This window comes from Mesorhizobium sp. Arg314, from assembly GCF_053714275.1.
The window spans coordinates 1-57,671 of record NZ_JBSKBP010000028.1 but is presented as its reverse complement, the minus strand read 5'-3'; the positions used below and the strand labels follow the sequence as shown (position 1 = coordinate 57,671).

Annotated in this window: 44 protein-coding genes and 2 pseudogenes; 6 read left to right on the top strand and 40 right to left on the bottom strand. The window is 59.0% G+C overall.

The window, feature by feature from the left end; translation table 11 throughout:
* Positions 1–174 precede the first annotated feature (174 nt).
* Together ACWGS9_RS24705 and ACWGS9_RS24700 are read right to left on the bottom strand one after the other, a co-directional pair.
* Positions 175–669 (bottom strand): response regulator, encoded by a 495-nt coding sequence (locus tag ACWGS9_RS24705; protein ID WP_454507710.1) that lies wholly within the window; start codon positions 667–669, stop codon positions 175–177.
* A gap of 41 nt (positions 670–710) precedes the next feature.
* Entirely contained in the window at positions 711–1,961 is a 1,251-nt protein-coding gene (locus tag ACWGS9_RS24700; protein WP_454507709.1) for a M24 family metallopeptidase, read from the bottom strand.
* Positions 1,962–2,299: 338 nt separating this feature from the next.
* Here ACWGS9_RS24700 and ACWGS9_RS24695 point away from each other — a divergent pair, with 338 nt between their 5' ends.
* The 3 genes from ACWGS9_RS24695 to ACWGS9_RS24685 all read left to right on the top strand — a co-directional run bounded on the left by ACWGS9_RS24695 (position 2,300) and on the right by ACWGS9_RS24685 (position 6,107).
* Positions 2,300–3,127 carry an SDR family NAD(P)-dependent oxidoreductase gene (locus ACWGS9_RS24695; protein WP_454507708.1) on the top strand — a complete coding sequence of 276 codons (828 nt, stop codon included), beginning with the start codon at positions 2,300–2,302 and terminating at the stop codon, positions 3,125–3,127.
* Between the two features lie 11 nt (positions 3,128–3,138).
* Positions 3,139–3,948 (top strand): SDR family NAD(P)-dependent oxidoreductase, encoded by an 810-nt coding sequence (locus ACWGS9_RS24690; protein WP_454507707.1) that lies wholly within the window; start codon positions 3,139–3,141, stop codon positions 3,946–3,948.
* Between the two features lie 116 nt (positions 3,949–4,064).
* Positions 4,065–6,107 carry a hydantoinase/oxoprolinase N-terminal domain-containing protein gene (locus ACWGS9_RS24685; RefSeq protein WP_454507706.1) on the top strand — a complete coding sequence of 681 codons (2,043 nt, stop codon included), beginning with the start codon at positions 4,065–4,067 and terminating at the stop codon, positions 6,105–6,107.
* Positions 6,108–6,120: 13 nt separating this feature from the next.
* Here ACWGS9_RS24685 and ACWGS9_RS24680 read toward each other — a convergent pair whose 3' ends face one another.
* The 6 genes from ACWGS9_RS24680 to ACWGS9_RS24655 all read right to left on the bottom strand — a co-directional run bounded on the left by ACWGS9_RS24680 (position 6,121) and on the right by ACWGS9_RS24655 (position 13,520).
* On the bottom strand, positions 6,121–7,101 hold the full coding sequence (locus tag ACWGS9_RS24680) for a GlxA family transcriptional regulator (protein WP_454507705.1): 981 nt from the start codon (positions 7,099–7,101) through the stop codon (positions 6,121–6,123).
* Positions 7,102–7,354: 253 nt separating this feature from the next.
* Positions 7,355–8,875, bottom strand: coding sequence for a trimethylamine methyltransferase family protein (locus ACWGS9_RS24675; RefSeq protein ID WP_454507704.1), 1,521 nt, complete (start codon positions 8,873–8,875; stop codon positions 7,355–7,357).
* Positions 8,876–9,130: 255 nt separating this feature from the next.
* Positions 9,131–9,904, bottom strand: coding sequence for an SDR family NAD(P)-dependent oxidoreductase (locus ACWGS9_RS24670; RefSeq protein WP_454507703.1), 774 nt, complete (start codon positions 9,902–9,904; stop codon positions 9,131–9,133).
* A gap of 45 nt (positions 9,905–9,949) precedes the next feature.
* Complete coding sequence (locus tag ACWGS9_RS24665) at positions 9,950–11,002, bottom strand: quaternary amine ABC transporter ATP-binding protein (protein WP_454507702.1); 1,053 nt, start codon at positions 11,000–11,002, stop codon at positions 9,950–9,952.
* 201 nt (positions 11,003–11,203) lie between these two features.
* The gene (locus tag ACWGS9_RS24660) at positions 11,204–12,214 is read right to left on the bottom strand and encodes an ABC transporter permease (protein ID WP_454507701.1); all 1,011 of its coding nucleotides are present in this window, start codon (positions 12,212–12,214) and stop codon (positions 11,204–11,206) included.
* Between the two features lie 283 nt (positions 12,215–12,497).
* Positions 12,498–13,520 (bottom strand): LysR substrate-binding domain-containing protein, encoded by a 1,023-nt coding sequence (locus ACWGS9_RS24655; RefSeq protein WP_454507700.1) that lies wholly within the window; start codon positions 13,518–13,520, stop codon positions 12,498–12,500.
* 396 nt (positions 13,521–13,916) lie between these two features.
* Between ACWGS9_RS24655 and ACWGS9_RS24650 the strand changes: the two genes are divergently transcribed.
* Together ACWGS9_RS24650 and ACWGS9_RS24645 are read left to right on the top strand one after the other, a co-directional pair.
* Entirely contained in the window at positions 13,917–14,609 is a 693-nt protein-coding gene (locus ACWGS9_RS24650; protein WP_454507699.1) for a corrinoid protein, read from the top strand.
* A gap of 71 nt (positions 14,610–14,680) precedes the next feature.
* Complete coding sequence (locus tag ACWGS9_RS24645; protein WP_454507698.1) at positions 14,681–15,715, top strand: GlxA family transcriptional regulator; 1,035 nt, start codon at positions 14,681–14,683, stop codon at positions 15,713–15,715.
* A gap of 281 nt (positions 15,716–15,996) precedes the next feature.
* On the opposite strand, the gene ACWGS9_RS24640 is transcribed toward ACWGS9_RS24645, so the two are convergent.
* From ACWGS9_RS24640 to ACWGS9_RS24505, 28 genes and pseudogenes are all read right to left on the bottom strand, one after another.
* On the bottom strand, positions 15,997–16,704 hold the full coding sequence (locus tag ACWGS9_RS24640) for a class I SAM-dependent DNA methyltransferase (protein WP_454507697.1): 708 nt from the start codon (positions 16,702–16,704) through the stop codon (positions 15,997–15,999).
* A 561-nt stretch (positions 16,705–17,265) separates the two neighbouring features.
* Positions 17,266–17,379 (bottom strand): annotated as a pseudogene (locus tag ACWGS9_RS24635) (IS630 family transposase); the annotation flags it as partial.
* Positions 17,380–17,757: 378 nt separating this feature from the next.
* Positions 17,758–18,528 (bottom strand): SDR family NAD(P)-dependent oxidoreductase, encoded by a 771-nt coding sequence (locus ACWGS9_RS24630; RefSeq protein WP_454507696.1) that lies wholly within the window; start codon positions 18,526–18,528, stop codon positions 17,758–17,760.
* A gap of 104 nt (positions 18,529–18,632) precedes the next feature.
* Positions 18,633–19,634 (bottom strand): alpha-ketoacid dehydrogenase subunit beta, encoded by a 1,002-nt coding sequence (locus ACWGS9_RS24625; RefSeq protein WP_454507695.1) that lies wholly within the window; start codon positions 19,632–19,634, stop codon positions 18,633–18,635.
* A 5-nt stretch (positions 19,635–19,639) separates the two neighbouring features.
* The gene (locus ACWGS9_RS24620) at positions 19,640–20,611 is read right to left on the bottom strand and encodes a thiamine pyrophosphate-dependent dehydrogenase E1 component subunit alpha (protein ID WP_454507732.1); all 972 of its coding nucleotides are present in this window, start codon (positions 20,609–20,611) and stop codon (positions 19,640–19,642) included.
* A gap of 915 nt (positions 20,612–21,526) precedes the next feature.
* On the bottom strand, positions 21,527–22,198 hold the full coding sequence (locus ACWGS9_RS24615) for a recombinase (protein WP_454507731.1): 672 nt from the start codon (positions 22,196–22,198) through the stop codon (positions 21,527–21,529).
* Positions 22,199–22,338: 140 nt separating this feature from the next.
* Positions 22,339–22,899 carry a recombinase zinc beta ribbon domain-containing protein gene (locus ACWGS9_RS24610; protein WP_454507694.1) on the bottom strand — a complete coding sequence of 187 codons (561 nt, stop codon included), beginning with the start codon at positions 22,897–22,899 and terminating at the stop codon, positions 22,339–22,341.
* Positions 22,896–23,618: a recombinase family protein gene (locus ACWGS9_RS24605; RefSeq protein ID WP_454507693.1), complete on the bottom strand. Its 723-nt coding sequence runs from the start codon at positions 23,616–23,618 to the stop codon at positions 22,896–22,898. Before ACWGS9_RS24605 ends, ACWGS9_RS24610 begins: the two co-directional genes overlap by 4 nt.
* Positions 23,608–23,808 (bottom strand): hypothetical protein, encoded by a 201-nt coding sequence (locus ACWGS9_RS24600; RefSeq protein ID WP_354418197.1) that lies wholly within the window; start codon positions 23,806–23,808, stop codon positions 23,608–23,610. Before ACWGS9_RS24600 ends, ACWGS9_RS24605 begins: the two co-directional genes overlap by 11 nt.
* Positions 23,809–24,574: 766 nt before the next feature.
* Positions 24,575–25,375 carry an NAD(P)H-binding protein gene (locus ACWGS9_RS24595; protein WP_454507692.1) on the bottom strand — a complete coding sequence of 267 codons (801 nt, stop codon included), beginning with the start codon at positions 25,373–25,375 and terminating at the stop codon, positions 24,575–24,577.
* Positions 25,376–25,506: 131 nt separating this feature from the next.
* Positions 25,507–26,319, bottom strand: coding sequence for an SDR family NAD(P)-dependent oxidoreductase (locus ACWGS9_RS24590; protein WP_454507691.1), 813 nt, complete (start codon positions 26,317–26,319; stop codon positions 25,507–25,509).
* A 95-nt stretch (positions 26,320–26,414) separates the two neighbouring features.
* Positions 26,415–26,744, bottom strand: a pseudogene (locus ACWGS9_RS24585) (transposase); the annotation flags it as partial.
* 270 nt (positions 26,745–27,014) lie between these two features.
* On the bottom strand, positions 27,015–29,162 hold the full coding sequence (locus ACWGS9_RS24580; RefSeq protein ID WP_454507690.1) for an HAD-IA family hydrolase: 2,148 nt from the start codon (positions 29,160–29,162) through the stop codon (positions 27,015–27,017).
* A 39-nt stretch (positions 29,163–29,201) separates the two neighbouring features.
* Positions 29,202–30,224, bottom strand: a complete 1,023-nt coding sequence (locus ACWGS9_RS24575) for a beta/alpha barrel domain-containing protein (RefSeq protein ID WP_454507689.1) — start codon at positions 30,222–30,224, stop codon at positions 29,202–29,204.
* Positions 30,225–30,271: 47 nt separating this feature from the next.
* Positions 30,272–31,072 (bottom strand): SDR family NAD(P)-dependent oxidoreductase, encoded by an 801-nt coding sequence (locus tag ACWGS9_RS24570; protein ID WP_454507688.1) that lies wholly within the window; start codon positions 31,070–31,072, stop codon positions 30,272–30,274.
* A gap of 51 nt (positions 31,073–31,123) precedes the next feature.
* Positions 31,124–31,495 carry a hypothetical protein gene (locus tag ACWGS9_RS24565; protein ID WP_454507687.1) on the bottom strand — a complete coding sequence of 124 codons (372 nt, stop codon included), beginning with the start codon at positions 31,493–31,495 and terminating at the stop codon, positions 31,124–31,126.
* A gap of 23 nt (positions 31,496–31,518) precedes the next feature.
* On the bottom strand, positions 31,519–32,283 hold the full coding sequence (locus tag ACWGS9_RS24560) for an SDR family oxidoreductase (protein ID WP_454507686.1): 765 nt from the start codon (positions 32,281–32,283) through the stop codon (positions 31,519–31,521).
* Between the two features lie 602 nt (positions 32,284–32,885).
* Positions 32,886–34,061 carry a M24 family metallopeptidase gene (locus ACWGS9_RS24555; protein ID WP_454507685.1) on the bottom strand — a complete coding sequence of 392 codons (1,176 nt, stop codon included), beginning with the start codon at positions 34,059–34,061 and terminating at the stop codon, positions 32,886–32,888.
* A 210-nt stretch (positions 34,062–34,271) separates the two neighbouring features.
* Positions 34,272–35,510: an ATP-grasp domain-containing protein gene (locus ACWGS9_RS24550; RefSeq protein ID WP_454507684.1), complete on the bottom strand. Its 1,239-nt coding sequence runs from the start codon at positions 35,508–35,510 to the stop codon at positions 34,272–34,274.
* A gap of 970 nt (positions 35,511–36,480) precedes the next feature.
* Complete coding sequence (locus ACWGS9_RS24545; protein ID WP_454507683.1) at positions 36,481–38,892, bottom strand: FAD-dependent oxidoreductase; 2,412 nt, start codon at positions 38,890–38,892, stop codon at positions 36,481–36,483.
* 41 nt (positions 38,893–38,933) lie between these two features.
* The gene (locus tag ACWGS9_RS24540) at positions 38,934–40,454 is read right to left on the bottom strand and encodes a trimethylamine methyltransferase family protein (RefSeq protein ID WP_454507682.1); all 1,521 of its coding nucleotides are present in this window, start codon (positions 40,452–40,454) and stop codon (positions 38,934–38,936) included.
* Between the two features lie 479 nt (positions 40,455–40,933).
* Positions 40,934–42,139, bottom strand: a complete 1,206-nt coding sequence (pcaF, locus tag ACWGS9_RS24535) for a 3-oxoadipyl-CoA thiolase (RefSeq protein ID WP_454507681.1) — start codon at positions 42,137–42,139, stop codon at positions 40,934–40,936.
* A gap of 1 nt (position 42,140) precedes the next feature.
* Positions 42,141–44,222 carry a 3-hydroxyacyl-CoA dehydrogenase NAD-binding domain-containing protein gene (locus tag ACWGS9_RS24530; RefSeq protein WP_454507680.1) on the bottom strand — a complete coding sequence of 694 codons (2,082 nt, stop codon included), beginning with the start codon at positions 44,220–44,222 and terminating at the stop codon, positions 42,141–42,143.
* 72 nt (positions 44,223–44,294) lie between these two features.
* A complete protein-coding gene (locus ACWGS9_RS24525; protein WP_454507679.1) occupies positions 44,295–45,302 on the bottom strand; it encodes an NAD(P)H-dependent flavin oxidoreductase in 1,008 nt (335 codons plus the stop codon).
* Positions 45,303–45,366: 64 nt separating this feature from the next.
* Positions 45,367–46,548, bottom strand: coding sequence for an acyl-CoA dehydrogenase family protein (locus tag ACWGS9_RS24520; RefSeq protein WP_454507678.1), 1,182 nt, complete (start codon positions 46,546–46,548; stop codon positions 45,367–45,369).
* A complete protein-coding gene (locus ACWGS9_RS24515; RefSeq protein ID WP_454507677.1) occupies positions 46,487–47,734 on the bottom strand; it encodes a CaiB/BaiF CoA transferase family protein in 1,248 nt (415 codons plus the stop codon). The genes ACWGS9_RS24520 and ACWGS9_RS24515 overlap by 62 nt, the downstream gene beginning before the upstream one ends.
* Positions 47,731–48,909, bottom strand: a complete 1,179-nt coding sequence (locus ACWGS9_RS24510) for an acyl-CoA dehydrogenase family protein (protein ID WP_454507676.1) — start codon at positions 48,907–48,909, stop codon at positions 47,731–47,733. Before ACWGS9_RS24510 ends, ACWGS9_RS24515 begins: the two co-directional genes overlap by 4 nt.
* 396 nt (positions 48,910–49,305) lie before the next feature.
* Positions 49,306–50,763, bottom strand: coding sequence for an NAD-dependent succinate-semialdehyde dehydrogenase (locus ACWGS9_RS24505; RefSeq protein ID WP_454507675.1), 1,458 nt, complete (start codon positions 50,761–50,763; stop codon positions 49,306–49,308).
* 332 nt (positions 50,764–51,095) lie between these two features.
* Here ACWGS9_RS24505 and ACWGS9_RS24500 point away from each other — a divergent pair, with 332 nt between their 5' ends.
* Positions 51,096–52,016, top strand: a complete 921-nt coding sequence (locus ACWGS9_RS24500) for a LysR substrate-binding domain-containing protein (RefSeq protein WP_454507674.1) — start codon at positions 51,096–51,098, stop codon at positions 52,014–52,016.
* 118 nt (positions 52,017–52,134) lie between these two features.
* On the opposite strand, the gene ACWGS9_RS24495 is transcribed toward ACWGS9_RS24500, so the two are convergent.
* From ACWGS9_RS24495 to ACWGS9_RS24480, 4 genes are all read right to left on the bottom strand, one after another.
* Positions 52,135–53,814 (bottom strand): ABC transporter ATP-binding protein, encoded by a 1,680-nt coding sequence (locus tag ACWGS9_RS24495; protein ID WP_454507730.1) that lies wholly within the window; start codon positions 53,812–53,814, stop codon positions 52,135–52,137.
* A 202-nt stretch (positions 53,815–54,016) separates the two neighbouring features.
* Positions 54,017–54,781: an ABC transporter permease gene (locus ACWGS9_RS24490; protein ID WP_454507673.1), complete on the bottom strand. Its 765-nt coding sequence runs from the start codon at positions 54,779–54,781 to the stop codon at positions 54,017–54,019.
* A 121-nt stretch (positions 54,782–54,902) separates the two neighbouring features.
* Positions 54,903–55,859 (bottom strand): ABC transporter permease, encoded by a 957-nt coding sequence (locus ACWGS9_RS24485; RefSeq protein ID WP_454507672.1) that lies wholly within the window; start codon positions 55,857–55,859, stop codon positions 54,903–54,905.
* A gap of 12 nt (positions 55,860–55,871) precedes the next feature.
* The gene (locus ACWGS9_RS24480; RefSeq protein ID WP_454507671.1) at positions 55,872–57,455 is read right to left on the bottom strand and encodes an ABC transporter substrate-binding protein; all 1,584 of its coding nucleotides are present in this window, start codon (positions 57,453–57,455) and stop codon (positions 55,872–55,874) included.
* Positions 57,456–57,671: the final 216 nt, after the last annotated feature.

Sequence of the window (57,671 nt, the reverse complement as noted above, 5' to 3'; positions counted from 1 at the left end):
TGTCCAGCCCGTTCACGCGGTCCAAGAGAACGTCCCGTCACCACCTCGCCGCAACCGGTTCGGAACCGGCCTGGCAGTCTCGCCGTCGCCCGCTTCCGGCCCGAAGAGCCTTCGATTGCTTCAAAAGGTATTGGCTTGAGATAACGCCGAGCGGCCGCGCACTTCAAATGAGTATTAATCGGCTGCTCGATAACCAGGGGTCATGACCGCTGAGCAGCCTGCAAGACCCATTGCTGCCGCAAGAAGGCAAGTCTGCACGTCGTTATCCGCGAGGGCCGCTAGGCCCGCGATCGTCACTATGATCGTTTTCATATGCTGGACGATGTCGGCGGCATCGCAGGACTTCTCCAGCACGGTGGCGCCCTCGAAATGATCAGGCACTTCCGGCGCGTTGCTGCCTTTCAAAAACACGAACGGGATATGACGACGGGCAAGGTTTTCGGCGGCGACGAATGTCTCCTCCCCGTGCAGGCTCAGGCTGAGTACGGCGCCGTCTATTGGCCGCGAGGACATCACCATATCGAGAAGATCCTCGATCGAATCCCACGGACAGACAATTTTCGCGCCTTCAGCGCCGAGCGCCTGCTTCAGGCAGGAGGCGACGGTGCTGTCGTCGTCTGCTATCAGGATTTCGCGACCCGGGAGTTTCTGTTCTTCCAATTCGGGCATCTGCCGGCCTCCGAAGGCTTCGTCCCTTTGGGAGCATGTTCCTAGTCCAGGAGACGTTCGTCAAAGGGATAATTCGACATGAGTTCGGAGCCGTCGGAAGTGACGAGCAGCTGCTCCTCGAGCTTCACGCCGTCGCGCTCGCCGACTGCCCCGATATAGCTTTCAACGCAAATCACCATCCCGGCCTCAAGCGTCGCGTCATAGGCCACCGGGCCACGGAACGAAGGCTTGACCTGCGGATACTCGTCGCACATCCCCACCCCGTGGATCAGGCAGCTGTAGGCCTGCGCACGGAACTCCTCCGGCACGGGCCAGGCCGATTCCTGCAGGGCCCGCATGCTGAGGCCGGGACGTATCAACTTCATGTTGGTCTGCAACTCATCATAGGCGTAACGATAGAGCTGGCGCTGCCGGGGCGTCGGACGGTCCTTCCCGCAGTAAAAGGTCCGCGAGATGTCACAGAAATATCCGAACGGGCCCACCATGTCGGTGTCGAATCCAACCAGATCGCCCGGTTCGATGACGCGTTGGGTGGCTTCCTGAAGCCAGGGATTGATCCGTGGCCCGGAGGCCAGCATGCGCCCTTCGTGCCAGCCGCCGTGATTGGCCAGATTGGTATAGTTGAGAATGCCCCATAGTTGGGCTTCGGTGACGCCTGGCGCCATGGCTTCCTGCATGCGGGCGATACCGTGCTCGGCGACGGCGCATGCCCATCGCATGCACGCGATTTCGTCTTCCGACTTGATGACCCGGGCGCCTTCGACGATGTCGACGGCGTCGATGACCGCCAATCCGCGCTGCAGAAGGGCCTGTGTCAGGCTCGGGTTGACGTACTCCACAGCGATTTTGTGGTTGGTCGTGCCGATCTCGCTCAGGAACCCGACGATGTCATCGGCAAGCAGCCTCGCGCCCTCCGCCAATTCGTTGCCGCCTTCAAAAAACGAAATCGGCCGGCCTGCCCTCGCCCGGTCGGCGGATGATCGGTGGCCAGCCGTGCCCTGGTGAAGAGTGATCGGCCCATCGAGCGGCAGGAAGAGGTACGTGACGGGGATATGGGACTGAAACAACGGATAGGAACTGTAGTCCACGGCATAACGAATGGTGATTGGACTGACAAGGACGCACATAGCGACGTCTGCCTGGCGCATCGCGGCTCGCAGCCGTCCCTTGCGATAGTGATCAAGCCGTTTGAAGTCTATGTCCGGCATGGGCCTAAACTGGCGCAGGTCGCTCCAGCTATCATTGAGGACAAAGCCGTCGGGAGTTGACGACAGGAGCCTGTCTTCGCTCATTCGACTTCGTCCCTCTAGTTGCGGCCTTTTAATCGCGTTCTCCGCAACGGGAGACTACGTTGACGGACCATCGACCGGAAACCAATCTATAGGCGAGCGCGTGCTCGTCCTCAAATGAGTATTAATGCTGGCTGCATAATTCAGGGTCATGGTAGAGCGGCCAGGCCTCGTGACCATATCGTACAGTTCGTTACTTCTCGCCTACCTCGGGGATGAACAAATTGCGGGGCCCCCCCCCGATGCATTGCGACGCTCGAACCTGCTGTAGCGCGGCGATAACTTCAGCTTGTCCGCCGCATGATTTTTTGGTTGCTTGCGAAAGGGAAGGCACAAGCGCTATGCGGATTCAACGGAAATCGGGCCAGGCGAAACATCGGGCTGCCCATCACCTGACAGGCATGTTGATGACACATTCGAACAAGGTGGTAATCGTCACTGGCGCCACATCGGGAATTGGGCAAGCGGTCGCGGAAGCCTTCGCCGCGACCGGTGCGTCGCTGATGCTGGTCGGCCGCGATCTCAAGCGTGGCCAGAAGGTGCTGGACTCGATCAGACAGCACGGCGGCCAGGCCGAATTGATGCTCGGCGATGTGGCCGATTCGGGCTTCGCCGACCAAGTTGTTCAGTCCACCGTGACAAGGTTCGGAAAAGTCAGCGTGCTAGTCAACGGCGCGGGCATTATCCGCCGTGGAAACGCCATCGACACATCGGACGAGGAGTGGCGCGAGACTTTCGAGGCCAACCTCAACAGTGTGTTCTATTTCAGCCGGGCCGCAGTGAAAACCATGAGGACGTCCGGCGGCGGCAGCATCGTCAACATATCCTCCAACGTTGGCCTGGTCGGGTGTCCCGGGCTCGTGGCCTATTGCGCCTCGAAGGGCGCAGTCGTATCCCTGACGCAGGCCATGGCGCTCGATCACGCCAAGGAGCAGATCAGTATCAATGCCGTCTGTCCGGGCGCGGTAGACACACCCATGCTGGTGTCGGCACATCGCACGCTTGTCACCTCGGCCGAGGTGTTGCAACGGAACATTGATTCCAGCCCACAGGGCCGCGTCGCGACCCCGCAGGAAATTGCGAGCCTGACCCTGTTTCTGGCAAGCGAGGAAGCAAGGCACATCACCGGGGTTGCAGTGCCGATCGACGGCGGCTTCACGGCTGGATAAGGGAGGAATTCTTGGGTAATCGGTTGGAAGGCAAGGTTGCCATCGTCACCGGCGGCAATCAGGGCATCGGGCGTGCGATCGCCGAGAGGCTGGCGGACGAAGGCGCCATGGTTGCCGTGGGCGATCTGGTTCAGGGACGCGCTGATGCCGGCAAGGCCGGAAAGCTTTCGTTCCTTGTTCTCGACGTTACCGACGAGGCGTCAATTCGCGCATTCGTCGACCAGGTGCTGGAGCGCTTCGGCAGGATCGACATCCTCATCAACAATGCCGGCCTGGTCATGCACAAGTCGATCGACGACCAGACCGCCGAGGATTGGGACAGGCTGATGGCCGTCAATCTTCGCGGCCCATTCCTCATGACCAAATACGTCGTCCCCGAGATGCGGCGTATCGGCTCGGCGGCGATCGTCAATATCGGCTCCGTCGAGGGCTACATGGTCAACCCCTGGCATACCGCCTACGCCGCCACCAAGGCGGGCGTGCATGGCTTGACGCTCGGGCTATCGGTCGACCTCGGACCGGACGGCATACGATGCAACACCGTCTGTCCCGGCTGGATCGACACCGACCTCAACCGTGCCTATGTCGAGATGCATCCTGACCGCGGCCTGATCGAGCGCGAGCTCGGCTATCTCCACCCGGTGGGCAGGATTGGCGCCCCAAGGGAAATCGCCAATGCCGTGCTCTGGCTGGTCAGCGAGGAATCGAGCTTCGTCAGCGGCGAGATGGTCTCCGTCGATGGCGCGAGAACCAAGAAGATTTCCCTCCCCGCCATACTGGACGAGGAATTCAGGTCGAAGCTGACGGCGTCGCGGGCATAGGTGTACTGACTTCCTCGGCGGATAGGGGTTCGCTGCGCCCCCAACCTGACGATCGACTTTACGATGCGGCCGGGTCGCTCTCACCCGGCCGAGGCGACCCAACCGACCCATCCTAAATGACCGCCAAGCCAAAACCTCTTTTCCTCGGCATCGACACCGGCGGCACCTACACCGATGCGGTGCTGTGGTCGGAGGAGGGCGGGCCCCAAGACGGATCAAACAAAGGCAAGGTGCTGGCCAAGGCCAAGTCGCTGACCACGCGCCACGACCTCGCCGTCGGCATTTCCGGCGCGGTCGACGCGGTGCTGGAGAAATCCTCTACCAACCCGGCGGCCATAAAACTGGTCTCGATGTCGACGACCTTGGCCACCAACGCGCTGGTTGAGGGCCAGGGCGGGCGCGTGGCGCTGGTCATGATCGGCTTTTCCGAGGCCGACCTCGCCCGCGACGGGCTGAAGACGGCCTTGGGCACCGATCCGGTGGTGTTCTGCCCCGGCGGCCATGACGTGCATGGCAATGCGGCAAAGCTCGATCTTTCCGGCCTCGAGGCGGCGCTGCCGGAGCTTGGGCGTTCGGTGTCGGGTTTCGCCGTCTGCGCCTATTTCGCCACGCGCAATCCGGCGCATGAGCTGGCGGCCCGCGACCTGATCCGCGAAAAGACCGGCCTGCCGGTGACCGCCAGCCATGAGCTTTCGGCCAAGCTCGGCGGCCCGCGCCGCGCGCTCACCGCTTTGCTCAACGCCAGGCTGATCTCGATGATCGACCGGCTGGTCGCGGCGACCGAAGGCTTCCTCGCCAAGCGCGGCATCGCCGCGCCCCTGATGGTGGTGCGCGGCGACGGCGCGCTGGTCTCGGCGGCCTTCGCCCGCCAGCGGCCGATCGAGACGATCCTGTCCGGCCCCGCCGCAAGCCTTGTCGGCGCCCGCCACATGACCGGGCTGGACGACGCCATGGTGTCGGACATCGGCGGCACCACCACGGACGTCGCCGTGCTGGATGGCGGCCGGCCGCGGCTCGATCCGGAAGGCGCCACGGTCGGCGGTTTCCGCACCATGGTCGAAGCGGTCGCCATGCGCACCTTCGGCCTTGGCGGCGATTCCGAAGTGGCGCTGGAGGACGGCGCGCTCGACCCGAAAATCTTGCTCGGCCCCCGCCGCCTGGTGCCGCTGGCGCTGGCCGGCATGACGCATGGAGAGGCGGTCACCGCCGAGCTGGAACGCCAGCTGCGCGCGCCGAATCCCGGCCGCATGGACGGGCGCTTCGCCGTGCGCACCGGTGTGCCGGATCGCCTCGCCGCCGGCCTCACCGCGCCGGAAGGTAAGCTCTACGAGGCGATCGGCGCCGTGCCGCTGGCGCTGGACCGACTGCTCTCGTCCAACGCCCAGAACGCCACGCTGAACCGGCTGGTGTCGCGCGGCCTCGTGCACATCTGCGGCTTCACGCCGTCCGACGCCGCCCATGTGGTCGGCAAGCAATCGAACTGGGATGCGGCCACCGCCCGCCTCGGCGCCGAGCTGTTCGCCCGCCGTCGCGACGGCCGCGGCCAGGCGATCGCCGCGACGCCCGAAATCCTCGCCGAGCGCGTGCTCGTGACGCTGACCCGCTGGTCGGCCGAATACATCCTCGAAACCGCCTTCGCCGAGGACGGGCTGGATGGCGCCGCGACCGTCGCGCATGCGCTGGTGCAGCGCGCCGTCGACGCCCATCCCGGCATCGCCCGCTTCACCGTCGCGCTCGACCGTCCGGTCATCGGCCTCGGCGCCTCGGCGCCGCTGCACTATGCCGGCCTGCCGCCGCTGATCGGCAATGGCTGCATCGTGCCGGAGGACACCGACGTCGCCAACGCGCTCGGCGCCGTGGTCGGCCAGGTGCGCGTCTCGGCCGAGGCCCGCATCAGCCAGCCGCAGGAAGGCCTCTTCCGCCTGGCGTCGGGCCAGACGATGCGCGATTTCACCGACGAGGCGAAGGCGATCGCCGCGGCGGAAGCCGACGTGCGCGCGATCGCCGCCCAGCGCGCGAAAGATGCCGGCACCGACAGCGCCGAGATCGACGTCACCACCGAGTTCAAGGTCTCGACCGTCGAGGGCCAGCGCATGTTCATCGAGGCGCATGTGGTCGCGGTGGCGTCGGGAAGGCCGAGAACCGCCATCCAGATCTAGGGACGAGACCGGCCTACCCGAGACCGGGTCCCACCCAGGACGGAACCATCGAGCGACATTTCTGCGGCGAGATACCATTGAAGATCTTGAAGCACTTGGCGAAATGCGATGGCGAAATGAATCCGCAGGCCATCGCGACATCGATAATTGGCAGGCGTGTACCTTCGATCAATCGCCTGGCATGATCCACGCGAATACGCAGATATTGGCGTACCGGCGGCATTCCGACCTGCGTGGAGAACAACCGTTCCAGCTGGCGCCGGGAGACGCCAGCGCGTCGCGCGACTTCGGCCATGCCGAGCGGCGTTTCGATGTTTTCCTCCATGATGCGCATTGCCATCAGCAACTTTTCGCTGACACCTGCAAAGGCAATTCCTGAAGGCCCGGTCTGGCGGTTCGACCCGGACCGTTGGCCTTCGACGACGGCGTGGCGACACACCTCCTGCGCGATGAACGCGCCGGAATGGCTGGCAATCATGTCGACGGCCATATCAAAGGCCGCCAGTTCGCCGGCGCAGGTCGAGAACTGGCCATCCCTGACAAACAGCGTGTCGCGGATCCGCGGCTGGGCGAACACCTCCGAGAAAGCAGCGAGTCGCGACCAATGGATCGTGCAGCGCGTACCCGTCAGAAGCCCCGTCTGGGCGAGCAGCCACGTCGCTGTCCCAACCGCCGCCACCGGAACGCCGTGACGCGCGGTCGCACGCAAGAAGCTGTTCAGCTGTGGCGTGAACTGATGCTCCACCGGTTCGCCCGCAACGACTGCCAAGTGATCCGGCTTGCGGTTTTGCGAGCAGGCCTGCTGCTCCTCAATCGTCGTGTCGACTGCTATCGAAATCCCATTGGCGCCGCGAACGGCTCCCGCATCGAGCCCTGCGACCCGCCAGCGGAAAAGGTCCATTCTCGATACCGTGTTGGCAATTCGGAACGGCTCGAGGAACGCATGCAGCGCGAGATGCGAAAACCCTGGCAGGACCAGGACCAGCAGTTCCATTCGGCCGCCCTCGGCCGGATTGTCGAGCGTGACCGGTGATCTGAGAGCAGCGATGTTGGCAGGAGCATTCATCGGATTTCGTCCATGCGATCGTCGGATCTGGTTACGTCTCGGGCCCGCGTGATGGTCCGGCGAAACGGCGCCCGCGAGGAGGTTGCCTTTTTTTACAGAGGAGTTAGCGCCCTCCCCTCTAGTCTCACTGCCCGAACAGTCGGATCCCCATCACCACCTCGTCGCCGCCCCAACGGCCGTGCTAGAGCACGGCATCGCCGATTTCGGATTCCCTGCGCTTGATGAAGTCCAGGAGAGCCTCGTCGACGGCTTCATCGATGGGCGGCGCCTCGTATTCCTTCAGCGCCCGCACAGCAGCCTCCAGTCCTCTCGTGTTGGCATCCTTGGAGCCGTTGAAGGACCACTGCTCGAAGCTGTCGTGGTTCATCAATTCGGGAACGAAAAAGGCATTCTCGAAATTCTTCAGCGTATGTTCGGTCCCAAGATAGTGGGAGCCTGGCTCGCTCTGCCGGATCGCGTCCATCGCTTCGTCGATCTCGCGCGCGACGATACCCTGACCGAGCTTGTAGAACATGACCATCTGCTCGGCGTCGAGCATGAACTTGCTGTAGCTCTGGGTCAGAGCCGCCTCGAGATAACCGGTCGTCGACAGCACGAAATTCGCGCCGGCAATCAGCGCGCCATACATATTGCGCGCCGCCTCATAGCCTGCCTGGGCATCGACGAGCTTCGAGCTGGTGTTGCTGCCGCTGCAGCGCCATGGCAGCTTGTAGTGCCGTGCCAATTGGCCGACCAGAAGGTTCATGTGGCAGATCTCGGGCGTGCCGGCCATCGGGGCGCCGCTCTTCATGGAGACGGTTGCCAGCCACTGGCCGTAGATGCAGGGTGCGCCGGGACGCACCAGCTGCGCAAAGGCAATGCCGGCAAGCGCCTCGGCGTTGAGCTGCGCGACCGCTGCCACGGTGCTCGCCGCGGTACTGGCCCCGCCAAGCACGAAGGGAGCGAAGATCATGGCCTGATTGTTGGAGGAATAGACCTTGACCGCATCGAGCATGGTTGCGTCCCAGACCAACGGGGAGTTGCAATTGGCAAGCGAGATGATGACGGTGTTGTCCTGGACGAACTCGTCGCCGAAGACGATCTTGGCCATGGCGACCGTGTCCTCCGCCCTTTCGCGTGAGGTCACCGCACCCATGAACGGCTTGTCCGAATAGCGTATCAGGCTGTAGTTCATGTGCAGATGGCGCTTGGGGACCGCTATGTCCATCGGCTCGCAAAGCACCCCGCCCGTCAGATGAATTGCTGGCGCCTGGTAGGCGAGCTTAGCGAAGTTCGCGAAATCCTCGATCGTCGAGTTGCGCCTCCTGCCCTCCAGATCCAGCACATTGGGCGATCCGTAGGCCGGCACGAAGATGCTCTTGCGGCCACCCAGGCTGATGGTCCTCGCCGGATTCCTGGCAACGACGGTGAAGCTCTCGGGCGCTTTGGCGACCAACTCCAGCAGCTGGTTTCTGTCGATCCTGACGCGCTGGTCGACGACATTGGCACCGGCCGCACGCCAGAGTTTGACCGCCTCGTCATCGCGAAATTCTATGCCTATTTCTTCCAGTATTTGCATGGATATATCGTGAACCCGAAGCAAATCCTCTTGGCTCAACAAATCCATGTAAGGCAGTCCGCGCTCAAGCGGCGGCAAGAAAGTAACCGTTCTGTCAGAACGCAATTTTTGCCGAGCGCCTCGGCCGCCTGATCTCGCGGACATTTTTGTGATCCCTGATTTTATGAGCAATATATGGCTCTGCCATGGCGCTAACCACCAATAAAAAATAATGTAACTTATGAACTGAAGTTATGAGTGCGTCTTACCTGCATTATCCGCGTGCGGGCGACACAAGATCTCGCTGACCGGAAAGCGTGTAGCAGACAAATCGCCTGACTTCGGTGAGCGCCGACTGTCACCGGCGTCTCATGTGGAATCTCAGACCGCCTGCGGCCGTTAAGCACCTCGCGGCCGCGCCTAGTAGACGGCCTTGGCTCCAGCGACCTCCAATGTGGTCCCGGCGATGAAGCGCGCGGCATCCGAGCTCAGGAAATAGACCGCGTCGGCGATGTTTTCGGGTTCGCCAAGCCGGCCGAGAGGATTCGACTTGCTAAGCTCGGCCACCGCCGTAGCGGGATCGAAGCCGCGATGGACAAAGCCGGAGCGAAGCATTGGCGTATCGATCTCGCCAGGGCAGACGGCGTTGACCCTGATGCCGTCCGCGGCATGGTCTCGCCCGAGGCATTTTGAGAACGTCGCCACCGCAGCCTTGCTCGCGCAATAGGCCGCGTGGCTGGGCCCGGGATAGACGCCCCAGGTCGAAGAGATGTTGACGATTGAACCGCCACCATTTTCCTTCATGAAGCCAATAGCCCGCCGGCAGGTGTAGAAGATCGCCTTCAGATTGATGCCGAAGGTACGCTCCCAATCCTCGTCGCTTGTCTCAAGGATCGTTCCGCGCGTGATGATGCCGGCATTGTTGACGAGGGCGTCGAGGCGGCCAGACGCATTGATCGCGATATCGACCAAGTCCTCGCAATAGGCCTTGCTTCTGAGGTCCCCTGGTCTCGCCAGCGCATTCTCCTGCGCCTGGTTCAATGTCGCGATCGTGTCCTGCAGGCCCCGCGCATTGGCGTCGCCAGCGACGACGAAATATCGTTGGCGACGAACTTGACGCAGATCGCCTGCCCCATCCCGCCGGCAGCTCCGGTGACCACTGCAGTCTTGCGATCGCGATTCATCATCGTTCAACCAGCCAGCCGGGCAAGACAGAGGCGACGCAGCGCCATGATGTCCCTAGAGGCGCTCATGCACGCCTCGCAGGATTGACGACGCCGTGATCACGCCGACATCGACGCCGCTCTGGTTGACCACCACCAACGGTGCGTTGCCGTGTTGATTGGACAGGCCAAGCAATTCCTCGATCGGGGTGTCGAGCCTCAGCCGCGGAGCATCGGCCATCGGCTGGCCCTGCCCGGAAACCTTGAAGGCCTCGAGCGGCAACATCACGGTTTCGGCCTTGAGAAGCTTGAGCCGGCTGCTCCCCTGGACGAACTTTTCTACATAGGGGTCGTTGGGACTGCCGATGATCTCGTCGGCCGACCCGATTTGAAGCATCTTTCCGTCCTTCATTACGCCGATATGGTGTCCGAGCCGGACCGCTTCATCGAGGTCGTGGGTGATGAACAGCGTTGTCTTTCCCAACTTCGTCGACAGCGCCTTGAACTGATCCTGCAATTCGCGCCGGATGAGCGGATCAAGCGCCGAGAAGGGTTCGTCCATCAACAGGATGGTGGGATCGGCGGCCAGCGCCCGGGCAAGACCTACCCTCTGTTTCATGCCGCCGGAGAGCTGGTCGGGGTAACGGTCTCCCCAGCCGGCGAGTTGGACGAGCTCGAGCTTTTCCTCCGCGATCTCGCGGCGTTGTCGTACGCTTGCCTTTCGCAGTTCCAGGCTGAGGGCCACGTTATCGCGAACGGTGCGGTGGGGAAGCAGAGCGACGTTCTGGAACACCATGCCCATCGTACGGGCGCGGAGTTCGCGCATCTCATTTTCGGATTTCAGATTGATGTCTTCACCGCCGACGATGATCTGGCCGGCGCTGGGCTTGATCAGACGGTTGACATGCCGGACCAGCGTGGACTTGCCGCTGCCGGAAAGGCCCATCACACAGAAGATCTCGCCCGCCTCGACCTTGAAGGAGACGCCGGCGACGGCCGCCACGCAGCCATATTTCTCGAGGAGCGTGGCCTTAGAAAGATCGGTGCGCTGAACGCTGGCGAGATCGAGCTTCGAGCCCGTCCCGAAGACCTTCCAGACGTCCTTGAATTCAACGGAGTGCGCTTTCAAAGGTAAGCTCCAGATTGAGATGTTTCGCCCGGCCGGCGAATTTAGAGCCGGACGAGAATGCGGCCGCAGCGCGGCCTTCTATTGTTTGGCCTCGGCTACCCAGTTGTTCCATTGTTCGAGAAGGATTTTACGGACCTTTGCGCAATGCCAAGGAGCAAGAATCCCTTGCCGCCGTATGAAATGCGGCGACGCCTTTCTATTCTAGGCGGGCCGCTCATAGTCGCCCCCCTTGTCTTGAGCAAGGAGTTCAGCGCCGCCCATCTTCCAGTCGTCCGGGGCGGCGGCGCTGGAGGGCCTGAGCATCGTGGTAAACACCGATGCGGGCCCCCGCCTGTACCAGGCGACGTGGCCGAACTGCCTGCGTCGCGACATCGCAGCCTGGGTCAGGCGATCGAGAATAATGGCAAGAATCACGATACCGATACCTCCGGTGGCCGCCAGACCGACATCCAGGCGACCAATCCCGCGCAGGACCATCTGCCCAAGCCCGCCAACGGCAATCATGGAGGCAACGACCACCATCGAAAGCGACATCATCAATGTCTGATTGATGCCTGCGAGAATGCTCGGAAGCGCCAGCGGCAATTGAGCCTTGAAGAGAAGCTGGTTGTTGGTGGCTCCGAAGGCGCGCATGGCCTCGACGACCTCTTCGGGGACCTGCCGGATGCCCAACGCGGTCAGCCTGATGACGGGCGGCAGCGCAAAAATGATCGTCACGATCACGCCCGGCACGTTGCCAATGCCGAACAGCATGACGACCGGCACGAGATAGACGAATGATGGGATCGTCTGCATGGTGTCGAGGATCGGCCGGCAGATCGCGGCCGCCCGCTCACTGCGGCCAGCAATCACTCCGATCGGGATGCCGACGATCATGCAGAAGACCACCGACGTGAAGACGAGCGACAGCGTCGTCATCGTTTCACCCCAGATGCCAAGGAGGCCGACAACCACCAACAAGCCCACGACCTGAAGCGCCAGGCGCCAGCCGGCGATCTGCCAGGCAATCAGGCCGACGAACACGAGGGTGACGAGCGGCGGGATGCCGTTAAGGGCGAGATTGAAGGTCGTGAGCAGCTTGTCGAAAGGCCATTTCAGGGTCTGGAACACAGGGCGATAATTGGTGACCACCCAGGTCAGGACGTCCTGGACCCACTGACTGAAGGGCAGATGCCAGCTTTTGAACGGATCTAAGATATCGGCCAGACTCACAAAAGCTCCTTTCGACCAGAAAACCGACTTACGAGCGCTTTCTGGATACTGCCCAACGCGATGGGCGCAAGCGCCGCCTTGATTTTTCCAAAGGCGGAAGAATTGGCTGCTTGCTCGCGGCCAGCGCAGCATGCTCGAAAAGCTAGTATAGTCGCTGTCGCATTGATCCACTCACTCCCACCCGGATTTGCACCACGTCCGCGAGTTGTGGCCCTGTCAATTCAAGAAACGCTAGACACGCGGGAGCGACAAAACAACCGAACAAATAGTTATACGCGCGCGACTAAATGTTATCGGGCGAGTGCGGCTCCTGACGCGCGACCGGGCCTTCATGAGCGAACAGTGGCGCGGCGCCTACGGAGTTGTCGAGCGGCGCGGGCGCGACGGGCTGCAAATCCTTGACCTCGGCGATCAGCCAGTCGCGGAAGATCTGGACGTCCTCGCGCCCGCTCGAAGTGTCCGGAATCACCAGGTGATGTTTGCGGCCCGTGAGATAGCTTTCCGCGAGCGGTCTGATCAGCGTGCCTTCGTTGACGTAGTCACTCACCAGATGGCGCCAACCCAGGCCGATGCCGTAGCCTCGGATCACCGATTGCATAAGTGTTGGGTAGTTGTTGAAGGTAATGGTGCGCTTGAATGAAGGCGCGATTCCGAACTGCTCCAGCCAGTGCACCCAGTCGAAGGGCGACCATGGGTAGACGGACCAGTGCTGATCGTCCATCACCAGAAGGACCTCATTCACCAGATCCGCCGGCGACAGAATTTGCGGCGACTGTGCGTGATAGGCCTTGCTGCAGACTGGAAAGACCTCCTCGCTGAACAATTCGGTGGCCGCATAGCCAGGACGCGGCAGATGCCCCATGACCACGGAAACGTCGAAACCGTCTGTCGCTGGCGCGGGGCTGCGCTCGAGCGAGACCAAATGGAGATCGACTTTGGGATTGGCCGCGACGAAGTCGCCGATCCGCCGGCTCATGAACAGGGTCGCGAAGGACATCGGCATCCCGACCGTCAGCGGCTGGGCTTTCTGCCGCCTGCGCACGCTGTCGAAGGCCGCCGCCATATGCCCAAGGCTCAGCGCCACAGCCTCGAACAACTCCTCGCCAGGGGCCGACAGCGAGACCTTCTGGTTGCCACGGTTGAAAAGCTGGACCTGGAGATGGTCCTCCAGCGTAAGGATATGGCGGCTGACTGCCGCCTGAGTGACCGATAGCTCGTTGGCGGCCTTGGTGAAGCTGAGATGCCGTGCCGCCGCCTCAAATGCCCTAAGGGCGCTCAACGGGAGCCTGCGATAGTCCTTCGACATGAGTAATTGTTATACCGGTCCCGAAAAAAAGTAAATTGCGTCTCGCGTTGTTCTCTATAAGCATGGCAGCCATCGATCGATAGCAATGATCTCAATCGCGCTGGAACGCCGGGCGCCAAATTCGAGCTGCGGGTTGAGCGCATGATGCGCATCCCAGTCAACAAATGAAAGTCATTGCCTGACCAAGTATTGTGACGGCAATTCGTAGCGCGGACGGTGCTGAACGGGACAGGGGCGAGAGACACAGCCCGGAAAGGCAACCAGGGGCCAAGGGCGGCGAGGCCATCGTCTCCGGTCCCCTTCAAACAACTCCCAAGGCTTCACCGGAAGCCTGGTCGGTACCCCATCGAACATGGGGTACCGACCTTTCTCGACAGACAATGAGGCAGGACCGACATGGCCGATGACGAGATCATCCTATCCGAGCTGTCCGACGAGGAACTCGTGCAGCAGATGCATGACGACCTCTATGATGGGCTGAAGGAAGAAATCGAGGAAGGTACTCATATTCTGCTCGAGCGCGGCTGGGTGCCCTACACGGTGCTCACCGAGGCGCTGGTCGAAGGCATGCGCATCGTCGGCGAGGATTTCCGCGACGGCATCCTGTTCGTGCCGGAAGTGCTGCTCTCGGCCAACGCCATGAAGGCCGGCATGGCCATCCTGCGCCCGCTGCTTGCCGCCACCGGCGCGCCCAAGCAGGGCAAGATGGTGATCGGCACCGTCAAGGGCGACATCCATGACATTGGCAAGAACCTTGTCGGCATGATGATGGAAGGCGCCGGCTTCGATGTCATCGACCTCGGCATCAACAACCCGGTCGAAAAATATATGGCCGCGCTTGAAGAGCACCAGCCCGACATCATCGGCATGTCGGCACTGCTCACCACGACCATGCCCTATATGAAGGTCGTCATCGACACGATGAAGGAAAAGGGCATTCGCGACGATTACGTCGTGCTGGTCGGCGGTGCGCCGCTCAATGAGGAATTCGGCAAAGCCGTCGGCGCCGACGCCTATTGCCGCGATGCCGCGGTGGCGGTCGAGACCGCCAAGGATTTCATGAAGCGGCGCCACAACGCACGGGGTTGAAGCCCATAGTCAGATGCCCGGCGTTAGGCGCTGGTTAACTTTGATGACCATCGAACGGGACCTGTGATCTGATGAATGCGCCCTTTTCAGCGGGAGACCATGCGCGCATCGTGGGATGGAGCCCTGGCCGGCTGCAGATCGACAGTCGCGATCAAACATTCCGCCTAGCCATCCTTCCGCTTCCCGGGTTCTCCCAGCTCAGCCTGTCGTCTTTCGTGGATCCGCTTCGCCTTGCCAATGCGGTCACAGGCAGGAGGTTTTTCGAATGGACGCTGGTCAGTCCAGACGGACAGCCAGTGGAATGCGCCAGCGGCTTCAGCCTCGCGGTCGCCGGCGACTTTGCAGGGGTCGCAGAGAGTATCCAGGCCTGCAAGGGACCGAGCATGGTTGTCGTGTGCGCCGGCGAGCGGGTCGAAGAACACGCCTCGGCGTCGCTAAGCAGGATTCTACGCCTCTGCAAGCGGTTCGGCACACCGCTCGCAGCACTTGGCACCGCCACGTGGCTGCTGGCCGAAAGCGGGGTCCTGGAAGACAGCGCCTGTACGATCCATTGGGACATGCGGGCTGCCCTTGGCGAGACCTTTGGGCGGCTTATGGTGACTGATCGGCTGTTCGTCAGAGACACGCAATTCGCCACCTGCGCCGGAGAGTTCGCCTCTTTCGATCTTGTCATGGACCTGATCGGCGAGCATCTCGGCAAGGACACCGCGCTGGCTGTCTGCAGGCATACCACGGCCGGGCATTGGCGCTCGGCAAGCGACAGGCAATGGACGATCACCGGCAGCGAAATGGTGACCTCGAAGGCGCTCGCGGAAATCATCCGGATCATGGAAGAACATGTAGAGGACCCGCTGCCGCTGCGCGACATTGCCAGATGCGTCGGCCGCTCCAGACGTCAGATCGAGCGGCTGTTTGAGCGATCGGTTTCATCCTCTCCGATGCGCTATTACATGACGCTGAGGCTTGCCCGCGCCAAGCGTCTGGTCCAGCAGACCGACATGCCGATCGTCGAGATCGCGATCGCCTGTGGCTTCGAGTCGGCATCGCATTTTTCGAAATGCTTTCGACAGATGTACGGCTGCAATCCCAAGGCCTGCCGGGGTTAACTTTTAGCGACCGCGCTCGGACGTCAACGTCGTCATCGCTTGCAAAGCGGCCCGTCTCGCCAAAGCGAAGATACACGATCGGGCCAGGTTCCCTCATGGCCGCGAAGAGACTACCCGGCGCTCGCCTCCCGACAGATCATTGAGGACGCGGAGACCCGGCGATCGAACTCGCCAACACTATGCCGCTGGTTCCCTTAGCGTCATCCTCTTGGATGTCGCCTTCGTCGCTGTTTCGTGACATCGGCTGCCGGTTCGTGGTCGGCGAGGTTTGCGGTAGCGGGTCATAGCCGCTTGTCCGTCGGTGCGCTGACCTTCTTCGGCGTCTGGAAGACCCAATAGTGTGCGTCTTCATCGGCGACGTATCTGCCATTCCTTAGACACTGTGTCGGTATAAGAATGCCTTCATCCTGCAGACACCGCACCTGGTCTTCAAAGGATGTAGCATCCACATAACTCTTGCGCGTGCTTGCAATGACGAAGCCGTTCGGGCGGGTGACGCGAGCCAGCTCGCGCAATCCATCTGGTCGGACGTGTCCGAGCGTTAGGACGCCGCAGCAGACGGTCAAGTCATAACTCGCGCTGGAGTAGGCCGAGAGCCGCCCGTTAAGGTCGACTTCGCCTCGGGCCTGGCGGTAGACACCGGTTTGCCGGGCCTTTTCGGCCATCTCTTCGGAGAGATCGAACCCGTCGATCAGCCGGAAGCCGAGGCGTTTCAGTTCGACGCCGACGAGCCCTGTTCCGCAGCCAGCGTCCAGGATTGCGATGGCGTTTCGCTCCCTGGCCAAGTAGGCCGTCTGCACGGCGCCTGCCAGTTCCGCCACGATCATCGGCCCGCAGTACCCGACGCGGCCTTGATCCAGATCGAAGGCACTCGCCCATCCGCGATATAAGTCGGCCAAGCGACCGGCGTCGCCGTCGAGGGCATGGGATGCTTTCATGCGCTCCCGTGCGGCTTCCTCCGGTGTTGTCTGCTGATCCAGGGTCTTCATTGGGGTTCCTCCGTGTAAGGGTAGATGAGTGCGGCACTGCATTCGGGACGGGCAATGCCCCACAGCTGAAACTACGATTGTTCTTTGACACTATGCAAAGGATGGTTGTTTGACCATGCGAAGACTTCCTGATCTTGGTTCCTGCTGGTCCTGCATCAACGCTCTCCACGATAAGCCATTGGCACTGCAAAGACAGCGAGAGAGAAAGATGCTATTTGGCATTCTCAACAGTTATTGTACCCGAAAAGTAGTCGCAGAAAAGATAATGTTTAATAATGTTTAGATTGCATTGCGTTACAACGTCGAAACACAAGAATTACATTGCATTCATATTCTGAAACACCGACGGGGACGGCAGGAAATGAGACACGGGCCCGGCCCGATATGCATTGGGATAGCGTAAGTCAGGACCTTGCGCGCCGACCAGAGATGCTTTTTTCGAGCTCCGGGCCAAACGGGGAGAGATTTCCGATGATGCTGCGCCCGCTGAGGTTACTCTCTTATGTTTCCTGTCAAGGCTGAAGGCGAGCGGGATCGGCTACTGAGCGCGAAGTGTGCGAAGAGTCGTAGCGCCGCCAGGAGGGTCATAGTCTTCCAATCGCCGTGCGCAACCTTGGCCTTGATCCTCTCGCCGCGCGGCGCCCTTCCCCTGAGCGGAGCCATGTCGATCTTGGTTCATGGTGAGTAGGCCGAGGGATTTCTACCCGCCCGCGCAGAACCTCTCGATTCGCACCGCTCCCATCAGGTATGGTTCTGCCGGATCGCCTCGCGCCCGAGAGCCACCGCTAGAAGTGTCTTGCCGGATACCCGGCAGAGTGGGTTCATAGTGCCCGTTATCGGGAAGACAAAGGAAAGAAATTTGTCCGCTACGCTTTTCATCTTCGCGCGGGCAAAAGAGATTTTCGTCACGGGCCGCCAGCGTTATTGTGGCGAGCCGGCCTATATCAACCGGATGGCCTTCAACCGTTGATCCCGGTCTGGATGACCGAAGAGATTTTGAGTTCCTGATCGTAAAAGCATTTGTGTTGCCCCCTGCCCAAGGCAACCGGGCTGCTACCAGCAGGTGTAGCCGCCATCCACCAACAGTACCGTACCTGTAATATAGCTTGACGCATCGCTCGCCAGAAAATGGACCGCGGATGCCACCTCATGAGGCTGGCCGAAGCGACCCATCGGTGTCCGGTCACACCATGCATTGACCACGTCTTCGGGATACGTGCCGGTCGTCTCGGACTGTACGAACCCGGGGGCAACTGCGTTCACGCGCACTCCGGATCTTGCCCACTCGGTCGCAAGTGTCTTGGTCACCATGTTCAATCCGGCCTTGCTCGCATTGTAGGCCGTGACGACGGATGGCTGTCGGGTAACGATCTCCCCGCACATCGAACCTATATTTACAATCGTCCCAGAACCGCGCTTCGCCATTAGGGAGCCGAACGTGCGACTGCAGTAGAAGACGCCATCCAAATTGACGGAGAGGACCGCCCGCCAATCCTCATCTGTGGTATGATTTGTCGGCGCGGCACGAGACACGCCGGCATTGTTGACAAGAATGTCGGGGCAAACGTCGATTCTACCGGCGAGATCGCGCACCGCCTGCGAGTCCGTAACATCGAGTTGATGGACCTGCGGGTTGACGGGAAACTGACTTGCAGCGCGCGCCACGCGGCTCCCATCAGTTCCAGTAAGGATTATGTCCGCACCCGCCTCTTGCAAGGTAAGCGCGATCTGCAGACCGATTCCGCGCCCTCCGCCGGTTATCAACGCGGTTTTCCCGGTTAAATCGAACTTGCTACCGAAAGATGTGCATCCCGCAAGTCTCATTGCTGCTCTCCGTCGATGTCCCCTAGCGTACCGATGATTCCATTCGAAATAGAGTATTGCGCCGAATCGCGGCATTCGTCATTCGGCCGAAGTCTTTGAGGATGTCAGACTAGCCGCCGTACGGCGGCGATGATGTGATCCTTCGTCGGGAAGAAATCCTTCTCGAGGGCCGGACTAAAGGGTACGTGAATATCCGGCGCGCTGACCCGCAGGATCGGACGCTTCAACAGATCGAAGGCCTCCTCCGCCATCACTGCGGCGATTTCACTTCCGACATTGCAGATGCGGTGCCCGTTCTCAACGAGCACGATCCGTCCGGTCTTGGCGACTGAAGTTTTAATGGCCTCATGATCGAGCGGCTTCAATGTTCGCGGGTCGATCACTTCGGCGGAGATGCCTTCCCGGGCGAGCGCGTCGACAGCCTCCATCGCCGGCCGAATGGCACCGGCGATAGCTATAAGGGTTACGTCTTCTCCTTCGCGCTTCACATCCGCTTTGCCGATCGGGATTATATGGTCTGGATTTGTGGGCACATCCCCCCTGAGCGGCCACAGACGGGTGTCTTCGAAGACCAGTACAGGATCACCGTCGCGGATGGCCGCTTTCATAAGTCCTTTGATGTCGGCGGCGCTGGTTGGGCTGATGATCTTGAGGCCCGGCACATTCATAAAAAACGGATAAGGCCGGTCGGCATGCTGCGCCGCCTCGGCGCCCGTCGAGAACATACAGCAACGAAACACGATCGGAATGTCAATTTGGCCTCCAGTCATATACCGCAATTTCGAGGCCTGGTTGATGATCTGGTCCGAGGCGAGATATACGAAGCTGGCACCTGCTAGGTCGACGATCGGTCGCAATCCGTTGATGGCGGCCCCGATTCCCAGCCCGGTAAAGCTGCCTTCTGAAATCGGCGTATTCCAAACACGGTTCTTGCCGAACCGCTCAATAAGCTTGGCACCGCCGTGAACCGAGATGTCTTCTCCGATCAGGACGACGCGGTCATCACGCTCCATTTCCTCCATCTGCGCCTGCATGAGCGCTTCAAGATAGGTCATCTGAATATGGGTGCCGGGCGTCACGGCAAGTTTCTGGGCACGAGTTTGCATGCCAATTAATTCCTCTGCTGCCCCACGAAGCGGTGATCCACGGCAAGGAGCGAGTTGAACATGTAGTCGGGCAAAGTTTCAGGCCGAGGCAGAGGGCTGGCCAAGGCGAATTGTACAGCCTGCTTGACAGCTTCGACGACTTCGTCCTCGATTGCTCTCAGACTCTTGTCATTTATGCCTTCATCGAGGAGCACAGTACGATACAGCAAAATTGGATCGCGGGCCCGTTTTTGAGTCTCGACTTCTTTAATCGATCGATAAGGCTCCCCCGGAATCGCCAAGCCGAAGTTGTGCTCATCGAACCGATAGGTGTTGGCTACTATTAGAGTGGGTCCCTCGCCCGCGCGTGCTCGAGTGACGGCCTGTGCCGCAGCTTCATAGATGGTGCCCACACTCTGCCCGTCTACCGTGACCGCTCGCATGCCGTAGCCCACGGCCCGCAGCGCGATGTCCGGCTGCCCGTGGCTTTGCGCCACCGAGGTGGTCATGGCGTAGCCGTTGTTCTCGCAAAGATAGATCGCCGGAAGCTTCCACAGCGACGCCATGTTGAGGCTTTCGTGAAAGGTGCCCTGGTTCACCGCTCCATCGCCGAAGAAGCAAAGGGTAACCTGATCGACGCTCCGCACCTTGGCGCTGAACGCGCATCCTGTGGCGAGAGGAATGCCCCCTCCCACGATACCCGATTCGCTGATTATCCCAACGGAACTATTGGCAAAGTGCATCGAACCGCCGCGCCCCTTGCAAATGCCGCCCTCCTTTCCCATCAACTCGGCCATCAGTGTGTCCAGGTGCGCACCCTTTCCAATTGGATGGCCGTGCGAACGATGAGTTCCGGTCATGCCGTCATCGTCCCGAAGGGCGAGACACGCCCCCACTATGGCGGCTTCCTGACCTACGCTCGAGTGGAACCAACCAGGGACATTGCTAGCTTCAAACTGGCGCATACCCTCTTCTTCGAATCGACGGATGCGAAGCATCCGCCGATAAGCTTCCAATCTTTGATCACCCTTCAATTGCATGACCACAACGTTGCTCCAATTTGAAGAAAAAGATGCCCACCCGAGACGGCACGGCGCAGGTCCTGTAAATTCGTCTTATTTTATCCATCCACTTTCCTGATTCTCCCGTAATCCGTAACAAAAGAGCGTGCCGAGCAACTATCGCGCTTGGAAATTAAGAAGCTTTGTGAGCGCATACCTCTTGGATTTCTTTGCAAGGAAGGAGTTGGTTCCTCGTCTTCGTCCTCGAACAACCAGTCGGCATGGGTGATTTGGGTGCCTCGGAAGCCCCCGGCTCGGATAACTGGTTCAGCCAGTTGTATAAAGGTGCTGGTGAGACGCTGAGGTTGCCCTGGGCGGCCCTTTGATGGATTTCTTTGGCATGCGCATTCGGATGAAGTTCGGTCAACGGCAAATCGACGAGCGACTCGTTGGTGCCTCAGACGAATCATCCGCAATAAAGACCACGGGTCTCTGGACTGGACCATATCCAGATGAAAAGGGACGACCTTCTCAGGCGCTTGTACGGAGCTTCGCGGTGCCAGCACTGGCCTTTTCCCTATTTTTCTACATACGTTAGAGTCTGAGCAAGCGCCGCGCCATTTGACCTAAGGCTATGCAATCACAATGCTTTTACAGCAAAGAGGCCTCGCCGGAACAAATCCGCAAACCTTCTTTCGTTCGAAACAAGACAAGAATGTCGAGAGCCCAAACAAAGAATGCGTGAGACAGGCCGCAAACACGCGGCTTGATCTGCCCGGAAACGTCATCGGTCTGCTTTCAGGACGTGTGGCGCAATTACGCCACCTTGTATGTCTCATCACCCGCTGCGGCCAATGGTTGCTGGGCTCAAGCAGACGCTGTTTATCTCGCTGGCTCAGGCGCCCGTAGCCATCACCCTGTGGCGCGCCGACTACAATCCTGTTTCATAACACCCATCTGTCTATGTTGTTGAAGGGAATAGGCTTTGCTGATCGGGATGCGATCCTGCGGGGTATTTGGGACAGGGCATGCGGCTTTCCGAGTTCTGACCGGCTGAACGATCCACGGACCATCCGGCAGGGGATGAACGCCTTCGATCTCGCCTGTCTCGGCGGCGAGCCTGAGGGTCTTCGGTGCAACGCCGAGAAGGCGTGCGGCCTTGTTCAGGTTGAGCCACGGTTCGTTGCCCTCCGGCGCCGGTCGGAAGACCGGAATCTTGTGATGCGACCGGTGCGCCGTGACCCGTTCGCGCGTCCAGCGATTGCCATGCCCGGTCACCAGGCCGTTGCGGTTGAGAATGCCGGCAATCAGATCGTCGCTGGCGATTAGTACCAGTTGCCGCATGGCGGCGATGATGTCGGCGGAGGTGCTGTTGCGTTGTCCGCGGCGCCGCTTCGGCAAGCGCAGTTCGGTGTGAACCCCGCCGATCCAGTGGATCAGCAGGCGGATCTCGGAGGCTTCATCATCAATATCGGCGATCACCTCCTGAATGACGGTACGCGCGATGCGCTTCTTGAGCCGCGCACCTGTCGTCGGTGCCGCCCAGACGATGTGGAGGTTCGCGGCCAGCGCGCCAAGGTCCATCGTCAACACAGGTGACGGCTTCGCCCTTGCGGTATCATGTGTGGCGATCTTGCCCTCGATCTCGCCGACATGTGCGAGGGCACGGTTCCACCGCGTCTCCAGTTCCGCGGCGACCAGCCGGTTCTCGGGGTCGGCCGCGTTTACCGGAAAGCCCGGTCGGCGACGTAGCGTGCAGCCTCCAGATCGCGACCGAGAGCGTCCCGAACCTGGTCGCGGCGATTGGCAGCCTGCGCTTCGGCCTCGGCGGCAGCCGCGACCGCGCCGGGCTCGACCACCTGCAGAAGGGCCTCTTCAATAGCGTCATCGACGCGAAGTCCGCCGAAGGCGATGCAGCGCGGTTCGCCATTGTCGAGCAGGCCCCGCCAGCAGGAATAGCGCGGGATGTTGTGCTTGATACCGGTGTATCGCACCGTGAGCTTGCGGCCGCAGCGGCGGCACCGGACAAGCCCGGCGAGCAATGCATCGCCATGCTTCGGTGCTCCGTGATGCCGGCCCGTTGGCACGTTGTCGCTCACCATTGTGCGGATTGCCTCCGCTCGTTCCCAACTGACGTAACCTTCATGGCTGCCCGGGATCAGAGCCAGCCATTCCTCTCGGGCCTTGCGACGAACGCCCGACCGAGGAGCCGTCGATCCAAATCCCGGCGCGGCACGAGTCCTACCATAGGCATAGGCGCCGCCGTAGATCGGGTTCTCGATCATCCGGTGGATCGTGCCATAGCTGGTCTGCGCCAGACGACATCGCCGTTGTTGCGCCTGGTGGGCAAATCCAGGCCATGCTCGAGGAACCACATCAAGGCCTGACGGGCGCTGCCGAGCGCGGCGACCTTGTCGAACACAAGGATGATCGCCTCTTGCACGCGGCGGTCGGGATCCTTCTCGAGCCGATCCCCGACCTTTACGAAGCCGACAGGTGCCGCGACCACGAGTTCGCCACGGCGTGCCTTCTCGTAGCGGGCCGAGAGCGACCGCTGGCGCAAAAGGTCGAGTTCGTACTCGTTGAGGCTTCCCTTTAACCCCAGCAGCAGCCGGTCGTTGCCTTGGCGCGGTGCATAGACCGTCTCCTGGTCGACCAGCACGGTGTCGACGACGCGGCACATCTCGATGAGCTGCTGCCAGTCGCGGCTGTTGCGGGCAAACCGCGACACTTCCCGCGCCGCGACCGCGCCGACCTTGCCGAGACAGACTTCCGCGACCATTCGGTCGAAACCGGCGCGTGCGACGCCGCCGGCGGCGGACCGGCCGAGATCATCATCGACCGTCTCGACGCGAGACCACCCGAGCGCCGTCAGGCGATCGCGCATCGCATATTGGAGCGTGCTGCTCTCGCGGTTGTGCAGGACTTGATGGGCCGACGACTGCCGCACGTACAGTATCGCCTTGCGCTCAAGATGGTGCGGCCTGATCTTCTCATGCATCATGATCCGCGCCCTCCTGTCGCCCGGCGCGATCGCCGCCGACGTGGTCGAGGATCAGACGCACCATCAGCTTCGTCACTGACCGACGCGTCTCGACAGGCAGCGCCTGCCATCGCGGCGCCTCCATCATCATGTCGGTGTCGTTCAACCTGGAGAACAGATCGAACTGGTAAGTCGTGGGCTTGCGCGGCATGGACCTCTCCCCGGTTCGAGTCGTGAGAGTCCGATGCTGCGCCGATCTTCTGAGATTGCGACGGCACGCCTGTGTCACGGAGAAGCTCAGCCAAGGCGACAAGCACGGCAAGATCGACCTGCGCGGCAGCCGTGATGCGCCAGCTCACGCCAGCCGATCGGTCGAACATCCACGCCGGAACCTCCAGCCACCGGTCCGACGCTTGGTCGGAAAGGCTGCAGCGGAAAATCGTCACATCACCCTTCTTGATCACTTCATGGGTATGGACCTGCAGCCCGGCCCACGGATGCCACGGATAGCAAAGCTCGCGCTCAATCCCAGTCCCGTGGGTGTTAAGTCGTCGAGTTGTACAACACCGCGCGGCCGCACTCCCAAATCGCCTGGCAGACCCCGGCCGAGTTCGCCAGCACCTTCAATCCGCGACGGTCGCTCGCGCTGCGCTATGCCAAAGGCTCCGCGCCAGCGCCCGTCGCTTCACCCGCCCAGCAGGGCACAACCCACGCCGGAAACGAACCCAAAACTGGATAGAAACTGGGGAAACATCACTATCCGCGACCGCTGAGCGTAACAAGCGATGTGCTGTCGCCGCATGACAATTCGCGACGAGACCAGGAGGAGGCCCCAACGACCGCAAGCTTCGCGCGCACGAAGGCGATCCCGCAGGCCGGTTGGAATGCCGGCGTCTACTTGTGATGCTGAGTGCGAGGGACGCGCCGTGGACCACAAGCGAGAGACGACTTGTCAGGCTTCTCGTGTGCACCAGAAGCTATTGTGCCGATTGTCGAGCAACGGCGCCTGCAATCTCTAGCGCGTCTAGGGGCATAGGCACCAACTCCGTCAGATCTGTTGCATGTGTTTCCAGGAATCCGGCCGCGGCGGCGGACGAAATGGACATCAACATCGGCGGTTGAAAGGCGTAGAGTGGTAGTGACGAAAGCCGCGCGCGCTCCTCCTCAAAGCTGCTCGGCTCATAAGGGGCTCCTATCTTCTGCGCGAGATCCGGGATTGAAAATGCGGTAGCTCCCGATAACTCGTAGCAACGGCCGGCATGGTTAGCCGGATCACCCAGCACAGCAAGCGCCGCTTCGGCCAGATCCGCTCTTGCGACTGCGGAAATCCGACCCTCGCCGAATGGTGTGGCAATCACCCCGCCGCGCGGCGCGGCGAGAGCGCCAACCAGTTCTGCATAGAGACCGTTGCGAAGGATGGTCCAGGCCATGCCGCTTGCCCGAAGCTCGCGCTCGGTCCAACGATGAGCCAGTGCAAAGCCGAGATGATCGCTCGCACAGGTGAGGCTCGTATAAACGACCTGCTTCACCCCCTGCGCACGGGCAGCAGCCAGGACCGCACCATGCCGACGCATCACGCAGTCGTCTTCAGCAGAGCCCGCCGAAGTCAGGAACATGATCTCGACCCCGGTGAAGTCAAGCGTTTCAGGTCTGTCGAAGTCTATGTGACGATCAGTAGCGGCTGCTCTACTGCCGGCGAGAATCGCAATGCCCTTCTGCCGCGCCCGTGTTACGATCTGCGATGCCAACTGCCCCGAGGCTCCGGTGATGAGGATCATGGCTCTTCCTTCCATGGATGGAGGCACTTAAGGCGCCCAGCTTTGTCGATGAGTGCCCAGGTCATTTTTCACGGTCCCGCCGACTACTCGCTCCAGTCTACAACCCGCTCCACCCGTTCGAGGTTGCCAAACTATGGAGGGCTCTGAGTCAGCTTGGCCCGATACTCCTCATCCAAAATGGTGGGGAGGGATATCTTTTTGGTTCGCGCTCCGTCGACAGAGATCATTTCACCGCTGACGAAACTGGAATCCTCACTAGCCAACCACAGGACCGCATTGGCTATCTCCTTTGGAGCGCCGATTCGTCCGACCGGATGAAGTTGACCCAACTCCCTCTCGATCAAGCTTGGGTCCGGGTGCATCTCGACGTACGCACGGTTCAGATCGGTATCGATCCAGCCGGGACATACGGTGTTGCAACGGATGCCATCAGGCCCGAGATCAACGGCCAGTCCTAGTGTAAGGCCATGGACGCCGGCCTTCGTGGCCGCGTAGGCAGTATGCCACGGGTTGACCATATAGGCCTCTACGGATCCGATGTTGACGATCGTGCCTGAGCCCACGAGTCTCATCTCCGGAACCACATACTTGGCCATTAAAAACGGGCCACGGAGATTGACCGCCATTAGCCTGTCCCAATCCTCGGCCGTCTGTTCGTCGATCGACTTGTGAATGACCGTGCCAGCATTGTTGACCAGGACATCGATCCTACCAAACTTCTCGAGGACCTCGTCAACGAATGTCCGAACCGAGACCTCTTCTGTGACGTCAAGAGATATGAAAGTGAGCCTCTCGACGCCACCGGAATGTACGGCGCCGTGGTCACGCAAGTCGCCGACGACAACCGCGGCGCCTTCATCAGCGAGCCTGTCTGCGATCGCCCGCCCAATGCCCCGATTGCCACCGGTGACAATGGCAACTTTGCCTGTTAGCCGATTACCCAAAAATCCCTCCTATCCTGCGTGACACACTGTCATCTATTGGAATAGCAACGGTTGTGTGCGTCAAGTTCTGCAAAATGGGGCGGCCATATTGCTGGTCATGCGGCTTGGCGTAGAGCGAGCTTCTTGTGCTCGCGCAGGTCGTCCATGTTGATGTAGCGGTTGGCCTCCTTCCAGTTCTCGTTGGTCTCGACGGCCAGCGCCCTGACGAGGCGCAGGCAGCTTTCGGCGTTGGGGAAGATGCGTACGACATAGGTGCGCCGGCGGATTTCCTCATTGAGGCGTTCGAGCATGTTGGTGGACTTGAGATGCTTGTGGTGCTGGCGTGGCAGGCAAAAGAAGGTCAGCGTGCGCTCGATGGTCTCCTCCACCCACGTCGTCAGCCTTGGATAGCGGCCCGACCATTTGGACAGCCACGCGGCGAAGGCCTCTACGACAGCCCCCTATCGACGACATTGCCCCAGTAACGATAACTACCTTCTTGGAATGGATCATGGTAATGATTGCCCATTAGAAATAGTGAGGTCTAGTGGTAGAAGGCTGGCCAGCAAGATACCGAACGCGGTTCGATTTTTACAAACGCTTCGGTGGTGGTGGCGCACCTCATCATCACGACCTTCGGCCGAAATGTCGAAACGATCATGCCATCTCCCCTTCAACCGTGCTGCCGCGTTCAAGCGGTGCCCCGCCTTGTCCAATCAAGCTACTGATCGAAGGTGTGGAGACAAACTGCCGTCGAAGATCTGATCGAGGTTTTTTGCGACATAATCGGGAGCGCCGTTCTCGCCTTGACGCAACTCGCCGCAGCTGTTGAGGCCGGTGGTTACGAGCAGGGCGTCGAGCCCGGCCGCTTTTGCGCCTTTGATGTCAGTATTCAGCTGGTCGCCGACCATCAGAAGGCGGTCGGTACCGGCCCGAGCGATGCATTCCTCGAAAATCGCTCGTCCTGGCTTGCCCACAAGTACCACCGAGATCGGAGGTGCCCCAAACGGTGCCAATCCTGCCTTAAGCATTGGCCCTATTATGCTAGGTCCAAAGATGAGTGAGCCGTTCTTGCTGGGATAAATGACGTCCGCGTTTGCCGTGATGATGCGAGGCATTTGGCCAGTCTCGATCAGTCTGCATTGGAAGATCGACAGGATGCGGTCGGCAGCTCGTTTGAAATCGAAACCTTCGTCATCGAGCACCACGAGCGTGTCGAATGTCTCGGCTATATCAGCGCAACGAAGATTGGGATGCGTGCCGAAAACGTCATGCGCAGCTTGTGGACTGCCCAGATAAGAAACTAATCGACCGGCTGCCAGCTCTTCAAGTACCCGAAGTCGTGCAACACCTCCTGCAGAGACTATACTGTCAACTGTCGGGATCGGAAGTCCGGCGCCGCGAAGACGTGAGAATATGGTTTGATCCGATCCGCTGCTAATATTCGTCACGATGTAGAATGGCTGACCGGACGCATTAAGTCGCGCCAAGATATCAGCAGCGCCTGGGAGAGCGTCATTTCCGCTGACCAGGACTCCCGTCGCGTCAAAAAGTATCGCGTCATAGCAATGGGCCAGCGTCTGGGGACGTGTTTTTTTGGGAGCGGCGGGTGCAAGGCAAGCTGAGTCCGTCCTTGGCTGAACTGCCTCAGAGGACGGACAACAGCTCTCACGCAAGACGCTCGCTTCGGGTGGTATGCTGCCTTGGCACGCCTCGGCATAAGCCCAGGCCAGCCATTCGCATAAAATCGAAAGATCTTCTGACTCGACAGTTGGCCCCGCCCATATTCGGAATCCGGGGGGGGCGTCACCATAGCTCCAAATGTCAAAGGCCGCGCCCTCCGCTTCGAGCAGACGGCTAATCCGACCGGCGATTTTCTCATCGTCCTCCGTTTCTCCGGCTGCGAGTTGCTCTGTTGGAAACCGGAGAGTGATTGAACAGGCCGAGCGTGAAGCGGGATCGATGCAGGTCCAATCAATCCACGGAGTGGAGTCCACCCAGTCCGCCATGACAGCATAGTTATCCGCAACCCTGTTCAGAAGCGCGGATAGTCCCCCGCACGCTTCGGCCCAGTCTAGCGCAGAATGGATATCCTCGACGGCGAACATGCTCGGGGTCGAGATCGTGCGCCCGCCAAAGAACGCTTCGTTCACCGACCCGTCGGCATTATGAAGTTTCATGAGCCGGGCCACGGGCTTGCTCCCGCCGACCTTGAGACGTGCCTGGGCCCGAGGCGAGAGCGCGATCATACCGTGGCCGCCTTCGCCACCAAGCGCCTTCTGCCATGACCAGCACAGAACGTCGATTCGATCGTAGTCGATGCGCCTCGTGAAAGCTGCAGAGACCGCATCGGCGATCACAAGTCCGGCACGGTCAGGAAAAATCCAGTCAAGATCCGGTGGACAAACGCCGCTGTTGGTGCCGTTTAATACCAGGACGATGTCGTTATTGGGATCGATCCCGTTCGTGTCTGGGAATTCCCCGAAAGGACAAACATGGCGCCTCTGGGAGGCTAGCCCTAACGTATCGATCTCATTTGCCCAATACCGCGAGAAGCTATCTGACACGAATGTCTCGACTGGCAACGGGCCCAGCAAGTTGTGTAGTGCCATGCTGCAAGCTCCAGTGCCCGAACCGGGCACGATACCGCAAATCCAGCTATCAGGCAGCTCTAACAAAGCCACCATGCGCCTGATTACCTCTTTCAGCCTTTCTGCCCCTTCGGGGCTCCGGTGGCTGCGTCCAAGATACCGCAGCATGGTTGAATGCACGCTCCAGCCCGGATGTTTGCGGCAGGGGCCTGATGAAAATCGCGGATCGGACGGAAGGACCGACGGTTTTACTGGAGCATTTGGTAGAGCCATGGCTGCCTCCAAAAGGCGTGCCTCAAGCAATATGAGCAATCAGGCGATCTTCTGAGCCATCAGCTGCGAGAGGCTTTCATCGGCGAAACTCACCCGTTCATCGGCGCGGAGCTTAGAAAGGCGGTCGATAATCGCGGCATCAGAGAAGGTCCCCTCTTCGCGCAGCTTTTGAACATAGGAAGGATGGATGAAGTTTGAGCCGGCGAACTGATATGCCGCGCTGCTGCCCCACCCATACCGTTTGCGAAGCGGGTCGAAGTGACTCAGCACGTGCTCCAGCAGTGCCTGTTCCGCGGCTGAATCGACACGACCGAGAACCGGCAGGAGCTGCTCACTGGCCGTATTTCCGGCTCCGCGGCCCATGCCGCCCATCGTGCAGTCTATCCAGGTCGCTCCTGCCATCGCGGCCGCCACTGAATTGATCAGTGCGTATCCGCGGTTGTCATGGCCATGAAATCCGATCTCGCTCGCAAGTCGACCAGCAAACCGGCCGATCAATTCCTGAACACGGCTCGGCTTCATAGAGCCAAAGGAATCAGCGATATAAAGCACGTCAAAGCTGTCAAGCTGCTGCAATTCCTTCAGGCAGACCTCGACTGCCGCATCATCCGCTGCATCGATCTGCATGAGGTTCAAAAACACGCGGAAGCCCCGGTGAGCCAACTCAGCGCAAATGTCATGGCATGCTGCCACTTTGCTGTAGTGCGCCGCGACTCGTATGGTCGTGATCCGTCCTGGCCGTAATCCCTCTGTGAGGCGCGCCACGGCAATGGGTAAGGACAGTTCGCTCGCAAGCGCATCTTTAGCATCGATCATCACGCATGCTTGAACTAGGAGATCAGCAGCTATCTCTTCGGCCTTAGAGGTCGTCACACTGGCGAAATATCCGCTACTCTCAGGCTTTCCGGCGAGCCCCAGCTCGACCATGCGTACCGGAAGGGCGTTGATGGTAGCGACATAGTCCCAGACCAGTCCTGGTGAAAACTCCCAACCCGTGTAGTATCCACCGTCACGCAGGGTGCAGTCTAGGAAGTTTAACTCATCTGGTATCGTGCCTAACATTGTTCCACTTCCTTCTCCCGCCCCACTAGTCGAAACGTCTGCTTGGATCAGCTCGCGGCGTAACCCCCATCCACATACAGAATCTCGCCGGTGACGAACGATGCAGCTGGGCTCGCGAGGAAGATGTAAGGCCCGAAATACTCGGACAAATTCCCCCGGCGCCGCATTGGAGTGAGGTCCATTGCCCGGCGCTGGTAAGGCGTATCGAGGTTCGGATGCACTCCATCCATGAAGTTGTTGATAAATCCAGGTGCGACGGCATTTACGCGAATGCCCTTGTCGGCCCATTCCACCGCCATGGTGCGCGTCAGTTGATTGACGCCCCCTTTGCTCGCAGCATAGACAGCCAGCCCAGGTATGCCGAGCGAACTGGCGACTGAAGACGTCATGATGATGCTGCCATCGCCTTGATGGAGCATTGCTTGGGCGGCAAACTTGGCGCAATAGTAGTAGCCACGCAGATTAGTGTCGACAATCTCGTCCCATTCCGGCTCTTCATAGGAATGCGCTGGCTTTATGATGTCCGTGCCTGCGTTGCAGACCATCACATCGATCCGCCCAAAACGGTCGACCGTGCCACCGATCAATGCCTTGCAATCGTCGTGCGATCGCACATCAGCGCGGATAGCCATCACCTCGATTCCTTGGCCCGCAAGTTCGGCCTCTGCTCCGGCCAGTTCAGCATCATTGTGCGAGGAAAGGACTACCTTCGCCCCCAATCGTCCAAAGCAGGTGGCGAGAGACTTGCCCAGACCGCGACTCGAGCCTGAAATGCAGACGACCTTACCGTCAATTCCGAACAGCTCCTGGTATCCTTCTCTGATGTTGTGAGTTGTATCAGGCATCATCGACCACCTACTCCCACCAACTATTTTTCGCTTTAGTGCAAGTGACGTCCATCATTCAGCACGCAAGACAGCGTGATCAAATCCCAAGAGGCGATGTCTGACATTGCGGAACATCGCCTGATGCGCGCCAACCCAGGCGGTAAGGTCAACTGTTTCGGCATGATCAAAGCCATGGCGAAACTCAGGAGCTGCGTTGCCGCCCTCCGACGGGTCAACTTCTTCCGCACTCTGTGCATGCCAATAGTACGGATCGAACTGTGAGAGATCACTCTCAGCTGTCAGGCACTGCCTCGGCCGGCTTGCAGAGCTATTTCCAACACTTAAGGAGAAAGTGAGCTCCCGCTTAGGACGAGGGCGAATGCCGGCATGCGCGATCGAAGACGCAAGATCGATATCGGCACTCTGTGCGTTGGCTGTATTCACGCGGCGGCTCCTTAGACCATGGGTCAGACAGTTGCACTCAGCCCGCCATCGATGACGATCAGTTGGCCGCTCACATAGGCCGCGCGAGGGCTGGCCAAGAATGCAGCCACTGCTGCGAATTCCGATGGATCGCCAAGGCGTCGAGCCGGAGTCCTGTCCTCGAGTGCACGAATGGCCGCGGCGTGGCTACCATGGCGATTGGCTTCGTGAATCGCGGTGCTGTGTGCTCCAGGTGCGAGCACGTTTACCGTGATGCTCTCTCCCGCCAATTCTTGTACGAGCGTGTGGCAGTAAGGCACCAGCCCCGCTCGTGCGACACCCGACAGTGCGAAATGTGCTGGGGTTCGTACAATGGCCTCGGAAGCGAGCATCAATACTCGCCCCGCGCTCGAGCGACGCAGATGCGGCAAGGCAGCCGTCACAAGATTTATCGAAGGTAGAAGCACTCGCTGGACCGCATCTTTGAAATCCTTGGGCGTCATGGCCGAGGGTGGTCCGGCAGAAACCCCGCCGCAATTCGTCACCAGGATGTCGATACAGTGAAAATGCTCCGCTGTTTCGGCAGCCCAAGCTGCTGCATCAGCGCAGTCGGTCACATCGGTCGCGCGTGACAGCACTTCGGCGCCCTTCTTGCGCAACCGATCCTCTGCTCCTTGGAGCCGCCCCGGATCGCGCCCACAGATAGACAGGCGGCAGCCCTCTTTGGCCAACTCCTCAGCGGTGGCCAAACCTAAGCCGCTGGAAGCGGCCGCGACCATCGCCACCTTGCCGTCGAGCTCTAAATCCATCTTCACTCCACTTGACGCTGCGCTGCGCTCTTGGCACAGCTGCAGAGAACAGAGCATGTGCTGTGCCAAGCCAAAGTTTCTGGTAAAACAACGTGATGCGCGGCTGACAAGACATTCGGCTTTGCTCCTGTGTCGAATTCACTACATCTCTGTCGCCATTTGCTCCGGGCTTGCATTGAATTTTCGCCCTGCCTTCGTGGACGGCCAGGCGACCTTGCCGACGTTGATCGCGCTGAACCGACCGTGGGCCTGAAAGGACATCATTCAGTTTCTCACCCAGCGGTGCTTTTCTCGCCGGAGGAGGAACGAAGAGAGTTCACATGGCAGCATGCGCGCGGAGCCGCGATCCTGAGGACGCTCGCCAGATATCCCGCTCCGTGCTTTGGGACGAGCCGGTGGCAGAGAAGCGACACCTTGCAGGGACGTACAAATTTTCGGCGCAGGGAAGAACCTTACGTTTCGACCGGGGTCAGCCGGACAGAGAAGCCTGCACTGCCACACCTTCGTCCCCATGGGCTCGTTAGCGGTATGGCTAAACTACATGAGCCGCGGCCTTGACAAATCGTCGACTTTACTGCGCGAGGTATTCATGCCCCTGCATTTCAGGCGGGACGCTCGAAAAGGATGCGCGGAAGCTTGCTCATTGCCTCGCTGCCATTTTCGGCAACCCGAACGGTGTCGCTCAACATGTAGAGTTCGCCGCGCTCGTAGAAGCCAAGGTGAATCAGGAAGGTCATATTGGCTAGAATTTCGGTGTCGTTGTTCGTTCCTAGGCTTGGGCCATCCAACCAGTCGAGGCCAACAGAGTAGCCGAGGCGCGAGTCCTTGGTGAGGCCGTACGGCCGGATAGCCGCTTGGAATGCCCGCGCCACGTCAGCGCAGGTCGCGCCGGGACGAAGTGCGTCAATCGCGGCGTGGAATCCAGCCAGTGCACCCTCATGTTGGTTTTTTCGGCTTGCTGTGATGGGGCCGACGTGAACAGTCCTGGTCATCGGAGCCACGTATCGGTGCCGGCTGGCGCCAATCCCGAGATAATACTGGTGGCCGGCGGCAAATACATCGTCGATCCAAAATTGGTGCGGTGCATTGGCGAACTTGCCACCACGGATAAACGGCGGGATTGGCGGGGGCCCGCCGGGAATGGTGTCGGTCCCAGCACAAAGAGCCGACATGATCGCCGCGGCCGCGTCACAATGCCTGGCGCCAACGGCGATCTTGTCGACCCCGGCGAGCATCGCCCGGTCCGCTATCGCGGCCGCCTCGCTCATATACAGAAGCTCGCGCTCTGACTTGACCAGCCTGCATGCCGCTACTAAGTCACTGGCGTCGAGCGGCTCCTGAATTCCCAAGGCGCCGACAAGCTTGGCGTAACTGAACATGCCCATCCCAGATGCTTCGACGCCAATACGTGCAGACGGCCCTACCTTATCCTTCACGAACTGACCGATCACGTTCCAAGCACTGGCCTCGCCAGTGCCGGCTACATAGCTTTCCGCATACGCGACGACCCTGTCCTGCGAAAGCCAGCATCCCGCTTCGGCCGCAGCGTCAGCATCCATCTGGCGCAGAATGAAATAGGGGTCGTCATCCGCTGTCAGGAGCACCGCCTGCGGTTCGTCACCTGAGAAGGACTCATATCCCAGGAGATAACACTGGTTAGCTTGTGAGATGACCACCAGCGCGTCCATCCCAACGCTGCACATCCTGGTACGCACGCTGTCGAGCCGAGCCCGATACTCCGACGTCTCAAACGCCTGGACAATGTTTCTGCCGCTCATACAGAGCTATCCCTCCAAGTTTCGTGGAGTCGCCGAAGCCCTGTCCCCCCATTACATGGTTGGACGCGCTGACGTTTCGACCGTTACCATATCGGGCGATCAGATAGGCCGCTCCAGCCCAACAGTCCGGGCCTAAATTCGTGGCTTTGACGAAATCACCCTGACCGAAATTTCAACCCGAAGGAATTCCAACGTGAGAACACGTCAATTCTAACTTGTGCCACTTTCGACTACCGCCCCTTGGGGCGTGATGGACCACTTGATCAGGTCGACGCCACGCTGAAGTATCGCCTCGGCCTGAGGAAGGCTAGGTGAGGCCGCAATGACGTGTCCTAAGCAGTCTCTATAATCGCCTTTTCTGGCAATCGTTGTTTTCGGTTGAACATAGAATTTGATCTCGGCGATACCCGATAGGGCAGCGGCATCGCTATCCCCTCTGATCCAATCGAGCGTTCCATCACGATCCGCAACTAGGAATCGCGCGGCTACCGTCTGCGAATGCCTTTTGCGCAAATCCCATTCTTCCCCTAAAATATGTTTGATGTGCGCGGTGATCAGATCAACACCGTATGCCAGCTGAACCATCTGGGGAGTTGGTGAGGCATGTAGGCGCGGATTGACCTCTATGACAACTGGGCCATGCTTGGTCCACCGGAATTCAATGCCGGCTGGCCCCCAGCCGAGGCCGAGCGCGCGCAAAGAACTCAGCGTAATGTCGACTAAACGCTGATGCTCGTCATCACTCAGCGGTGCTGGGTAAGTCGACCCGTGATAGACGAAATGCGGTGGAGGCCCGCAGTCGCCAATGCCAATTCCAACGACCTCATTCCCCATTGTGTCGGCCCAGTACCAGGGGCCTTCGGCGAATTCTTCAACGAGTATCCTGGGCTCTGAGCGCAATATTTGCTGCCCACTCAAAAGATACTCCGTATGTTCGGCCAGCTCGTCAGCCGTGCGGCACAATCGGACACCGACGCTACCGCTACCCACTGCAGGCTTAACTATTACTGGCAGTCCAATCTCCGCGGCCGAATCCGCGATCTCCGCGGCGTTGGTCGCTAAGCGGTAAGCCGGCATCGGAACGCCTGCGGCCGCGAGAAGTTGACGCTGAATGTACTTATCGCAGCACTGTTCAATAGCTTCCGGGTTCGGTCCCGGCAGATCGAAATGATGGCATAGCTTGCCAACTGTTGCATACAATGAGTCCCGAGCAGCCGTAATGCCAGCGATTTCATAGGTCTCTTGGAGGCGGGAACATTCCCCGATCAGCGCATCCAGATCGCCTGTATCAACACGGATCGTCTTAAGGTCTTTCGCTCCAAAATTGTCATAGCGACTTGGTTCGTCAGAAAGGGCAATCGGCTGGAGACCAAGACGCTGAGCAGCCTGGACGTAGAGTAAGCCCGAGCCCATTACGGTCCCCCCAACTAAGATCAGCGCTCTTGACATTGCTGTGTGCTCCTTCGGTGCGTGGCAGTCCGTGGGATTGTCGGTATCGTTGAAGCCGGTCTCGACCTCAGCCTTTGCACCAAGGCTACCCTCATCAGCGATTTGGGAGCGTTAAGAATTGGCGAATTTGTTTCGCGTTTTTATTGCAAAGAGTTTGCTCCGCATTTTTTGGACAGCGCTCCGCGCGATCTAAGTGGCAAACTACCGAGTTACTGCCATAGGCGCGCGGACAGACCTCCTCGCATTCCATTGTGCGCCACAGCCGCTCGACCAAGACGTTTGCCATCCGCGCTGATGGAGACGCCACGCCTTAGGTTCGGCCAAAGCGCAACCGGCGCTGGAACCCCCGCCAGCCAACCTGATTGAACGGTACTTCCCAAAGCTGAGGCACTTCCGCCGATTCGACGCCTGTCGAGCTAGAGCTGGAAGACGTCGAGGCCGAAAAGGCGGCCTGGCGCTGCGGGCGTCCTACATTATAGAAGCCGACGTACCGGGCGATCCACGCGCGGGCTTCGGGCACGATGGTTGCCGCAGGCCCGCTGATCAACCCAGCCGGGCCGGAGACCAATGCAGGCAGTTGCGCCACCCCCGGAACATGATCGGGTGGGCCGCATGCCGCAGAGCGGACGATCGTCCTTGCCCCTATTTATGTTTAAGAGCTGTGACGGTCATGTGGCCGCCGCCATCGCTTGGCCCCGAAACAAGCTTCGTCGGGCCTGCCCCTGTCAACGCGCCCTCATCTCCGGCAAGGTGTCGAACGACGCCCTCGGCGGCATCTACATCCAAAGCGCGGCCTTCGACACCTTGCCACTCAAGGGCGAGCCGCCGACGGCACGCTCGATGACCACCTATCTCGGCGCCGCTGCGGCAAGCTTGCCGAGAACTTCCTGCCATCGTCCGCTCGCCCCAATCCGGTCGCTAAACGCTAATTAGTCTACGGCAGTAGAGGGGCGGGACGGTTATGCAATCATCATGACCTGATTCTCGCTCCTTCGGGATCATAAGCCGGGCGGTTCAGTCGCCGAGCTGGTCGACGTACACCATTGATTTCGATTGAATAGATTTCCTCGCCAGCGGCACCGGTCTTCAAATGGGCCAGCGCAAGGCTTTGACCGACACTGGGTCCATAGGCCCCGGACGAGACATAACCGACATAGTCGTTGTCCAGAAAGACTGGCTCGCCTCCACTGCAATCCATGTCGGTCACGTCGACCGAGAGGGTGCACAGGATTTCGCTGCGCGGGAGGTCACGTTGTGAAAGAGCTACGCCATGCCCGATGAAGTCGGTGCGTTTCCAGTCGACTGCCCAATCAAGCCCGACATCCGCTACAGTGTAGTCAGGGGATAGCTCTGAGTTCCAACTCAGATATGCCTTCTCGATCCGGAGTGCGTTCAGGGCGCGCGAGCCGGCTGGTCGTAGACCCAGATCGTGGCCTTCGCGCAAGATCGCCTCATAGAGGGCACGTTGATAGCACATCGGCCCATAGATCTCGTAACCAAGCTCCCCCGAGAACGAGACGCGAAAGACGTATGCTTCGGGCACACAATTAAGTTCTAGGCGCCGCATAGAAAGGAATGGGAAGGCCGTGTTGGAGACGTCGGCGTGCCAGACAAGACGCTCAAGGACGGCACGGGCTTTCGGACCGGCTATCATCAGACCGAACCATTGATCTGAAAGGTTTTCGACCGATACGTTCGCGTCCGAATTTGTCGCGAACCATCGCAAGTGCTGCCCCTGCATTGTGCCCGCGCCAAGCATGAGATATTCGTCGATCGTGCGCGTGACGGTGAAATCGCCGACGATCCTGCCCGCCGGCGACAGCATCGGCGAAAGGGCCATCCGGCCTGCTTCGCGGGGAATTCGGCCCGCCAACACGCGCCGAAGCCAAGCCTCGTTGTTTCTTCCACGAACGCGATACTTCGCGAAGGTTGAAATTTCGAACACACCAGCATTTTCGCGAACGTTTCGTGCTTCAGCCGCCACGGTCTCAAACCAGTTCTGACGGTTGTATCCATAAACATCGCGGGCCTCATCACCTGGTCGCGCGAACCACAGAGGCTGCTCCCAACCGTTATTCAGACCAAAGACCGCACCTTGGGTTTTTTGCAAGTCATAGGCCGGAAAGGTGCGAACTGGGCGTCCTGACATATTTTCTAGATGGGGGAAGGGACGTTCTTGGCGGTTCTCATAGTAATACTTTGTTCGCTCGAAGGTGAACCGCTTTCCTGCCCAAGGGCCGAACCGCGCCACGTCCCAAAAGTTCACGTCCCACTCTGGCTCACCATGAATGATCCATTCGGCAAGTGTCTTGCCGATGCCGCCGCCCTGATTGAATCCCGTCATCACTCCGGCAGCGCAATAGTAGTTCCGCAATGCCGGATGCGGTCCGATCAGGGGGCCGAGGTCGGGCGAAAAGATCATTGGCCCATTAATTACCGATTTCACACCGCTTCGCCCCAATGCCGGCATTCGGTCGCAGGCAACCGTGAAATTTCGTTCCATGCGATCCAGATCGTTGGGCAACAACTCATGCCCAAAATCCAAAGGCGTGCCGTCGACAGCCCAGTGATGACACTTATTCTCGTAGGCCCCCAGCAACAGGCCGAGGCCCTCTTGTCGGGAATAATAACCCGCCTCGCTTTCGGTAATCACCGGGATCCGACGATCCAGCGCCGAAAGCTCGGGAATTTCCTCAGTCACCAGGTAGTGATGTTCCACGGGCATGAGGGGCAATTGAATGCCCGCCAGCGCTGCCACTTCGCGGGCCCAAAGGCCTGCCGCGTTCACTAGAACATCGCAAGTGATTTCCCCCGATACAGTTCGGACCAGCCAGCCGCCATTGCCAAGCTGCTCGGTGCCCGTCACGGCCGAGTGCCGACGGACCGAAGCTCCCATCGCCCTGGCCGCCGAGGCGAAGCCGTTGGTTGCCAAAGAGGGATCGACTGATCCTTTCTCAGGCTCCCAGAGGATACGCTTGAGGTTCCGGGTATTTAGGATCGGGGCCAAATCTGTGGCCGCCTGGAAGTCAATCCAATCGGCATCAACCCCGTTGCGTCGCGCCCGCGCGCGATTATTCGCAAGGGTGATCACTTCGTTTTCCGATGCCGCAAGATGGAGCCCGCCGGTGCGGTGAAAGCCGATCGAGTGGCCGATCTCCTTTTCCAGTTGGGGATAAAGCCGGATCGTATACATCTGAAGCCGTTGCGCATTGCTCGGCCGGGTCAGCGCGAACAAGTTTCCCGCGGCATGCCAAGTCGATCCTGAGGTCAATTCAGAGCGCTCGAGCAGAAGGACATCCGTCCAGCCGGCCTTTGCCAAATGATAGAGGATCGAACATCCAACAATCCCTCCACCGATGACGACAACGCGTTTGTGTTCCATAGCTTGCCGTTCGTGCTCCTATATATCGAAATGTATTTGGGTCACCGGGCGGCCTCGATTTCGCGCTTGCGCTGTGCGACGAAGTCTTCCAGGGCCTCGTTCTTCGCAAGGTCGAGGGCCGGAGGCTCGTAGGCCGCGAGCATATCCTTGTAGATCTTGGCCGCGCGCTGTGTTGCGTTTAGCGAGCCCCGGTCTTGCCAGTTCTCAAAATTCGACCAGTCGGATACCAGAGGTGAATAAAAAGCAGTCTTGTAACGCTCCATGGTATGACCGGTGCCGAAGAAGTGTCCGCCGGGCCCAACCTCCCTTATCGAGTCCATGCCGATCTCGGCTTCGGTGATCGCGGGCGGCGTCTGCCAAGCCACCATCATTCCCAGCATCTCCAGATCCAAGATAAATTTCTCGTAGGACCCGACCAGACCACCCTCCAGCCATCCTGCCCCGTGGTTGAACACTGACGCTTGCCCCGTCATTGCACCCCACAGGGACATCATGGATTCGTAAGCGGCCTGGGCGTCCGGCGCGTTCGATGCGTTGACGTTCGAGGATCGCCAGGGCAGGCGGTAAAACCGCGCCATCTGGCCGGAAGCCTGAGCGCCAAAGGTATATTCGGGCGTTCCGAAAGCAGGGGATCCCGTGCGCATATCGGCATTGCAAATGAATGCACCGTATATGTAGGGCGCGCCTGGGCGAACAGACTGTACCAAAGCGCAGCAAGCAAGTGTTTCAGCTGTTTGCAATACGAGCGCGCCCGCGACGCTCGCAGGAGCCATTGCCCCAGCCAGCGCAAAGGGCGTTACGGCAATCGGCTGACCAAGACGAGCGTATTCTATTATTCCCTGTGCTATTTCCCGATCCAGCACTAGTGGGGTATTGGTGTTAGTGTTCAGGAAGAAAACGGGGTCTGCCGCCAATTGTTCTTCTGTTTCGCCATACCAGATCTTGGCCATCTCTATGGCGTCGCGCGCACGGTGACGGCCGATGGTGAGCGGTTTCCACGGCTTATCGGACAGGGTGCAACAGGCCAGGTAATAGTCCAGATATCGCGTGTCGACAGGAAGGTCCGACGCTTCGACGCAAGTACCACCCATGATCTGCAATAGATCTGCTTGGGCAGTAAGTTTCAAAAAATTAGTCTGGTCTTTAAAAGTGCCATAGCGCCGACCGTTTTCGATGTCCGATACGAACGGCGGCCCGCCCACCGCTGTTAACGCGAAGTGGCCTTGTCCCATCACCACGCGCTTGGCGGGGTCAAGCCCCCGGACAGTGGCGATAGGAGGGGCTTTCCCCACTAACGCCATCACCCCTTCGGTATCGAAGAATACGCGCTCCGCGCGCTCGTCCACTCGAAAGCCCGCATCACGCAGAATACTGCGCGCCTGACGATCCTGGACGCGCATGCCAATCTCTTCCAGAACGCTCATAGCGGAACGATGAACCAGCTCTATCTCCTCAGGCGACAGTGGCTCGATCGGAGCAAAGGCGTAACGCAATTTGCGCCACGGGCGATTCAATACGACATTGACTGTTCGATGGCGCCGACGTCGACCTGTGTCAGTCATTTTCGCCTCCTGATCCAATGTCGTATAAAATCAGAAGTCAACGGATCGCCATATTGAATCAAATTCAATGCAGACCAAATAAATTTAGCTCTGGTGTTTTGAATCCAGAAACTAACTCTGCAAGCGCGATGGCAGGTTTGTGTTTTAGTTTCATCGCATAGCTATAATCGCGCTCGATAACTGTTCAGCCGTTTCCACTTCAGAAAGCGCCGAGAAGTACGGAATTATTGGCAATGAGGCGAGGGCCTTGGTTACGGTTGTGCCGCGCCACGGCGGTCAGGACCGATCTCGTTAACGGCCCCTGGCCCGCCACGGTCTCCCGCAGGCTGCCCGCGACAGGAGAATGCACGTTTTTAGGTCGGCTGCGCGCCTCTTGAGGTACGACGACTTAAAAGTCTGTGGGAAGTTGGACCCCGCCGAGCAGCACCTCCGGGGACGTGCCTGTCGAGTGCAACGTCTCTCTCGAGGGAGTAAAGTCGTCAGACCCTTTCCATCGCAACAGCGATGCCCTGGCCGACGCCGATGCACATGGCGGCTAGTCCGTAGCTGCGGCCCCGTTCGTGCAGCTCAAGCGCCAACGTGCCAGATATGCGAGCCCCTGACATGCCGAGTGGATGACCAAGTGAAATCGCCCCGCCATTCGGATTGATGTGCTCCGCATCCTCGGCGATGCCAAGGACACGGAGCACGGCGACGCCTTGGGAGGCAAAGGCTTCGTTCAATTCGATGACATCGAACTGGTCCGGGGTCAGGCCGAGACGGGCGCAGAGCTTCTTCGCGGCCGGCCCCGGGCCGATGCCCATGATGCGCGGCGCCACACCGGCGACGGCGCCGCCGAGGATGCGGGCGATCGGCGTCAGGCCATGCTTCTTCGCCGCTGCCTCGGATGCGATGATGAGGGCGGCGGCGCCGTCATTGACGCCGGAAGCGTTGCCGGCGGTCACCGTGCCGCCCTGCCGGAACGGCGTCGGCAGTTTCGCCAGCGCCTCGATGGTCGTGCCGGCGCGTGGATGTTCATCCTTCGAAACGACGACGGCATCGCCCTTTTTCTGCGGGATGCTTACCGGCGTGATCTCTTTCGCCAGCCGGCCGTTGGCTTGCGCCGCGACCGCCTTGTCCTGGCTGCGCACGGCAAAGGCGTCCTGGTCGGCGCGGGAGACGGAAAACTCCTCGGCGACGTTCTCGCCGGTCTCCGGCATCGAATCGACGCCGTATTGCTTCTTCATCAGCGGGTTGATGAAGCGCCAGCCGATGGTGGTGTCGTATATCTCGGCATTGCGCGAAAAGGCGGTGTCGGCCTTCGGCATGACGAAGGGCGCGCGGCTCATCGACTCGACGCCGCCGGCAATCATTAGCTCGGCCTCGCCGGCCTTGATGGCGCGCGCGGCGATGGTGACGGCATCCATGCCCGAACCACACAGCCGGTTGACGGTCGAGCCAGGAATGTCCTGGGGGAGGCCGGCAAGCAGCAGTGCCATGCGCGCGACGTTGCGGTTGTCCTCGCCGGCTTGGTTGGCGCAGCCATAGACGACGTCGTCGACGGCCGACCAGTCGACGCCGGCATTACGCTCGACCAGGGCCTTGAGAGGAATGGCGCCGAGGTCGTCGGCGCGCACCGAGGACAGCGCGCCGCCGAAGCGGCCGATCGGCGTGCGGATGTAGTCGCAGATATAAGCCTCGGCCATGTTAGCTACTAGTCTTCTCGCCTTCGAGCAAAAGGGCCGACACCGGTCCAGCCCGAAAATCAGATCCATGGCTTTCGATCAGGAGTTCAAAGGCAGCATCTAGCGAGGCCCTATCCTGATTTCGCGCCCAAAACAGGATCCCGCCTTCGTGCTTGGGGAAGCCGTAACCACTGGTCAGAACTAAGTCGATATCCGAGGGCGATTTGGCGACGCCTTGGGAAATGACAAAAGCAGCCTCACTCGCCATCGCCGTCAAAGCCCGGTTGACGATTTCTGATGAACAGAATGGACGCCGAACGCGTCCGGCTTCGCTCGACGCCCTGATGATGAGGTCGGTCACCAACGGATCGACTTCCCCCAGTCCTCCTGCGGAAGGGTAACGGTAGTATCCAGCACCTGTCTTGCGGCCGAATCGACCTAACTCGCATAGCTGGTCCGGAATTCTCACATAGCGATCCGTTTCTCTCCGCTGTGCCGCGGTTGCCTGGCGCATTCGCCAGCTGACATCCAACCCCGACAAATCCGCCACTGCAAACGGTCCCATAGCGAACCCGAAGTCCTCCAGTGCAGAGTCGATCTCGTGGGGAAGAGCACCTTCCTCGAGCATGAATTCACACTGCCGACGGTATGACGCGAAGATGCGGTTACCGATGAACCCAAACGAGTCTTTGGAAAGCACGGGGAGTTTCCCGAGAGCCATCGCGAGGCTCAGTGCGGACGCGGTCACATCTAGAGATGTGTCCACATGGGGCACAATCTCAACCAACCGCATCACCTCGGCAGGGCTGAAGAAATGCATGCCAGCCACATTTTGGGGGCGACCGGAAGAGGCTGCAATTGCGGCGATCGACAGATAGGATGTGTTTGTGAGAAGGATCGCGTCTGGTCTCGCTGCTCGGCCGAGGGTCGCGAAGACCTGTCGCTTTGCGTCGATGTCCTCAAAAACCGCTTCGATAATCGCATCCGCCTTGCTGAGCCGGTCGGTATCCGTAATGAAATCCATCCGCGAAAGGAGTTGCGCCATTTCCTCGGAAGCGAGGCGTCCACGCTCAAGCCGCCTTTGAAATATTTGATGTACTCGGTTTCGGGCACTTGCAGCCGCCTCACCGGTGGTTTCAGCGATCATTACAGTTTTGCCAGCCATAAGCAGCGCCACTGCAATCCCGGCGCCCATCGTCCCGCCACCGACCACAGCAACTACCTGAACTGGTTTTGCGATCGACGCAGCTGATGCCGCGGTCTTTAGGGCCCTGCGCTCCGCGAAGAAAAGATGCCGCAAGGCGGCAGCTTCCCGGCCTGTCCTCAATCTTTGGAACTCCGCCCTCTCTTCCGCCAAGCCCTCGTTAAAGGGCAAGCGGCCGCATTGCTCGATGGCTTCGATGGCCGCCTTGATGTGAGGCCTGTGGCGCCCTGCTCTCAGTGCCTGCACCTTGGCCTTCTCGATCCCTGCGGGGTCGCTGTGTGGCACTTGTCTTTCCGATACACGGCGCTTGCTTAAGTGGAGATTTGACAGGAATTCAAGCGCTTCAGATTTCAGATCAATGTGAGCGATCATGTCGACCATGCCGAGTTTGACCGCCTCGGCCGCGGGTACCCGGGCACCCGCGCAGACGAGCTCAATCGCCTTCTCTCGTCCCACCAAACGTGGTAGGCGTTGTGTACCGCCCGCACCTGGGATTACGCCCAATGTTGTCTCGGGCAGACCAACAACGGCCTCTGGACTCGCGACACGACCGTCACAAGCCAATGCGAGTTCATACCCGCCGCCAAGGGCAGCACCGGCGATGGCCGCGACAAAGGGCTTATGGCTCTCCTCAATAGCCGCGATGACTAAAGGAAGCTGCGGATCTTCCAGGGGCGCATCAAATTCGCGAATGTCCGAGCCCGCCATGAACATTTTGTCGGCGCCGATCAAGAGACCGGCCGAAAGATCGTGGTCGGAATTTACGGCGCGTACGGCGCTCAAGATTCCCCGGCGCACGTCCAAAGAGCCGGCGTTAATTGGCGGGTTGTCAATAACGATAACGCCTACCCTGCCCTGCTTTTCGAGCCTTACCGCTTGATGTGTTGCTGATTGCTCCATTCATTCAACCTCCGTGCGGTCACAACAACCTACATCGCTATTTGGCGTTCTGCCGTGACCACTACACTGGCATCAACCAATCAATCTCGCGCTCTGTCTGCGAATAGGCGCTGAAACCAATTGGGCATTAATCGAAGTTAGCGCTTCCGAAGCCTCTGCAATGATTCGGTCGATAAGTTCAGCACAGCTGGGCACGTCGGTAATCAGGCCGACAGCTTGTCCGCATGACCAGATCGCATCATCAAGCTTCCCTTCGAAATAAACAGAGGGGTTTCTACTGCCTGTGATCAATGGCAAGAGTTCCTCCAAGCTTGCGCCCTGCGCCTCCATCTGCACGACGCGGCTTGCTAAGTCGTTTTTGGCTACTCGCATCGGTGAGCCGATCGACTTCTGAACGATCAAAGTGTCGTCAGCTTTCGCCGCGACCATCCAGTCTTTGACGGCTTGGTGTGCCCCAGCTTCGCGTGTGGCAAGAAAACGCGTGCCCATGACGATGCCGTCGGCACCAAGGCTCAAGGCCGCAAGCAGTCCTGCGCCATCACCAAACCCACCACCGGCAATGATCGGAATGTCGATCCGAGTTGCTGCCTGGCGCACCATGACGAGGGTGCTGACATCGGTCATGCCAGGGTGGCCGCCGGTTTCATTTCCCACGACGGCGACAGCGTCGCAGCCAATGCTTTGCGCCTTGATGGCGTATTGAGCCGCAGGCACTTTGTGGATGATCTTCAAACCTGCGTTCTTGATTCTTTCAATGTATGCCTCCGGATTTTGGCCGGATGTTTCCAGAACTGGTACGCCTTCGTCGATACAAACTTCCAAAAACTCACTGGGCGAATATTTGCGAGCTGTTGGAAATAGGTTGATGTTAACGCCGAAAGGCATATCCGTCAGCTTGCGCAAGGTCTTGATCTCATCCCTGAAGGATTCGAGATCAGGGAATGTTGCGGAGGTAATGATCCCTAGCCCTCCCGCATTGGAGACAGCTGCGGCGAGCGGAGCACGCCCAATCCGAAACATGCCGCCGCATATGATCGGGTGCTGAATACCTAGGAGTTTGGTCAGGTTTGTCTGGAACACGGTCCGTGCCTCGGGTTCGTATTACTTCATGTTAGCACGAATAATACTTTCGCGCCGCTTGGTCCTACACGGCCCATTTGAGTTGGGCTGCCTTATGCCACACAGTTTCGCGTTGTTGCCAAGGCGATCCAAGCAGGAGCTGCCGGCTGCGAGCACGTCGGAAGAAAAGCTGCACATCCGTTTCCAGCGTGTAGCCCATGCCGGCCCAGATTTGCTGTGCTGCGAAAGTGCATTTGCGACCGCTCTCGCAGGCTTGGATCGACGCCATCGCAACATAAGCGGAAGTGGGCGTGCTGGCAGCAGCTTCCACGAGGAGACGAGCGGCGGAATTTTCCATATACGCCTCGGCAAGCCGCTGTTGCACAGCCTGAAACGACCCTATGGGGACGCCGAAAGCCTCTCTCTCCTTAGCGTAGCTGACGGCAAGTTCGATAGCCGCTCGTGACAGTCCGACGACCTGGGCGGCAATGACCGCACGCAGGACATCAAGCGCTGCTTCCAAATCTGACCAGGTCCATTCACCCAAGCCAATAAGAGTCGTTGTGCCCTGTGCCACTGAGGCCCAGTCCATAGTACGATAGGCATTGTTGGCTAAGTCAGGATTGCATGCTCCACCCCATCCGGATGGGGGCTTCTTCACCAGCGCTAATGCGACCCCGTTATCTGTCTGTATTGGGATTAGAACGGCATCGGCGCGGTCGAGGTGCTCTGCCATCCAAACGCGGCCACCAGCGTTGTCTCGAAGGGATGCCAGAGCACAGTCTTCTCTCTTCCCCGGTAGACCGCTCGTAGGCATAGCCACCGCAACGAGCAGCAGCCCCGTGGTGATTGAATGTATCAAATCATCGAGTGATCCATCATTGAATTTTGCCAAGACAGGTACGACAAACGCTGCCGTTTCGGCGTAAGGCATCGGAAAGGCCGCTGTCGCTAGTTCCTCCGCAATCATAGTGACGAGTGGCAGACCGCCAGCACCGAATGCGTCCGGAGCCATCAAGCCGATCCAGCCCAACTCCCCCACAGCCTTCCATATGCCATTTGCGGCAGCCCAGTCTCCACTCTCCGCTTGGCGGGCTATCTTGGAGGTCAGCTCCTTGACCACGAAGGACTGCGCGACTTCACGGATCATCTCAAAGTCAGCCACGCTGACAGCGCTTTCATAAGCTTCCACTGCACTCACGCTATTATCCATGTCGTCGAGCTCCATGAGCGGCTGCCGCTGCAGTTTGATGAGCAGCGAGTTCATCTAGAATCTCTTGGGTATGCTGTCCCAATGTGGGTGGGGGACGGTGACATCTGGGTTGGCCATCAATAGTCACGCCGGAGCCCATGGTACGAACCCGACCGAATCCGGGCATTGTGAAGTCAACGAAGTAGCCGCCTGCATCGACTTGCTCATCGAACAGTAAGTCTGTGGGCATCTGGACAGGGGCACAAGGGACGCCACAGGCCTCGAAGGCCTCGACCCACGCAGCAGATGTGCGTTTGACAAACTCCAGCTCAGCGTAAGCAGTCAGAGCCCGGCGGCTTTTGTCCTCTTCGTCGCTTTGTGGGAGCGCGTCAGGATTCTCGAACCAGGGATCGTCTAGGCCAACGATTGACATGAAGTGCTTCCGCTGGGGGATGTTCAGGCAGCCGATGGTGACATAGCCATCACTGGTCTCATAAGTGCGATAGTAGAGTTCGCGCTCAACAAGGTCGTTCATGTGATTGGCGGCCGCGTGCATGCGGTCCTTAACCGTTCCAATTGACCTGTGGGGATGTTGGCCATCCAACGCTTCGATCGAAACCAGTTTTTGACGTTGAAGGCTGAGTGCTGCTTCGATGAGCGTGCTCTCGATTTTCTGCCCCACACCGGTACGGTGCCGCTGGATAAGTGCCGAAAGCACCCCGAAAGCCAACATTTGCCCGGCAGTGAAGTCAATTAGGGCGATGCCCGCGTACCGGCGCGGTGCCTTGCCATCTGGTTTCGGGTTTGATGCGATCAAGCCCGAAACAGCTTGGATTACAAGGTCATACCCGGCCTGGTGGGCTCTGGGACCTTTAGGTCCATAGGCAGAATTCGACGCATAGATCAGCTGTGGGTTGAGCTCTTTGGCTGCGCTGTAACCGATCCCCAAGCGTTCAGCGACGCCTGGTCGGTAATTGTGGACCATAACGTCCGCCGACGTGATCAGCGCCTTTGCGGTCCTGAGGCCCTCATCCGTTTTCAGGTCTAGGACGATTGAGCGCTTATTGCGATTAAGAGCTACGAAACTCTTGCTGAACCCGGGAGCAAACGGATCTTGCGCCCTCCATTGCTCGCCAGCGGGTGGTTCCACCTTGATGACGTCCGCGCCCATGTCACCCAGTAACTGAGTGCAGAATGGGCCGGCAATGTACCCCGAAAAATCGACGACGCGGATGCCGTTAAGCGGCCCTGACAATTTCATTTCGGCAACCCCAGACCGCGCGTGGCGATCACTCCACGCTGGATTTCACTCGAGCCGCCGGCCAGGGTAAGCGCCGGAGAGGCGCGGAAAACCGCCGGGAAAAGGCCGTCGAATATCGCCAAGTCGGATCCGTACTCGAATTGAGCCAAGGTCCCGACGATGTCGACAGTTGCGTCGGCAATTGCCTGAGTAAGCAAGCCGACATAGAGCTTCCCGAAGGAGAACTCCGCACTAGCCCCCTTCCCTGCATCTAAATTGCGCGCAATCAAGTAGCCGAAACTACGGGCAACTTGGAGCTTCGTCCGGAGCTCACCAATCTTCTCCTGGACCATTTTAACTTCAGCGAGACGTCCATTCCCGCGATCGCTGCCCTCTTGGGCGACATACTCAACCAGTCGGTCCAAGGAAAGTCGCGCCGCACCGACCCTATCCATGCACGAACGTTCCAGATCAAGGCTGCGCATGGCCTGATGGAAACCGCGGTTTTCCTCACCCAGCAGATTTTCAGCAGGGATTCGAACATCGCTCAGGAAAACTTCGTTCAAGACACCGCCGCCCAATGTAGCGAAGCTATTGACGGTGACACCCGGTGTCTTCATGTCGAGTACGAAGAGGCTGATCCCACGATGCTTTACGGCGTTCGGATCGGTTCGCGCGGCCAGATACATGTGTGTTGCGACCTCCGCCGAGGAGGTCCATATTTTGTGGCCATTGACGATATATTCGTCACCGGCACGGACGGCGGTTGTGCGCAACGAGCCAAAGTCCGACCCAGCCATTGGCTCTGAAAATCCTTGGCAGAACATTGCCTCGCCCGCAGTGATCATGGGGAGGTATTTGCTCTTCTGCTCATCGTTGCCGAACAGCAACAAAGAGTTGCCGAAAACCTTCACTGAAAGCAGATAGGCTGAAAGTGGGGCTCGGGCGTAACCCAGCGCCTCATCGATGATCGCCGTCTCGAGGTGACTTGCGCCACGGCCCCCATATCTTTCAGGCCAGTGCCGCCCGATCCAGCCTGCGGTACCCAACGCCTTGAAGAAAGGACCTGAGTCACCGTCACTCATAGTCCCCTGGCGCTCCAACCCTCGAACCGTTGCCGGGATCGTCTCCCGGCAAAAATCGAGTACGCGATCACGCAGCTCGGCGGCTTCGTCTTCTGTAGGAATGATGTGCATTCGCCGCTGAGCTCCTCGTGACGCGTCTTTGTCGGCAGGCGGATCAGCCTGCTAGCCAACCCATACGCGTCGAGCTCAGCTCTCGAAATTGAAAAAAAAACAAGGCCTTTGAACTGATCTGAAATGCCGTTCCTGAAATTAAGCAGAGCGCAGATGACTGACAGCGGATCGGCATGCAATGTGAATAGGTTGTCTCATCGCAGCCGGTTCGAGCTAGCAGCTTTATCAGCCAATTCGCTCAAAGCAGATCGACAAAACTGCATAGCATTTCCTTTGGTGTGACGGCCATATCTCGCCCAGCTAATAGCGATCTTCAGCCAGCGCGGTTGCCGAAAAGTGTCGTCGAGTGCCTTCAGCCGATCCTCTGCTTTAGTTCACGAGCACGCCCCACTCGCGCTAAAGGGCCCCTCTCGGGAGGCGTGTCAGTGCCGCGTATTTTGTGTGAAGATAGCCTTGAATGCCCTCTGTTCCATTCTCGCTCCCAAAGCCACTGTCTTTGATTCCCCCAAACGGCGTTTCAGGATAAACGGATCCGAAGCTGTTGATCTGCACGATGCCCGCTTCTAGACCATCTATTAGGCGCTCTGCCACATCGCTGGAACCTGTGAACGCATAGGCCGCGAGCCCGAACGGCAGCCCGTTGGCAAGTTCGAGGGCTTCGTCCAAGTCGTCGTAGGTGCAGATTGTTGCAATGGGCCCGAACGGTTCTTCCCGCATAATGCGAGCACGCCGAGGAACATTTCGCAGAACAGTCGGAGGATAGTGATATCCAGGTTGTGATCCCTTCTTCCCACCAGCAGCGATGACTGCGCCGGAACTGACGGCTTCGCGAACCAAATCGTCCACTGCCGCTAGCCTCCGCGCATTAATGAGCGGCCCAATCGCCCGCATGTTGGTTGCTTCCACAAACGCATTGGTGAACCTGTCTGAAATCGAACGATGCACGATGAAGCGGCTGGCCGAGACACAGACCTGCCCTGCATTGCGGAACTTGTGCTCTGCGGAAAGTTGCGCCGTGACCACGGGGTCAGCATCTGGACAAACGATCACCGGCGCATGCCCGCCCAGCTCCAAGGTAACCTTCTTGAGAGCCTGTCCGGCCCTTGCGCCTATCAAGCGCCCGATAGCGACAGACCCGGTGAATGAAACTTTACGAATTTCCGGCGACGATATCAGGAGGCTCGAGATCTCGTCAGGATTGCCGAACACCATGTTAAGTGCTCCAGAGGGAAGCCCAGCATCGTGCAACGCCTTGGTCAAAGCTGCGGCACCGGCGGGTGTCTCTTCTGCGGGCTTCACAATCACCGAGCAGCCCGCCGCCAACGCCGGGGCCAGTTTTGCTACTGGCTGATAGATCGGGAAATTCCATGGGGTCAAAGCGAGAACGGGACCAATCGGCTCCGGAAGCACCATCAGGCGTTCCCCAGGTTGCCGTGCCGGAATTACTCTGCCGTATAGCCGTTCCGCCTCCCCGGCGTTCCACCGCAAGACTTCGCCCGAATAGTGAACCTCGGCCACCGCCTCCTGCATTGGCTTGCCCTGTTCGATTGAGATATGCCCACCTACCGACTGAGCGCGGGCATCGAGGATCTCAGCTGCACGCCGCAAAATGACGGCCCGCTCATGGGCGGGCGTAGCAGCCCATATTCGGAACCCGCTTTGGACTGCGGCGACTGCTTCATTCAGCTCTGCTGTGCCTGCGACGGCGCAACGGCCAACCACATCTCCTGTGGCGGGGGCGACGATTTCAATTTCATCTCTGCCGGATTGCCAGCGTCCACCGATGTAGAGCTTTGTGTCCGGATACTCCGCAGTAGCTTTTCCCATAATCTGTACCTTTGCCAGGTCCCGCATCGAAAGATGCTCATCTGCTTTACGCAGGGCCCGTTCAATTGAATAGAATTGCAGCGGTGTTTAGATATTTGCCGCATATCCAGCACGGCAGGGCAGCCGGCCAAGGTGACGCCAATTCCCCCATCGCGCAAAAGTGCGGGCAATAGCGCTCAGGTACCTTGCATAGAACGGCGGACATGCACGAAATATGCCTCGTTAGAGCTTCATGGTTGTATTCCGCGAGCGGTCGAGAGCGCGCGGCACGATTCGCCTGTCGATTTTGCGCTATCGCCTTCGACTAATATACTTACACGAAATGCGCATCGAAGCGGGCGCAGGGAGCACATAAGTCAATGGGACGCAAAATTCCGCCATTTGCCGCGATCCGCGCCTTCGAGGCCCTTGCTCGTCACGGTAACCTCCAGGCGGCCGGCGACGAACTAGGCATATCTGCCAGCGCGATTAGCCATCAAGTTAAGTCGTTCGAAAGCCACGTTGGAACCAAGCTGCTGATCAAATCCGACAACCGCCTTAGGATCACCAAGGCGGGGGCACAGCTGGCGACCGAGTTGCGAGATATTTTGGACATGCTCGAGGCGGCGATGGTCAAGGTCTCGAAGGCTCGGCGGACGGGGCGGATTTCGATAAACCTGTTTCCATCTCTCGCAGAGCTCTGGATGGTACCTCTGCTGGCAAGATTTGCCGAACAGTACCCTGAGATATCCGTCACCCTTGTAACGAGCCCCGAAAAAGTGGACCTGTCCGGCAGCGACATAGATCTTGCCTTCCAATATGGGGTTGAGCCCTCTGGCGCCTATAAATCGATCGCCCTCATCCAGGAGACAATCACCCCAGTTTGTTCGGGCGCGTTTCTTGCGCGACGCGGACCCATCAACCAAGCATCCGACCTGTTGTCGCAACCGCTTATCTATTGCGCTTCGGCACCGGACGAGTGGCGGATCTGGATGGAGCAAAACAACGTTTCGCTCGGCGACGTCGGGCATTGGCTAGAAGTTGATACGCGCTCAGCGGCGCTGCAGGCAGCCCAACAAAATATGGGGATCGCCATCGGGCGTCGTCCATTTGTGGATCTTGCACTAGCTCGGGGTGCTCTGGTGCAGGTATTTAAGGAACCGACTTTTACGGGGATGACTTACTTCCTGGTGGCGCCGGCCCGCTCGTGGAGCGCGCGGAACGTGCGTACCTTCAGTACCTGGTTAGCCGCAGCGGCCAAGGCAGAGAATCCGTTCCTGCCAAGCGAGCCGGTAGATTGAGGCGGCAATTGCGCACACCAGCCACGAACCCAGTCAAGCCTTCGACACCGCCCAAGCTGCTTGTGACCGCCGCAGGCCGGGGCCAATGCATCCTGACGGGCATGCCCGCAATCGACGGTTAGTTTCCCGCGCTCTCCATCCGCCTTGCGCTGATCGCCTCCGCCAGCCACCCGACCTCTGCCTGTGGAACGGAAGCGAGCAGGAGTTCAGTATAAGGATCGAAAGGCGGTCGTAGTACCTGGTCCTTCGGCCCACAGCGAACCACTTCGCCGCGATACATGACCAACATGGCATCGGCAATAGATTTTACGGTGGCAAGGTCGTGGGTGATAAACAGATAAGCTATACCGTCGTCCTTCTGCAGCTTCAACAGTAGCTTTAAGATCCCATTGGCCACTAATGGATCCAAGGCCGACGTTACTTCGTCGCAGATGATCAGCTTCGGTCTCGCGGCCAATGCTCTGGCAATGCAAACTCGCTGCTTTTGTCCACCTGACATCTCTGCAGGGTACCGACTGGCAAAGCCTTGGCCCAGCTCAGTTTTTTCCAGCAGCTCCGCCACGCGGAGATCCCGCTCTTTGCCGCGCATGCCAAAGTAGAACTCAAGCGGTCGACCGATAATCGTTGCGGCTGTCTGGCGGGGGTTCATGGCAATATCTGCCATTTGATAGATCATCTGAAGCTGGCGGAGATCTTCCTTCGACCTCTCTGCTAGCTGGCGAGGGAGCTCGTGACCATTGAACTGGATTCGTCCGACCAGCGCCGGCAGCAATCCGGTTATGACGCGGGCGAGTGTCGATTTTCCTGATCCGGATTCGCCGACCACCGCGAGCGTCTGGCCTGGCTGAAGATCGAGGGAAACATTGCGTAGAATCCTGATCGTTCCGTTTCCGTAGCCCGCTGTCACGCCGCTGACTGCAAGCACGGGGCGTGATCCAATATCCTTCTGCTCGTGTTCGATGTGGTGCACTGAAACGAGCGCGCGAGTGTACGCCTCTCGGGGAGTTTTGATGATTTGGACCGTGCTTCCCCGCTCTACGAGCTTCCCGTTGCGCAGGACCATTATCTCGTCCGCCACCTGCGCCACCACGGCCAAGTCATGCGTGATGTACAGCGCCGCGACACCGCTATCCAGAATAGCATCACGAATGGCAGCAAGCACATCAATTTGCGTGGTGACATCGAGCGCCGTCGTCGGCTCGTCGAAGACAATCAGGTCAGGCTCGGAACAAAGAGCCATGGCAGTCATCACGCGTTGCAGTTGGCCACCGGAGACTTGATGGGGAAAACGTTGGCCAATGGTCTCGGGATCCGGAAGGCCAAGCTTCTTGAACAAGGCAACCGCTCGTAGTTCGGCCTCGCAGCGCGTTGCCCTGCCGTGGAGCACCGCTGCTTCTATAACCTGATCCATCAGCCTATGCGCTGGGTTGAACGCTGCGGCCGCCGATTGCGAGACATAGCAGACCTCTCGGCCACGAACCATCCGCAATCCATCCTTACCGCTGTTCAGGATATTACGTTGGTTGAGAATAACCTCACCGCCCGTGATCCTCACTCCACCGCGGCCGTAGCCCATACGGGCCAGACCAATGGTCGACTTTCCGGCACCCGACTCCCCTATCAGGCCCAAGACCCTTCCGCGTTTGAGTGACAGAGACACGTCATTAACAAGTGTGATGTCCCTTGAAGGCTCCCCTGGGATGTTGACACTCGCCTCGATACGTAGATTGCGTATCTGAAGCAGCGGCTCACAATCGACACCTTCTTTCTTCCGCTCGGTCGTGGCTCCAACTGGCACGCTTGAATATGCGATGTTGCTCAACAATGGGGTTCCCTTACTCTCAATGGCTTGCAGTCGCGGATAAAACATCCGAAGCTGGTCCGACGCTTAAAGATGTCAATCTGGAGTTCCGCCAAGCAGGCATGAAAAGCTTGGCTGCCAACGGAGGCGGCTCCACCCCTGTGCGGGTCGCCGCCACGACCAGTTGAGCCTACCTTCCTCAATCCTCCTTCAATCCACTTGCCCGATGAAGCAGCCAGTCCACGACGAGATTGATGCCCACTGACAAGAGTGCAATCGCACCGGCAGGTAGCAGTGGAGTAATATCGCCATAAGTTATCAATGTCGCGCTTTCTCGTACCATCGAACCCCAGTCGGCCGTCGGAGGCTGGATTCCAAGGCCAAGAAAGGAAAGCCCGCTGATAAGCAAGAAAACGAAACAGAACCGGAGTCCGAACTCAGCGATCAAGGTCGGAGCGACATTTGGCAAAATCTCACGCCCCATGATCCAGACAGGCCCTTCCCCGCGAAGTCTGGCCGCCTCCACGTAATCTAACACTGCCACGTTGATCGCCACCGCCCTCGTTAGCCGAAAAACGCGCGTAGAGTCCAAAATGGCTATCACAATGATCAGTGTTGGAATGGAAGTGCCAAAAATAGAGAGAAGAAGGAGCGCAAAAATCAGCTGTGGGATCGACATCAGCACGTCGATAAAGCGGGACAGGATCTGATCGGTCCAGCTTCCGAACGTGGCGGCCGCCAATCCGGCGACCCCTCCAATCGTGAAAGCTAAAAGAGTAGTGATTAGCGCAATGCCGATTGTATTGCGGGCGCCGAACAAAAGCCTCGTGAATACGTCCCTTCCTAGATTGTCCGTGCCAAGCAAGAACTGAGGACTCCATGGTTCAAACGGGCTTCCTACTATATCCGCCTCTGCGTACGGGGCCAGATAGGGAGCAAGGAGTGCGGCCAGCAGATAAAGCATTATGACGGCCATCCCGATCTTCGCACTCAATGGTATAGAGGCGAATTTTCGGGCGCTGGACCCTATAGCCCCATGCGGTAGCAAAAATGTCATTCCTCGTCGCTTTCTTGCCGAACCGGAATCATTTCGGGTGCATTAGCCGTGGGTTAACGATGATCGCCAACACATCAGCTGTTAAATTTAACAGGACATACGTAGCGGCAAAGACAAGGCTGCAGGCTTGGACAACGGGGATGTCTCTCTTTTGAACTGAATCAACGATGAGCTGCCCGAGACCCGGATATACAAACACTACTTCGACAACAACCACACCGGTAATAAGATAGGCTAAATTCAGCACGACGACATTGGCAATAGGTGCCAGCGCGTTGGGCAGTGCATGCCTGACAAGTATTCTCCATTCTGGAACGCCCTTTAGGCGTGCCGTCTCGATATACTGGTGTCCGAGCAGTGTTACGATCGAGGTGCGTGTCATCCTCATCATGTGAGCCATCACCACAACGGCGAGGGTAAGGGCTGGAAGCGCGATGGCAGCTAAACGCCCAATTACACTGGTGCTGGAGTCAACATCGGAAAGACTTGGAAGAATGCCGGCATGGACGGCGAAGATCAAGACGAGGATGTAAGCGACGAAAAACTCTGGGAAAGAAATCCAAGTCAGGCTAACGACATTAATCACGCGATCGACAAAGGTGTTCCTGTAGAGCGCCGCGATAATTCCTCCAAACAAAGCCAATGGAACAGAGATCGTTGCAGCGCTGGCTGCAAGGATCAACGTGTTAAATAGTCGAGGACGAATGAGTTCAGATATATCTCTGCCGCTGGCGAGTGCCGTTCCGAAGTGTCCGTGGAATATGTCCCAAAGCCAGTAGATGTAACGTAGATAGAAAGGTACATCGAGCCCGAGGCTCTTGCGGAACGCGGCCACTGTTTCTGGCGTTGCTGACTGTCCCAGGATCTCGGTTGCGACGTCGCCTGGAAGAAACTGTATCCCAGCGAAGATGACGAGGGAAACGATCCATAGCGTCAGCGCGCCCAGAGCGACGCGCTGACCGATCACTTTTGATACCGCTGTCATAAGTCACAGCCTCTAAACGTCGGCGAACCACCACCGTTCCGCACAGCGGTACCCGTCCCATTCCCAATTCGAGGCAATCTTGTTGTGCCCGACTTTTGCGGACAGGGCACTCACATAATTGGCAAACAGCGGGATGACGGTGCCGCCATCATCTCTGCATAGCAACTGCATTTCTGTATACATATCGCGCCGTTTTGCGTCGTCGAGTTCGCCCCTTGCTGCCACCAAGAGCTCGTTGAAGCGGGGGTTCTTCCAGTGCGTCTCGTTCCACACGGCATCTGCCGCGTACACCTGGGAAAACATCCAGTCTGCCGTCGGACGACCGGCCCAGTAGGTTGTGCACCAGGGCTTCTTCATCCAGACATTGTTCCAATAGCCGTCACTGGGCTCCCGGACGACGTTGATAGCAATTCCTGCCTTAGCTGCATCCTGTTGGTAGATGACGGCCGCATCGACCGCGCCGGTGAACACCGAATCTGCCGCAGACAGGTTCACTTTTAGGTCCGATACACCAGCCTTCTTCAAGTGAAACTTGGCCTTGTCCGGGTCAAATTCACGCTGCGGAATGTCCTTTGCAAAGAAGCGATTTGTAGGGGATATCGGATGGTCGTTGCCTAGCTGCCCGTATCCATTCAGAACCGTGTCGAGAAGCTGTTTGCGGTTGACGGCATATTTTAACGCCAAACGGACATCGACATTGTTGAAGGGGGCAACATCAACAAGCATCGGGAACTGGTAATGCTGGGTTCCCGTCAACGATGTGATCTTCACGTTTTTGTTGCGTTCGAGAAGGTGAAGGGTCTTCAGGTCGCACTTGTCCATCGCATGGATCTGGCCTGTCGACAACGCATTCGTTCGGGCGGCGACGTCGTGAATCGCTAAGATTTCAAATGAATCGAACCAAGCTGCGTTCGGCTTCCAATAGTTTGCAAACCGCTTGGACGAAGCCTTGATACCGAAATCAGTGGCATCGAGTACGTAGCCACCAGCACCGACGCCCGACGTATCCGGCTTGCCATCCTTGGAGGGCATGATGGCCAGGTGATAATCTTCGAGGAGGTAGGGAAAGTCTGCGTTCCCTTGTTTCAGAACGATTGTAACCGTTTGCTGGCCATCCGAGCGAATGTCCTCGATCGGGTCGACGATCGTTTTCGCGCCGGACTTGGACTTTTCGCCCCGGTGGTGATTGATGGACGCGATGACATCTTCGGCACTCAAAGTCTTGCCGTTGTGGAACTCGACGCTCTTCCGAAGCTTAAAGGTCCACGTCTTGGCGTCCTTCGATGGCTCCCAGGCTTCAGCAAGTTCACCGACAAGGTTGCCATCTGGATCCAGTTCAGTAAGATAGCCGTGCAGACTATGTCCGTATGTCTCCGCGAATGAGCTTGCCCAGGTGGCGGGATCTAATGTGTCGGTCGTAGAACCGTCTGCGACGCCGATCTTGAAATGGCCTCCCTTCTTTGCAACCGCGTTTTGTGCCATTGCCGCACGAATCGAACCTGACGAGCCGATCGCTAGCGCTCCCACAGCTGCGGCGCATTGTATAAAACGCCTCCGGCTGACTGAGTGTTTCTGGGAGTTATTATGTTCTTGCATCTCAATTCCCCTTTCAGTTCGTTATGAGTGCAGCTGATCTCTAGATCGTCCGCGCGGTCAACTTTGTTTGTTATTGGCGTTATCCAGCCGCCGAACTTCGGCGAACGCATGTACTGGTAAAGAAAGGCGAGTTCTTACAACGTTCAATTTCATTCAAGGACCGCCACAGGCTCCCCGAGGAGGGTTTCGTCGACTTCGATACCCAGGCCGGGGCCA

Coding starts and splice junctions, on each gene's coding strand:
- ACWGS9_RS24560 (WP_454507686.1), bottom strand. CDS start 32,283: ATGGATTTAGAGCTCGACGGCAAGGTGGCGATGGTCGCGGCCGCTTCC.
- ACWGS9_RS24645 (WP_454507698.1), top strand. CDS start 14,681: ATGAATGCGCCCTTTTCAGCGGGAGACCATGCGCGCATCGTGGGATGG.
- ACWGS9_RS24530 (WP_454507680.1), bottom strand. CDS start 44,222: ATGGAGCAATCAGCAACACATCAAGCGGTAAGGCTCGAAAAGCAGGGC.
- ACWGS9_RS24580 (WP_454507690.1), bottom strand. CDS start 29,162: ATGGCTCTACCAAATGCTCCAGTAAAACCGTCGGTCCTTCCGTCCGAT.
- ACWGS9_RS24595 (WP_454507692.1), bottom strand. CDS start 25,375: ATGATCCTCATCACCGGAGCCTCGGGGCAGTTGGCATCGCAGATCGTA.
- ACWGS9_RS24630 (WP_454507696.1), bottom strand. CDS start 18,528: ATGAGACTTGCGGGATGCACATCTTTCGGTAGCAAGTTCGATTTAACC.
- ACWGS9_RS24600 (WP_354418197.1), bottom strand. CDS start 23,808: ATGCCGCGCAAGCCCACGACTTACCAGTTCGATCTGTTCTCCAGGTTG.
- ACWGS9_RS24510 (WP_454507676.1), bottom strand. CDS start 48,909: ATGCACATCATTCCTACAGAAGACGAAGCCGCCGAGCTGCGTGATCGC.
- ACWGS9_RS24540 (WP_454507682.1), bottom strand. CDS start 40,454: ATGACTGACACAGGTCGACGTCGGCGCCATCGAACAGTCAATGTCGTA.
- ACWGS9_RS24570 (WP_454507688.1), bottom strand. CDS start 31,072: ATGATGCCTGATACAACTCACAACATCAGAGAAGGATACCAGGAGCTG.
- ACWGS9_RS24490 (WP_454507673.1), bottom strand. CDS start 54,781: ATGCTTTATCTGCTGGCCGCACTCCTTGCTCCCTATCTGGCCCCGTAC.
- ACWGS9_RS24550 (WP_454507684.1), bottom strand. CDS start 35,510: ATGTCAAGAGCGCTGATCTTAGTTGGGGGGACCGTAATGGGCTCGGGC.
- ACWGS9_RS24685 (WP_454507706.1), top strand. CDS start 4,065: ATGACCGCCAAGCCAAAACCTCTTTTCCTCGGCATCGACACCGGCGGC.
- ACWGS9_RS24625 (WP_454507695.1), bottom strand. CDS start 19,634: ATGCAAACTCGTGCCCAGAAACTTGCCGTGACGCCCGGCACCCATATT.
- ACWGS9_RS24520 (WP_454507678.1), bottom strand. CDS start 46,548: ATGAACTCGCTGCTCATCAAACTGCAGCGGCAGCCGCTCATGGAGCTC.
- ACWGS9_RS24480 (WP_454507671.1), bottom strand. CDS start 57,455: ATGCAAGAACATAATAACTCCCAGAAACACTCAGTCAGCCGGAGGCGT.
- ACWGS9_RS24515 (WP_454507677.1), bottom strand. CDS start 47,734: ATGAAATTGTCAGGGCCGCTTAACGGCATCCGCGTCGTCGATTTTTCG.
- ACWGS9_RS24640 (WP_454507697.1), bottom strand. CDS start 16,704: ATGAAGACCCTGGATCAGCAGACAACACCGGAGGAAGCCGCACGGGAG.
- ACWGS9_RS24500 (WP_454507674.1), top strand. CDS start 51,096: ATGGGACGCAAAATTCCGCCATTTGCCGCGATCCGCGCCTTCGAGGCC.
- pcaF (WP_454507681.1), bottom strand. CDS start 42,139: ATGGCCGAGGCTTATATCTGCGACTACATCCGCACGCCGATCGGCCGC.
- ACWGS9_RS24695 (WP_454507708.1), top strand. CDS start 2,300: ATGCGGATTCAACGGAAATCGGGCCAGGCGAAACATCGGGCTGCCCAT.
- ACWGS9_RS24675 (WP_454507704.1), bottom strand. CDS start 8,875: ATGTCCGCGAGATCAGGCGGCCGAGGCGCTCGGCAAAAATTGCGTTCT.
- ACWGS9_RS24705 (WP_454507710.1), bottom strand. CDS start 669: ATGCCCGAATTGGAAGAACAGAAACTCCCGGGTCGCGAAATCCTGATA.
- ACWGS9_RS24620 (WP_454507732.1), bottom strand. CDS start 20,611: ATGCTTCGCATCCGTCGATTCGAAGAAGAGGGTATGCGCCAGTTTGAA.
- ACWGS9_RS24615 (WP_454507731.1), bottom strand. CDS start 22,198: ATGGACCTTGGCGCGCTGGCCGCGAACCTCCACATCGTCTGGGCGGCA.
- ACWGS9_RS24610 (WP_454507694.1), bottom strand. CDS start 22,899: ATGATCGAGAACCCGATCTACGGCGGCGCCTATGCCTATGGTAGGACT.
- ACWGS9_RS24545 (WP_454507683.1), bottom strand. CDS start 38,892: ATGGAACACAAACGCGTTGTCGTCATCGGTGGAGGGATTGTTGGATGT.
- ACWGS9_RS24605 (WP_454507693.1), bottom strand. CDS start 23,618: ATGATGCATGAGAAGATCAGGCCGCACCATCTTGAGCGCAAGGCGATA.
- ACWGS9_RS24680 (WP_454507705.1), bottom strand. CDS start 7,101: ATGGAACTGCTGGTCCTGGTCCTGCCAGGGTTTTCGCATCTCGCGCTG.
- ACWGS9_RS24655 (WP_454507700.1), bottom strand. CDS start 13,520: ATGTCGAAGGACTATCGCAGGCTCCCGTTGAGCGCCCTTAGGGCATTT.
- ACWGS9_RS24700 (WP_454507709.1), bottom strand. CDS start 1,961: ATGAGCGAAGACAGGCTCCTGTCGTCAACTCCCGACGGCTTTGTCCTC.
- ACWGS9_RS24485 (WP_454507672.1), bottom strand. CDS start 55,859: ATGACAGCGGTATCAAAAGTGATCGGTCAGCGCGTCGCTCTGGGCGCG.
- ACWGS9_RS24575 (WP_454507689.1), bottom strand. CDS start 30,224: ATGTTAGGCACGATACCAGATGAGTTAAACTTCCTAGACTGCACCCTG.
- ACWGS9_RS24555 (WP_454507685.1), bottom strand. CDS start 34,061: ATGAGCGGCAGAAACATTGTCCAGGCGTTTGAGACGTCGGAGTATCGG.
- ACWGS9_RS24505 (WP_454507675.1), bottom strand. CDS start 50,763: ATGCGGGACCTGGCAAAGGTACAGATTATGGGAAAAGCTACTGCGGAG.
- ACWGS9_RS24650 (WP_454507699.1), top strand. CDS start 13,917: ATGGCCGATGACGAGATCATCCTATCCGAGCTGTCCGACGAGGAACTC.